At 43.6% G+C, this 51,247-nt stretch carries 43 protein-coding genes, 1 tRNA gene and 1 pseudogene (1 of these 45 running past the window's edge); 18 read left to right on the forward strand and 27 right to left on the reverse strand.

The window, feature by feature from the left end; all coding sequences use genetic code 11:
- From lipB to A3GI_RS11270, 10 genes are all read left to right on the forward strand, one after another.
- Positions 1 to 595 carry the end of a lipoyl(octanoyl) transferase LipB gene (gene lipB, locus A3GI_RS0107665; protein WP_018360870.1) on the forward strand. It extends 929 nt beyond the left edge of the window, so 595 of the gene's 1,524 nt are visible here — the last part of the coding sequence; its start codon lies beyond the left edge, outside the window; the stop codon is at positions 593 to 595.
- Positions 596 to 865: 270 nt separating this feature from the next.
- Positions 866 to 3,907 carry a tetratricopeptide repeat protein gene (locus A3GI_RS0107670; RefSeq protein ID WP_018360871.1) on the forward strand — a complete coding sequence of 1,014 codons (3,042 nt, stop codon included), beginning with the start codon at positions 866 to 868 and terminating at the stop codon, positions 3,905 to 3,907.
- A gap of 1 nt (position 3,908) precedes the next feature.
- On the forward strand, positions 3,909 to 5,684 hold the full coding sequence (locus A3GI_RS0107675) for a hypothetical protein (protein ID WP_018360872.1): 1,776 nt from the start codon (positions 3,909 to 3,911) through the stop codon (positions 5,682 to 5,684).
- A 13-nt stretch (positions 5,685 to 5,697) separates the two neighbouring features.
- Complete coding sequence (locus tag A3GI_RS0107680; protein ID WP_018360873.1) at positions 5,698 to 6,933, forward strand: Cof-type HAD-IIB family hydrolase; 1,236 nt, start codon at positions 5,698 to 5,700, stop codon at positions 6,931 to 6,933.
- Positions 6,934 to 6,968: 35 nt separating this feature from the next.
- Positions 6,969 to 8,675 carry a glutamine--tRNA ligase/YqeY domain fusion protein gene (locus tag A3GI_RS0107685; RefSeq protein WP_018360874.1) on the forward strand — a complete coding sequence of 569 codons (1,707 nt, stop codon included), beginning with the start codon at positions 6,969 to 6,971 and terminating at the stop codon, positions 8,673 to 8,675.
- Positions 8,676 to 8,688: 13 nt separating this feature from the next.
- Positions 8,689 to 9,348, forward strand: a complete 660-nt coding sequence (locus A3GI_RS0107690; protein WP_025079456.1) for a DedA family protein — start codon at positions 8,689 to 8,691, stop codon at positions 9,346 to 9,348.
- Positions 9,349 to 9,891: 543 nt separating this feature from the next.
- Positions 9,892 to 10,683: a sulfide/dihydroorotate dehydrogenase-like FAD/NAD-binding protein gene (locus A3GI_RS0107695; RefSeq protein ID WP_018360876.1), complete on the forward strand. Its 792-nt coding sequence runs from the start codon at positions 9,892 to 9,894 to the stop codon at positions 10,681 to 10,683.
- 2 nt (positions 10,684 to 10,685) lie between these two features.
- Positions 10,686 to 12,167: an NADPH-dependent glutamate synthase gene (gene gltA, locus A3GI_RS0107700; protein WP_018360877.1), complete on the forward strand. Its 1,482-nt coding sequence runs from the start codon at positions 10,686 to 10,688 to the stop codon at positions 12,165 to 12,167.
- A gap of 15 nt (positions 12,168 to 12,182) precedes the next feature.
- Positions 12,183 to 14,684 (forward strand): replication restart helicase PriA, encoded by a 2,502-nt coding sequence (gene priA / locus A3GI_RS10890; RefSeq protein ID WP_018360878.1) that lies wholly within the window; start codon positions 12,183 to 12,185, stop codon positions 14,682 to 14,684.
- An 84-nt stretch (positions 14,685 to 14,768) separates the two neighbouring features.
- A complete protein-coding gene (locus A3GI_RS11270) occupies positions 14,769 to 16,166 on the forward strand; it encodes a DUF3078 domain-containing protein (protein ID WP_018360879.1) in 1,398 nt (465 codons plus the stop codon).
- Between the two features lie 101 nt (positions 16,167 to 16,267).
- On the opposite strand, the gene A3GI_RS0107715 is transcribed toward A3GI_RS11270, so the two are convergent.
- The 17 genes from A3GI_RS0107715 to A3GI_RS0107795 all read right to left on the reverse strand — a co-directional run bounded on the left by A3GI_RS0107715 (position 16,268) and on the right by A3GI_RS0107795 (position 33,415).
- A complete protein-coding gene (locus A3GI_RS0107715; RefSeq protein ID WP_018360880.1) occupies positions 16,268 to 16,651 on the reverse strand; it encodes a GntR family transcriptional regulator in 384 nt (127 codons plus the stop codon).
- Positions 16,652 to 16,723: 72 nt separating this feature from the next.
- The gene (locus A3GI_RS0107720; RefSeq protein ID WP_018360881.1) at positions 16,724 to 17,545 is read right to left on the reverse strand and encodes a hypothetical protein; all 822 of its coding nucleotides are present in this window, start codon (positions 17,543 to 17,545) and stop codon (positions 16,724 to 16,726) included.
- A gap of 4 nt (positions 17,546 to 17,549) precedes the next feature.
- Positions 17,550 to 18,347 carry a hypothetical protein gene (locus A3GI_RS0107725; RefSeq protein ID WP_018360882.1) on the reverse strand — a complete coding sequence of 266 codons (798 nt, stop codon included), beginning with the start codon at positions 18,345 to 18,347 and terminating at the stop codon, positions 17,550 to 17,552.
- Positions 18,340 to 19,203, reverse strand: coding sequence for an ABC transporter ATP-binding protein (locus A3GI_RS0107730; protein ID WP_018360883.1), 864 nt, complete (start codon positions 19,201 to 19,203; stop codon positions 18,340 to 18,342). Before A3GI_RS0107730 ends, A3GI_RS0107725 begins: the two co-directional genes overlap by 8 nt.
- Positions 19,204 to 19,487: 284 nt before the next feature.
- Positions 19,488 to 19,883 carry a DUF6249 domain-containing protein gene (locus A3GI_RS0107735; RefSeq protein WP_018360884.1) on the reverse strand — a complete coding sequence of 132 codons (396 nt, stop codon included), beginning with the start codon at positions 19,881 to 19,883 and terminating at the stop codon, positions 19,488 to 19,490.
- Positions 19,884 to 20,428: 545 nt separating this feature from the next.
- The gene (locus A3GI_RS0107740) at positions 20,429 to 20,665 is read right to left on the reverse strand and encodes a hypothetical protein (RefSeq protein WP_018360885.1); all 237 of its coding nucleotides are present in this window, start codon (positions 20,663 to 20,665) and stop codon (positions 20,429 to 20,431) included.
- A gap of 127 nt (positions 20,666 to 20,792) precedes the next feature.
- Positions 20,793 to 21,359: an elongation factor P gene (gene efp, locus A3GI_RS0107745; protein WP_025004290.1), complete on the reverse strand. Its 567-nt coding sequence runs from the start codon at positions 21,357 to 21,359 to the stop codon at positions 20,793 to 20,795.
- Positions 21,360 to 21,443: 84 nt separating this feature from the next.
- Entirely contained in the window at positions 21,444 to 22,406 is a 963-nt protein-coding gene (locus A3GI_RS10900; protein ID WP_018360887.1) for an ion transporter, read from the reverse strand.
- A gap of 173 nt (positions 22,407 to 22,579) precedes the next feature.
- Positions 22,580 to 23,245 carry a fructose-6-phosphate aldolase gene (gene fsa / locus A3GI_RS0107755; protein ID WP_018360889.1) on the reverse strand — a complete coding sequence of 222 codons (666 nt, stop codon included), beginning with the start codon at positions 23,243 to 23,245 and terminating at the stop codon, positions 22,580 to 22,582.
- A 40-nt stretch (positions 23,246 to 23,285) separates the two neighbouring features.
- Positions 23,286 to 23,489, reverse strand: coding sequence for a hypothetical protein (locus A3GI_RS0107760; protein WP_018360890.1), 204 nt, complete (start codon positions 23,487 to 23,489; stop codon positions 23,286 to 23,288).
- The gene (gene feoB / locus A3GI_RS0107765; RefSeq protein ID WP_018360891.1) at positions 23,486 to 26,008 is read right to left on the reverse strand and encodes a ferrous iron transport protein B; all 2,523 of its coding nucleotides are present in this window, start codon (positions 26,006 to 26,008) and stop codon (positions 23,486 to 23,488) included. Before feoB ends, A3GI_RS0107760 begins: the two co-directional genes overlap by 4 nt.
- A gap of 75 nt (positions 26,009 to 26,083) precedes the next feature.
- A complete protein-coding gene (locus tag A3GI_RS0107770; RefSeq protein WP_018360892.1) occupies positions 26,084 to 27,352 on the reverse strand; it encodes a THUMP-like domain-containing protein in 1,269 nt (422 codons plus the stop codon).
- Positions 27,345 to 27,872 (reverse strand): gamma carbonic anhydrase family protein, encoded by a 528-nt coding sequence (locus A3GI_RS0107775; protein WP_018360893.1) that lies wholly within the window; start codon positions 27,870 to 27,872, stop codon positions 27,345 to 27,347. The genes A3GI_RS0107770 and A3GI_RS0107775 overlap by 8 nt, the downstream gene beginning before the upstream one ends.
- An 83-nt stretch (positions 27,873 to 27,955) precedes the next feature.
- Positions 27,956 to 29,737, reverse strand: coding sequence for an aminopeptidase P family protein (locus A3GI_RS0107780; protein ID WP_018360894.1), 1,782 nt, complete (start codon positions 29,735 to 29,737; stop codon positions 27,956 to 27,958).
- A 38-nt stretch (positions 29,738 to 29,775) separates the two neighbouring features.
- Positions 29,776 to 31,332 carry a DUF4301 family protein gene (locus A3GI_RS0107785; RefSeq protein ID WP_370445998.1) on the reverse strand — a complete coding sequence of 519 codons (1,557 nt, stop codon included), beginning with the start codon at positions 31,330 to 31,332 and terminating at the stop codon, positions 29,776 to 29,778.
- A gap of 70 nt (positions 31,333 to 31,402) precedes the next feature.
- Positions 31,403 to 31,741 (reverse strand): translation initiation factor, encoded by a 339-nt coding sequence (locus A3GI_RS0107790; RefSeq protein WP_018360896.1) that lies wholly within the window; start codon positions 31,739 to 31,741, stop codon positions 31,403 to 31,405.
- A gap of 6 nt (positions 31,742 to 31,747) precedes the next feature.
- A complete protein-coding gene (locus A3GI_RS0107795) occupies positions 31,748 to 33,415 on the reverse strand; it encodes a nucleoside kinase (protein WP_018360897.1) in 1,668 nt (555 codons plus the stop codon).
- Positions 33,416 to 33,515: 100 nt separating this feature from the next.
- Between A3GI_RS0107795 and A3GI_RS0107800 the strand changes: the two genes are divergently transcribed.
- From A3GI_RS0107800 to A3GI_RS11495, 7 genes and pseudogenes are all read left to right on the forward strand, one after another.
- On the forward strand, positions 33,516 to 34,643 hold the full coding sequence (locus A3GI_RS0107800) for a hypothetical protein (protein ID WP_018360898.1): 1,128 nt from the start codon (positions 33,516 to 33,518) through the stop codon (positions 34,641 to 34,643).
- A gap of 9 nt (positions 34,644 to 34,652) precedes the next feature.
- A complete protein-coding gene (locus tag A3GI_RS0107805) occupies positions 34,653 to 36,593 on the forward strand; it encodes a DNA topoisomerase IV subunit B (RefSeq protein WP_018360899.1) in 1,941 nt (646 codons plus the stop codon).
- Positions 36,594 to 37,055: 462 nt separating this feature from the next.
- Positions 37,056 to 37,490 (forward strand): VOC family protein, encoded by a 435-nt coding sequence (locus A3GI_RS0107810; protein WP_018360900.1) that lies wholly within the window; start codon positions 37,056 to 37,058, stop codon positions 37,488 to 37,490.
- 40 nt (positions 37,491 to 37,530) lie between these two features.
- Entirely contained in the window at positions 37,531 to 37,788 is a 258-nt protein-coding gene (locus A3GI_RS0107815; protein ID WP_018360901.1) for a DUF3781 domain-containing protein, read from the forward strand.
- Positions 37,789 to 37,930: 142 nt separating this feature from the next.
- Positions 37,931 to 38,086 (forward strand): hypothetical protein, encoded by a 156-nt coding sequence (locus A3GI_RS11660; RefSeq protein ID WP_018360902.1) that lies wholly within the window; start codon positions 37,931 to 37,933, stop codon positions 38,084 to 38,086.
- Complete coding sequence (locus tag A3GI_RS0107825) at positions 38,086 to 38,715, forward strand: DNA alkylation repair protein (RefSeq protein ID WP_018360903.1); 630 nt, start codon at positions 38,086 to 38,088, stop codon at positions 38,713 to 38,715. The genes A3GI_RS11660 and A3GI_RS0107825 overlap by 1 nt, the downstream gene beginning before the upstream one ends.
- A 73-nt stretch (positions 38,716 to 38,788) precedes the next feature.
- A pseudogene (locus A3GI_RS11495) lies at positions 38,789 to 39,016 on the forward strand (glutamine amidotransferase); the annotation flags it as partial.
- Positions 39,017 to 39,117: 101 nt separating this feature from the next.
- Here the strand turns inward: A3GI_RS11495 and A3GI_RS0107835 are convergent.
- From A3GI_RS0107835 to aspS, 10 genes are all read right to left on the reverse strand, one after another.
- Entirely contained in the window at positions 39,118 to 40,389 is a 1,272-nt protein-coding gene (locus A3GI_RS0107835) for a lytic transglycosylase domain-containing protein (protein WP_169333230.1), read from the reverse strand.
- A gap of 92 nt (positions 40,390 to 40,481) precedes the next feature.
- Positions 40,482 to 41,153, reverse strand: a complete 672-nt coding sequence (locus A3GI_RS0107840; RefSeq protein WP_018360906.1) for a DUF5683 domain-containing protein — start codon at positions 41,151 to 41,153, stop codon at positions 40,482 to 40,484.
- 1 nt (position 41,154) lies between these two features.
- Complete coding sequence (locus A3GI_RS0107845; protein ID WP_018360907.1) at positions 41,155 to 42,036, reverse strand: ParB/RepB/Spo0J family partition protein; 882 nt, start codon at positions 42,034 to 42,036, stop codon at positions 41,155 to 41,157.
- A complete protein-coding gene (locus A3GI_RS0107850; protein WP_018360908.1) occupies positions 42,033 to 42,800 on the reverse strand; it encodes a ParA family protein in 768 nt (255 codons plus the stop codon). Before A3GI_RS0107850 ends, A3GI_RS0107845 begins: the two co-directional genes overlap by 4 nt.
- 158 nt (positions 42,801 to 42,958) lie before the next feature.
- Positions 42,959 to 43,035 (reverse strand) — tRNA-Arg (locus tag A3GI_RS0107855).
- A 78-nt stretch (positions 43,036 to 43,113) separates the two neighbouring features.
- Positions 43,114 to 45,144, reverse strand: a complete 2,031-nt coding sequence (gene rho / locus A3GI_RS0107860; RefSeq protein ID WP_018360909.1) for a transcription termination factor Rho — start codon at positions 45,142 to 45,144, stop codon at positions 43,114 to 43,116.
- A 202-nt stretch (positions 45,145 to 45,346) separates the two neighbouring features.
- Positions 45,347 to 46,690 (reverse strand): tRNA lysidine(34) synthetase TilS, encoded by a 1,344-nt coding sequence (tilS, locus tag A3GI_RS0107865; protein WP_018360910.1) that lies wholly within the window; start codon positions 46,688 to 46,690, stop codon positions 45,347 to 45,349.
- 14 nt (positions 46,691 to 46,704) lie between these two features.
- The gene (locus A3GI_RS0107870; protein WP_018360911.1) at positions 46,705 to 47,484 is read right to left on the reverse strand and encodes a zinc ribbon domain-containing protein; all 780 of its coding nucleotides are present in this window, start codon (positions 47,482 to 47,484) and stop codon (positions 46,705 to 46,707) included.
- Positions 47,485 to 47,492: 8 nt separating this feature from the next.
- Positions 47,493 to 48,599, reverse strand: coding sequence for a Nif3-like dinuclear metal center hexameric protein (locus tag A3GI_RS0107875; RefSeq protein ID WP_018360912.1), 1,107 nt, complete (start codon positions 48,597 to 48,599; stop codon positions 47,493 to 47,495).
- Between the two features lie 2 nt (positions 48,600 to 48,601).
- Complete coding sequence (aspS, locus tag A3GI_RS0107880; RefSeq protein WP_018360913.1) at positions 48,602 to 50,368, reverse strand: aspartate--tRNA ligase; 1,767 nt, start codon at positions 50,366 to 50,368, stop codon at positions 48,602 to 48,604.
- 310 nt (positions 50,369 to 50,678) lie between these two features.
- On the opposite strand from aspS, the gene rpsO reads away from it, so the two are divergent.
- Positions 50,679 to 50,948 (forward strand): 30S ribosomal protein S15, encoded by a 270-nt coding sequence (gene rpsO, locus A3GI_RS0107885; RefSeq protein WP_018360914.1) that lies wholly within the window; start codon positions 50,679 to 50,681, stop codon positions 50,946 to 50,948.
- Positions 50,949 to 51,247 lie beyond the last annotated feature (299 nt).

The following is a 51,247-nucleotide window of genomic DNA, read 5'->3' on the forward strand; positions in this document are numbered from 1 at the left end:
AGAAACAGACAATCTGTTTATTCTGTGCGAACATCCGCCGGTAATCACTTTCGGTTTACATGCAAAAAGCCGGAACCTCCTCGTAAGCCCTGAAATACTTAGAGAGAAAGGCATCGAACTGTTTGAAACGGAGCGTGGCGGCGACATTACATTCCACGGACCGGGACAATTGGTCGGATACCCTATTTTGGATTTGGAAAAATTCGGTATGGGACTCAAAGAATACATCCATACACTCGAATCCGGCATCATAGAACTACTGGTCAAATACGGTATCGATGCCGAACGGAAAGACGGGGCCACAGGGGTTTGGCTCGACACAGGCAATCCGCTGAAAGAGCGGAAGATATGTGCCATCGGGGTTAAAAGCTCCCGTTACATCACCATGCACGGCTTTGCATTGAACATCAATACGGATCTTTCGGGTTTTCAGCTCATGAATCCCTGCGGTTTTATCGGGGGGCGAACCACATCCATAGAGCATGAGTGCGGCTATGCGGTAGACTTCAGCGTTGTAAAAGCGCAACTGACGGACATCTACAGCAAACTGTTCAAAAGCAGACTCTCCAAACTTCCCTCGCCCTCCGGGCAATAAAAACCCGGTCACAAGAGAATATCCAACCCGGTCCTTAACTGCTTTTTAGAATATTTACAGGGAAACCTCACAAGAGTCTGCGCCATTGACTTCGTAAATCCGATTTATGGCACAGACTCTTCTTGTCAACAATAGACTTATTCGCCTCAGAATGTTATATTTGTAAAGCTATATTTAACATTACAAATGTTTACAGAAAATAAACCGGACACGATGAATGACTTCTCCGTATGAATTCATTCGGGAAAGGACTTTTTTATACGAATTGATATGAAGAGAAAACTATTTGCGATTATCTTGAGCGGAGTGTTCTCCGCCTCCGGCCTTTTGGCTCAAAGTATCGTACATAATCCGACGGAACTGGTAAAACAGGATATCACGAGTTTCTTCAACCAACAGAACTATAATGCAACTTCAATATTCGGAGATTTACCTTTTTTCGATGCTCCTCAAAAAGACGACGAACAAATCGAATATTTGAAAACTTTAGCTACTCTTCGAACCGACGAAGAAGCTCCGGCCGAACTTATTCAGGCATATCTGGAACGCTACCCCGTTTCTGCACAACGGCAGTCTGCCATGCTTACCTTAGGCAATATTTATTTGAGCAGAGGGGATTACGACAGGGCCGAATTCGTGTTCAGAGACATCGATCCCAATGGATTGGACGCCAACGAAAGGACGCAATGGGGAGTACAGTGGGCCTATGCTCTGATGAAACATTATAAGGTTATTCCCGGCAGAACGAACAAGAACAACGAATACCTGAAACAGGCGCGCAATCTTTTGCAATTAGCCACAGAAGGTCAGGATCCGTGGGCTGCCAGAGCTTTAATCTATCTGGTTGCAATCGATATGACGGAAAAGAACCTCGAACGTGCAGAGAAGGTTCTGTTACAAACCCGGTGGCCGGAAGAGCTGGTTGCAGAGTCGGAACTTTACAAAGTACTCATTGTACTCCAAAAAGGGAATTACCAACAAGGAGTGGAAAAGGCTGAAAGGCTTAAAAACAGATATCCCGAACTGCGTAATCGGGCAGCATTATTAAGCGGAGCGGGACAGGCTTACTTTAACCTGAAAGATTACAAAAATACCATCGCCAACCTTTCTGCTCTGGAACATAACGGTCATTATAAGCTCTCTCCATCCGAAGGATACGCTTTGGGCGTTGCTTATTACGAATCGGGGAGTTATGCCAATTCGATAAAACCACTCGGAGCAGCCACTTCGGCCGGTCATGAACTTTCTTCGCCGGCAAATCTGTATAGAGGGATCGCTTTCGGAAAAACCGGAGATGTTCCTTCTGCCATAGCAGCACTGGAAGCTGTAACGAAGAACGCTCAAGCTCCTCTTGAATACCGGGAAACAGCCCTTTACAATATGGCTGTGATCCAGAGACAAAGCGGAGTAAGCAATTTCGGGCAGGCAGTCAAGACAGCAGAAAGATTTCTAAACGAATTCGAGCAGTCTCCTCGCAGAAAAAGCATGGCAGGTATGTTGACCGAGGCTTTTTTTACAAACAAAGATTATGAAACCAGTCTGCTGACGATACAAAGAATAAAGAAACCCACCCCATCGATTCTGGAAGCCAAACAGTATGTGCTTTGCAAACTGGCCGAAAAAGAAGGAATGAGCGGACGTTCTGCCGAGCAGATGGCCTGGTTGAATCAGGCCGTTTCCACTGAAAACCATGGAGACTACTATCGCGATGCTTTACTGAGAAGAGCGAATCTCTTTTACGATGAACAAAACTACAACAGAGCCGAGCAAGATATTCTCTCTCTGCTCAGGACTCCGGGTCTGAATTCAGAAGAAAAGAGTTCGGCATATTATCTTCTGGGATACTCGCGTTACAATCAAAATCGTTACCCCGAAGCATACGATGCTTTCAGAGAGTACAATGCCCTGAACACGGAAAACACGGAATTCAAAGCAGATGTATTGTGCAGAATGGGCGACTGTATGTATGTGCAGCGAAAAATGGATGAAGCAATTTCGCTTTATAACCGGGCGAATGGCATGACCGATGGCGGACTGCCCGATGCACTCATCCGCCTGGCCGACATATACAACCTCAAGAAAGATTACAACAAACAGATATCCATCCTAAACCAACTTTTGGTTAATCACGCCAACACTCCTTTTGCCGCAGAAGCGCTCTACCAAAAAGGACGGGCTGCCATTGTGGGACATCTGCCATCGAATGAAGCGGAACAAGCGTTCAATACGGTAAAACAAAAGTATCCGGATACGAAATGGGCAAGGCTTTCGGGTATAGATCTGGCTCTGCTTTATTATAATCAGGGGAAACCCGATAAAGCGATAGAGGCATATAAAAACATCATCCGCCAATACAAGTACAGCGATGAAGCGCACTCTGCACTTTCTGACCTGAAAAGTATTTGCCTCGAACAGGACAGAGTGGAAGACTATACGGCTTTTGTATCGACTTTGGGTAAAGACTTCAGTCCATCGGCTGCTGAAAATGCTCATTTGAGATTTTTGGCCGCTGAAAACAGCTACAGAAAAAATAGCGCGAATGCCAAGAATACGCTTGTAACCTATCTGCAGGATTACGAGCAATCTCAAGATGCTCCCAAAGCATGGAATTATCTGGCAAGAATATACGAGCAGGAAGGAGACACGGATAATGCTCTGACCTGCTATAATCGCCTTAATGTATCCGGTGCACCTGCGGAGTTGAGGAGTGAAGCCCTGTTGAAAATTGGCGATATTCAATTCGGGAAGAAGAACTATGCAGAGTCATACGATGCTTATTCTGCTTTGAGTAAGCTTTCAACCGGCACGGAACTGCGCTCGGCAGCCTTGTTAGGTATTGCTAAAAACGGAGTGGAAACAAATAATGAAAAGGAAGTACTCAAAGCTGCCGAAAGCCTGTTTGCCATCACCCCGTTAAATAAGGATATGGAAAGGGAAATGCTTTTATACAGAGGTAAAGCTTATGAGTCTTCAGGAAATCCGGAAAAAGCAATAGCAGATTATAAAAGGATCAGCGATGATACAGATACGGAAATCGGAGCCGAGGCTTTAGTCAGATCTGTTTCACTGCAATATGGCAAAGGACAGAAAAAGGAAGCACGAAAACGAATAGAAAGTTTTATAAAAAAGAGTTCGCCGCAGCAATACTGGCTGGCAAGGGCTTTCATTCTGCTCTCGGATATTTACGAAAGAGAAGGAGATTCCTATACAGCCAAACAATACATTGAAAGCTTGAAAGAAAACTTCGGCGGAAAAAACAAGGAAATCGATGAAATGATCGAACAGCGATTGGCAAACTTGACAAAAGAATAAAATGAAAAGTCTAAATTATATATATATCGTTGCATACCTGCTAATGATTCCGGGGTTTCTCGGCGCGCAGAATACAAAAGATAACGCAACAAAAACTCCGGACACCCTGAGACGTGAGCTCACTGTGATTACCGACCGGAAAATAACGCTGGATAACCGCCGGGGATTTCCTCTGTCCATCAAAGGAAAAAGCCCGCATATCGAGCCATTCACGGGAAGTTTACAAAGTCCGCCCTCCGGGAATACACTATATGCGATACCACTGGGAGAATCGCTTAACCCTATGGCTGAAAAATTCGAGACAAGCACAAAAAAAGGATTCGTAAACTTCGGATTAGGGCTTAAACATAACTTCAGAGGCGATTTCGGATATCGTTTTATCAACAAGGAAAACAGAACATTCGACATCTTTGCTGCAAATAGAAGCACGGATGCTCCGGTAAGCACTACGGCAGTCAATCAGGATACGAAAGCACTGGATTTTCAAACTCTTGCAGGCTTACGTTACAAGGAAAACGGAGAGATATGGAACTTCGGCTTTACCGGAACTTATTTGCACCGTTTTTACAATTTCTACGGCATCATTCCCAATGGCGGCACCATCGCCGATACTTATACCCCTTATGCGTATGAAACACCGAATGATGCCAAAACACACCGAATTGCCCTGCGATTGGATTTGGAAAAGAAAAGCGAATCGCTCCTGTCTGTGGCATCAAAAGGGTACGTTTCATATAATTTCCTGTCAAAAGGAACCGATATGCTCCAGAAAACGTATCATCTAAAAGAGCACCATCTGCAAGCATATAATGATCTCTATACGAAAATCAGCCATTCATTCAGCGCCGGGATTTTGGGACAGGTCAACTTCATCGTACAGAATCAAGAAGAAGGACTCCGATTCAGTGAAAAAGAGAAACAATCGAATCCGTTTTTGTCTTTAAGCGGAACCCCCTACCTGAAAGTAGCCAACAGCTATGACGATCTGAGCTGGTCTCTCCTTGCGGGCATCGGTATATCTTTTAATGTAAAACCCTATACCAAGCTACTGTTAACACCCAAAGTAAGCTTTGATCTTTCTTTCGGTAAATACTGGCAGCTGCAATCGGAAATAGAAGGTGGTTTTATTCACCATACGCTGTACGAAACATTGTCTGCAATGCCTTTTTTAACTCCCGATTATTCGCTGAGACACGCCAACGAGAAGATCAATGCAAGAATAGCATTAAAAGGAATTGTTAATTCAAATATATCCATGAGGTTTTTCGGGGAATATTCAAAAAAAGACCATGACCTCTTTTTCAATCCGAATACGCTCCCGAATATCGATGCCGACAACCGGCAAGTTTTCTTCAAGCCATACTATGCAAACACATCGCGCTGGAGCCTTGGCGGTATGTTCGGCTACAAAATGGGCAGCATCTGGGAAACCGAATTAGGAGTAAAATACAACAACTACTCTTCCGAAGAGAGTGTGATACTCAGTGCCGTACCCACTTTCGAAAGCAATGCGAAGATAAGCCTACGCCCTCTTCAGAAGGTAACGATAAGCATAGGATACGACATGCTGAGCGGAAGAAAATCTTATGATCCGTACGGAAACGAGTTTTCACTGAAAGATATGCACCTGATAACCTGTCATGCAAATTATCGGTTCAATCAGACTTTTTCTGTTTATCTTAATGGTGCTGGTCAACTTAACGGAAAAACAGAAAGATTTTGGGGCTATTATCACCAAAACTATTATGTCTTAGGTGGCGTAAACATTAACTTTTAACAAAACGTGCTTTATGAAATACAAAATGATTGCCCTTGATGTGGACGGTACGCTGTTGAACAATAAAAGGGAACTCTCGGAAACAAACAAAAGAGCATTACTCAAAGCACAAGAAGAAATGGGCGTGCGCTTGATTCTGGCTTCGGGAAGACCTATCGAGGGATTGACAAAAATAGCAGAAGAGTTACAGCTCAAAGACCATAGCGGATACATTCTACCCTATAACGGTGCACAGATTATTAACTGTCGTACCGGTAAAACCATTTCAGAGCACAGTATACCTTTAGATACGATCAAACGTTTGTACAACCTCAGTCTGGGACAAGGTGTCAACTTCCTGACTTATGCCGATCACAAGGTAGTCTCTGAAAATGTGAACGACCCTTATATAAAAGAAGAGGCCGAAAAAAACAATATGCCTACGCTTGAAGTACCCAACATACTCGACTTCATAAAAAAAGCGCCGGCGAAATGTATGATCGCAGGAGAGCCTGCAGAAATGGATACTCTGGAAGCTCTCATCAAACAACAACTGCCCGGGCTTGTTACAGTCACAAGGTCGGCTATGGCTTTCATCGAACTTGCACCCTGGAATATCCACAAGAAACAATCCATTGCCGCCCTCCTGGATAAGCTCGACTACAACAGGCAGGAACTCATTGCGGTAGGTGACAGCTATCATGATGTTGAAATGATCCAGTATGCCGGATTGGGAGTAGCCGTAAGCAATGCAAAAGAAGCGGTAAAAGCTTGCGCCGATTACGTTACGATGAGTAACGAAGAGGACGGAATTGCTCACATGATCGAGAAGTTCGTCTTCAGCGAATACGAAGATGCACCGTACTCTCTGGACGAAATCAACAGCCTGATGCCTAACAGTCTGATGGGCAATCTGGGCATTGTTTGTACGGCCTTGGGCAGAGGATATGCAGAGGCTACGATGCCGGTGGACATTCGCACAAGGCAACCGATGGGTATCTTGCACGGAGGAGCCAATCTGGCTTTGGCCGAAACGGTTGCAGGTTTAGGATCCGTAGCCCTGCTGGAACCGGGAGAAATGCAGGTGGGTATGCAAGTAAGCGGAAACCACATATCTTCGGCTCTGGAAGGCGATGTCATGCGTGCAGAAGGACGAATCATGCACCAGGGTAAAAGCACACACGTATGGAGTGTGGAAATCTACTCTACCAAAAGCGGAAAATTGATTTGCACCGTACGGGTGGTAAACAGTATTTTAAAACAACGATAAAATAATTACATATCATCATTCACGCTATTTCTAAGATGAACGAAGCATTTGATACACCAACTGAAACGGCTGAAGAAAAGAGAAGCCTTAACTTCATTGAGCAAATTGTAGAAAACGACTTGAAAGAGGGGAAAAACGACGGTCGTATACAAACCCGTTTTCCACCGGAACCCAACGGTTATTTGCACATCGGCCACGCTAAAGCCATTTGCATAGACTTCGGTATTGCACAGCAATATAACGGTGTCTGCAATCTCCGTTTCGACGATACGAACCCGACAAAAGAAGACGTGGAGTACGTAGATGCCATCCGGCAGGATATAGAATGGTTAGGGTTTCACTGGGGCAATATCTATTATGCTTCGGACTATTTTGACAAACTATATGCCTTTGCTGAAAAACTAATCATGGAAGGGCATGCTTATGTGGATGAACAATCGGCTGATAAAATAGCAGAACAAAAAGGCTCTCCTACCGTTCCCGGCAAAGAAAGCCCATACCGAAACAGACCTGCAGCAGAAAGTCTGGATTTATTCAGAAGGATGAATGCCGGAGAATTCGAAGAGGGTGCCATGACTCTGAGAGCAAAAATAGATATGGCTTCGTCCAATATGCACTTTAGAGATCCCATTATCTACCGTATCATCAAATATCCTCACCACCGTACAGGGAACAAGTGGAATGTATACCCAATGTACGATTTTGCACATGGCCAAAGCGATTACTTCGAGGGTGTCACACACTCTATTTGTACATTGGAGTTTGAAGTACACAGACCGCTGTATAACTATTTCATCGATCTGCTGAAAACAGACGAGTATCGTCCTCGACAAATAGAATTCAACCGGTTGAATCTCACTTATACCATGATGAGTAAGCGAAAACTGCTCCAATTGGTCAAGGAAGGCCATGTAAACAGTTGGGATGACCCGCGTATGCCCACAATCTGCGGTTACAGAAGACGGGGCTATACTCCGGAAGCCATTCGATCTTTTATCGACAAAATAGGCTATACCAAATATGACGGCACGATAGATGTAGCATTGCTGGAACATGCTGTACGCGAAGATCTGAACGAACATGCAACGCGTGTTTCTGCCGTTTTGCATCCTGTAAAACTCATCATTACCAATTATCCGGAAGGTAAAGTGGAAGAGATGGAAGCGATCAACAATCCGGAGGATGAAACCGCAGGTATTCACATCATTCCGTTCAGCCGCGAACTCTGGATAGAACAGGAAGATTTTATGGAAGACGCACCCGGAAAATTCTTCCGCATGACTCCGGGGCGCGAAGTTCGTCTAAAAAATGCCTATATCGTTAAATGTACGGGATGCCAAAAAGATGAAAACGGCAACGTAACGGAGGTTTATGCCGAATACGATCCGGAAACAAGAACCGGCCTTCCCGGAAGTAATCGAAAGGTAAAAGGTACCATCCACTGGCTAAGTGCAAACCACTGTGAGAAAGCCGAGGTAAGACTGTATGACAGACTCTTTACGGATGAAAACCCCTCTGACATAAAAGACAAAACTCTGGCAGAACTGCTCAATCCGGATTCTCTGCAAATCATAAAAGATTGCCGTATCGAACCTTTCCTGGCAAATGCAAAGCCTGGAGAGCATTTCCAATTCCAACGTACCGGTTATTTTACAGTAGACCCCGACAGCAAACCGGGTGCATTGGTATTCAACAGAACGGTTTCGCTGAAAGATTCCTGGAAAAAAGAACAAAATAAATAATACCTTAAGACTAATGGAATCTATAGGAATAATCCAATGGTGTCTGGAACACTTAAACTATTGGACCATTACGCTCTTAATGGCAATCGAGAGTTCGTTCATCCCTTTTCCCAGTGAAGTGGTAGTACCGCCGGCTGCGTGGAAAGCCGCTGCCGGAAGCGGAGACATGAACGTATTTCTGGTGGTTTTCTTTGCCACTTTAGGAGCAGATATAGGGGCAGCGATAAACTATTATCTGGCTATGTGGTTAGGCAGACCCATCGTTTACCGCTTTGCCAGAAGCCGTATAGGAAGAGCTCTTATGCTCAATACGGAAAAAGTACAAAGGGCAGAGGTATATTTCGAAAAAAACGGAGCTGTAAGCACCCTGATAGGACGACTTGTGCCGGGCATACGCCAACTGATTTCCATACCGGCCGGTCTGGCAAAAATGAAGTTTATGCCTTTTTTGCTGTACACAACCATCGGAGCCGGTATCTGGAATACCGTACTGGCTATTTTAGGTTATTCTTTGGCAAGCGTCCCGGGAATAAAAACGGAAGAAGAACTGATACGTACCGTTACCGTATACAGTCATGAGATCGGTTTCGGCATCATTGCCATTATCCTGTTGGTCGCCTTTATTTTCCTCTTTAGGAAAAAGCGTCGAAAAAAAGCAAATATACAAGCGTAACAAAACAAAGACCGATAAGGGGCTGTATCAAAATCCATTTGGGGTACAGCCCCTTATCGGTGCATCAGAATGCGTAAAAGATTGAGATTTATTGGTGTCCGGTAAAATTTAGGAGGTTAGAGATTTGGAACTAAAACCCTTCATATTTCGCAAAAACAACCTTCTAAAAGGGCATTACGAAGAAAAAGGAGTTTGACAATGTTAGAAATGACAGTATGGAAAAATACAAGCCCTCTAATTCAAATTCTCTTGTAATCTGCTATAGAACAGTAGTTTTTGAAGGTTCTTCGATTTTTTACCGGACAGCAATAATTGAGATTAAGGGAGCGTACCGAAGTAAGTGACAGAAGCTTAATGTCGCAGGCAACACAGCAATTTGCACATGATGACACACCGCCTTTTTTAATATCTCATAAAACACTTCAAGCAGAAGTAAAAAAATCAAAATAGATTCCCGTAAAGCATCCTTATCAACCGTTTTGATGGGCTAATATGAAATTTAACGTACTTTTGTAGGAATGGTAATTACAAGCAATAAAAGCCATGTATAAAATACTAAAGAAAGAATCATTCTCTGAACGTGTATTCAAATTAGTCATCGAAGCCCCACGCATTGCCAAGGCACGCCGTCCGGGGCATTTTGTCATAGTCAGAGTAGGTGAAAAAGGAGAACGAATACCGTTAACCATTGCACAGGCAGATGTCAAAGCCGGAACCATCACCCTGGTGGTGCAGGCAGTAGGTAAATCATCAAAGAAACTTTGTGCGTTGCAGGAAGGAGACAGCATTACCGACGTGGTCGGTCCCTTAGGAAAAGAAACAGACATTAAAAAAGTAGGCACTGTACTCTGTGCCGGCGGAGGAGTGGGTGTTGCCCCCCTGCTTCCGATCGTAGAAGGTTTTCACAAAGCAGGCAACAGGGTAATTGTGGTATTGGCTGCCCGCACAAAAGATCTTATCATCCTGGAGGAGCAAATGAGAGCTGTCAGCGACGAAGTAATCATCATGACAGACGATGGGTCTTACGGCAACAAGGGGTTGGTTACCGAAGGTGTCGAAATGGTTATCAAACGTGAAAAGGTCGATGAATGTGTAACCATCGGGCCGGCTATCATGATGAAGTTCGTGGCAGAAGTTACACGCAAATACAATATCCCCACCATAGCCTCGCTCAATACGATCATGGTCGATGGTACCGGTATGTGTGGTGCTTGCCGCGTTACGGTAGGAGGTAAAACTCGTTTCGTATGTGTAGACGGGCCCGAGTTCGATGCACATCAGGTGGATTTTAATGAAATGTTATCAAGGCTTAGTGCCTATAAGGAGTTAGAATAAGAATGACTACGGAAGAATTAATAACAAATCGTCGCTCCGAACCTTGGCGAGTAGAACTGCGCAATAAAATAAGCCCCAAAGAACGCATGAGCATGAACCGGGTTGTCATGCCCGAATTAGACCCGAAGTACCGTGCCACTCAGCTTAACGAAGAAGTCAATACAGGGCTTACCGCAGAACAGGCTTTGGCTGAATCGCACAGATGTCTGGACTGTCCGAAACCCACTTGTATGGAAGGTTGTCCCGTGGGTATCCATATTCCCACATTTATCAAATACATCGAAGCGGGCAAGGTTATCAAAGCAGCACAAACACTTCGGGAAACCAGTTCGCTTCCTGCCGTTTGCGGACGGGTATGCCCGCAAGAAAAACAATGCGAAAGCAAGTGTATTTATCTGAAGATGAACAAACCGGCAGTTGCTATCGGTTATCTGGAGCGTTATGCCGCAGACTACGAGCGCACGCATCCGCAAGAGTGCACACCGGAGGAGCGCCCCATACCTAACGGAATTAAAGTAGCAATCGTAGGCAGCGGTCCCGCCGGTCTGAGTTGTGCGCACGACATGGCCAAATGGGGCTATGAGGTAACGGTCTTCGAAGCTCTGCACGAAATAGGCGGAGTGCTCAAATACGGAATACCCGAATACCGTCTGCCGAATGAGGTCGTGGATGCTGAAATCCAAAAACTGACAGATCTCGGTGTGGTCTTTGAAACAAACACGATTATCGGACGGACAATCACTTACGACGAGCTTCATGAAATGGACTACAAAGCCATTTTCGTGGGAAGCGGTGCAGGTCTGCCACGTTTTATGGACATCCCCGGAGAAAATCTGGCCGGCGTATTGTCTTCCAACGAATATCTGACCCGTGTAAACCTCATGGCCGCAGCGGATGAGGATAGCGATACTCCGGTAATTAAAGGGAAAACCGTAGCGGTTATAGGGGGAGGCAATACAGCGATGGACTCCGTGCGCACAGCCAAACGTTTGGGAGCAGAGCGCGCCATGATCATCTACCGCCGTACGGAAGAAGAGATGCCGGCACGTGTAGAAGAAATAAAACATGCCAAAGAAGAAGGTGTAGAATTTCTTACACTTCACAATCCCATCGAATATATCGGAGACGAACGTGGCAGACTGAAAGCCATGAAGCTGCAAAAAATGGAATTGGGCGAGCCCGATGCCAGCGGACGGAGAAGGCCGGTAGCTATTACCGGAGCTATCGAAACGGTACCGGTAGACGAAGTGATCGTAAGCATAGGCGTATCTCCGAATCCGCTTATCCCCAGAAGCATAGAAGGTCTGCAAGTGTCCGACAAAGGAACGATCATCGTGCACGACAAGAACCGTTCCTCTTTAGAAGATCTGTATGCCGGAGGAGACATCGTTCGCGGCGGTGCCACCGTAATCCTGGCTATGGGCGACGGCCGTGTGGGGGCTGCCGGCATGCACCAATACCTGAGCGAAAAGATGTCGAACTGAATAATACAAAACGGCATGAGCTACGCACGCGTTGTGCTGCCTTTGAAACTTGACAAAACCTACCATTATCTGATACCGGACGAATGGGAAGGCAAGCTTCAGGCAGGACAACGCGTTGTCGTTTCTTTAGGCCCCACACGTTTTTATACCGGCATTGTGTGCGGTATAGATACCGACTTGCCTAAAGCTCTTTTGAACAATAAAACGATAAAAACCATCAGCGACGTACCGGACAAAGATGCCATTCTCGGTCAAAAAGATCTGGAACTGTGGCATTGGATAAGCCGGTACTACATGTGTACAGAGGGGGATGTGCTGCGGATGGCTCTACCCTCCGGTCTACTGCCTACAAGTGCCACGATTATCCGCCTCAATGAGGATTTCGTAGCAAGCAAACGGTTATCCGAAAAACAACAAAATCTGCTCGACTTTTTAGCACGCCAACCGAAGAAAAATGCAGCGACCATTGCCATTCAAAGAGCTTTGGGGCGAATTTCGGTCGATGCCTTAACCGAATTGGTACGGGCAGGAGCAATTAGGGTGGAAGAAGAGCTGATACGCAAATACAAACCTCGTACCGAAACCTGTCTGCACTTATCCCCCGGTTTCAGAACGGAAGAACAGCTGACAGAAGTAATCTCTTCTATAAAACGTGCACCGAAGCAGCAGGCTATACTGTATGAATGGCTTGAAATGTGCGAAGACGGCGTGCAAGAAGATTATACGATGGCTGTCAAGCTGGCGGAATTTACCAAAGGCGACGCCAACAGGAGCAACCTCGTCAGAGCTTTATGCAAAAGAGGCATTTTTCAAACCTACGAAAAAGAGATCAGCCGTATTGCTCCTCCCCGTGTTAAATCATCCGATATTACCCGGGAAAACCTTATCCAACAGCCTTTTTCTCTCAATCCGGATGCAGCGGTACATTTTCTTGAAACAAGAGATATAGCAGAAAAAGAGCAGCTTCTTATTCAACAAATAGCCGATACAATCAATAAAGGGAAGCAGGTTTTGCTCCTCAGCCCGATAACGGGCGAAGTAGAAACAAAGGACTGTTTTACGGAAAAACTAAGGAAAGCAACAAACGGACGTCTACTGGTTTACGACACCACGATAAGCGACGCCGTAAAAGTGGAAACTTTTCTAAAAACAGCGACTTCGGACGAACCGTTCGTAATCATGGGACAGCGAAACGCTGTTTTACTGCCATTCAAAAATTTAGGGCTTATTGTCGTAGACGAAGAACACGAGTATGCACTGAAACATCAGGCTACACCTCGCTTCCATGCAAGAGATGTGGCCATCTGGCTGGGGGTAAAAAACAACATCCCGGTACTGCTTACCTCTGAAACTCCCTCGGCAGAAACCCTTTTTAATGTCATGCGTGGGAAGTATCGCCGCATCTCACTACCCGGTCGGGAACGATATCGGTTCAGGAAAAACACCGTCATAGAAGCCATCGATCTGAGAAAAACACCTAAACAACAGAATGGAATTATTTCACCTGCATTGGCAGAAGCCATCCGGCAAACCATAAAAGCAGGACAACGGGTTTTATTACTGCAAAACAGACGGGGATATGCCCCGTTTCTGGTATGCCGGGCTTGCGGAGAAAGATACAAATGTCCCAAATGCGATGTCAGCCTGACCTATCACCGCAGTAACCATAAAATGATTTGTCATTACTGCGGTTACAATGCCCCGGTACCCACGGCATGCCCCAACTGCCATACCATGCCTGAAACAGCCAATGAACCAGTAATGGAAGCCATGGGATATGGATCCGAACGGGTGGAGCAGGAAGTAGCGGTCAAATTCCCGGAAGCATCGGTTTTACGTCTGGACAGCGATGTTTTGCTCAGTGCCAAGCAGCGATCCGAAGTACAGCAGCTGATAGACTCGGGCAATGTGGACATCATCGTAGGCACACAGCTTATTAAGGGACAACCGATCTGGAACGATGTTTCACTCATCGCTGTCATCCGGCTGGATGCCATCCTGGGCTATCCGGACTTCAGAAGCTACGAAAGAGCTTATCAGCTGTTAGATCAATTACTGATACGAGGCTGTCTATCAAACAGTGAAAACACCCCTACCCGCCTGTTGTTACAGACCTACGACACAGAGAATCCGTTCATTGAGCAACTCAAGAAAGGAGACTATAACCGCTTTATCGAAAACCAGCTGGAAGAGCGCGAAATTTGCGGATTTCCTCCGTTCGTAAGGCTTTCCACCATCATAATCAAAGGTTTTGATGAAGATTTAGTGGACAGTTGTGCCGAAAATCTCTGCAAAAATCTTTGTGAGTTTCTCCCCGAGGGAGCTGTAAGCCAACCTCAGAAACCTTCTGTGGCACGTATAGATATGCAATATATCCGGCAAATCACTCTCAAACGAAATCCTCAAACAGATTACCGCATAGAACGAACAGCCATACAAAAAGCCTTGTCAAAAACATTGCAAGACACTCCGGCTTACAAGAAAAACCGCATCATCATCGATATCGATCCTCTTTAGCAAAAGAAGCCGGTTTTTAACCTGCATATAAACAACAAAAGTCTTAACTTTGGAACAGTCAATATTTAATAAAATTAATAAGTAATGAAGAGATTTTTACTCTCCGTTTTTATTCTTCCGGTTTCAATAGCGGGCTTAACAGCCCAGGTAAATACAGAGTTTTCGATGCCCAAACAGATAAAAACATTAGATGACATCAGTAAAACTCCGGACAAAGGCTATATCTTAAAACAAAAGGAATATTCCGAAATCGACTCCACTAATCTTAAATCGACTATGGAGGATTCTATAGCAAAAGATTACAGTTCGTCGAATTATCTGATACACATTCTTCGTTTGCCACTGGTCACCCGAAGCATACATAAACAGCAAGATCCGCTCAAACTCCGGTTCGATACCATCGGTTCCTGGCAATATGAAAAAATAAAAGTCATCGAACAACCACAAATTTCCTCCTTTCTCGGGCAGCGTCTCATCCATCATACTCTTAACAATCTTCAGATACACCATTCGTCGCTGTTCAAATACGGTCAAAAATTTTTGGAACAATACAGACCTGATTACCGCATAATACAATATAATAAAGATGAAATGTCGGTATTGGACAAGGCGGATAGCGAATTTGTACTGATTAATTCGGTAAATCCGTTAAAAGTAAAAGAAACTCCCATTAAACATTGGTTTCCCTCATTTGAAACATCTATTCAATTCTCGCAAAATTTCGTTTCAAACAACTGGCACAAAGGAGGAGCAAGCAACCTCAATCTGTTCATCCGAAACTATTTTGCCTATAACTACCTATCCGGAGAAATCAACTGGGTAAATGAGATAGAACACAAACTAAGTATTTTCAACGCCATGGACGATTCGGTACATCGCTATCGGATTTCCGATGACCTGATTCGCTTTCACAGCAACTTCGGTTACAAGGCTTTCTCCAGTTGGTACTATACATTGGACTGGGATGTAAGGACACAGCTTTTTAACGGATACAAACAAAATAGTCGCAAACTTCTTTCTTCAATCGTCTCCCCCATAAACTCGGTACTCGGTTTGGGTATGAAGTATGAATACAAAGATATGTCTCGCGCTATTTATGGCCGTAAAATCAAATTTACACTGAACATCGCGCCTTTTTCTTACAGTGTGCGCACATCCCTCCGGGACAATATCGATTTAGAACGCCATGGACTCTCCAAAAGCAACATGATCAAGCATTCTTTGGGTTCTACCATACGCTCCGAATTGCTGTGGGATTTCAACCTGACTATCGGATGGCGCTCTCGCTTTATCTACAACACCAATTACAAAAACGTGGACAGCGAATGGGAAAACACTTTCAACTTCAACTTCAACCGTTTCTTCAGTTCCAAGCTATATCTGCACCTGCGATTCGATGATTCGGTTCCTCCCAGTGAGAGCTGGATGAAATATCTGCAAGTAAACGAGCTGATCAGTTTGGGCTTCAATTTTAAGATTTAAGAAAACCGAACAGACAAACAGAAAACTCCGGGTAAACCACATCAGTGGCAACCCGGAGTTTCTCCGTTCAAGTACAAAAGAATTACTACTATTTCATCACGCTATTTTTCATCTTCCGTATGCTGTCTGTTCAATTCGTCTTCCGTCAGTTTACACAGCTTTTCGAGCGATATGTTCAGAAGCCGCATCTCCGCAACCAACTGAGGAACACGTTCATTTTTGAAACGCTCCATACGTTTCACCAGAATACGCTCACGAGCACTGGCATCCACATAAAAGCCGATTCCACGCTTCGGATAAATCAGCCCGTCGCGCTGTAAACGCTCCACTGCACGCATGGCCGTATTGGGGTTAACCTCCATCCTTACAGCCAGCTCCCGAACGCTCGGCACATTAGAGCCGGTCGGATAAGTTCCATCCAGAATTCGATCAGAGATCCATTCTGCAATCTGTAAAAATATCGGTTGATCTTCTAAAAATATCATTGTCGTCTCCTCTTTATTTTTTATAAGAACTTACACGAAGGGCATCTTCTGTGTTTCTCTTTAACAGCTCTTTTATTTTAGTTGTCTCTTTTTCAGTTTATAGTAACTCAATCCCATAAAAGCCAAACCGAATATTACGGAACCCGTAGTCATGACCATGTTCAAATACTCTGCTAAAGCCTGAATATCAGCAACTTCATAAACTTCCTCTAAGGATTTCACCACCTGAGTTATCAATACAATAATGAGAATAATAAATACGAGACAGATACCCATACAGGCAAACAAAGCTTTTATGGTTTTCCGGAAGCTGATCAAGCAAAACAGCGTTGTTCCTAAAGAAAATATAAGCGAAGATATTCCTATTGAAGCAGTATTCAAATAAATCTCTTTGATTTTCATATCGGAAAAGTTCCATGGAATAAGTATCTGATAGCCATTGGCAAAAACAGGTCCGAAAATTTGCCGTTCCATTCTGGCTGCATCGCCGATATGCGGATGAAACATGAAATTAATACTATAACACAACTGATTTGCCACCCACGCCAAAAATATAAAGAATACGATGTACAAGCATAAGACCACATACTTCTCGCACGTCTTGGCCGGAATCTGACAATAGTCTATCGTATCCGATCTGTTTACACGCTTATTCAGTAGAATAAAACCATAAAACCAGAATATCAAACTGAAAAGTTGATACAAAGACATCACATCGACACCTCCTATTTGTATTCTCGGAACAAATAAGTTGTAAAACAACTCGCGCAAACCGGCCAGAACCAAAACAGATAAGAGTGTGAAAATCAATATATTTTTCCTGTTTACCTGCCACTCCATACGCAGCAATAAACCTATTCTGCCAAAGCTGTTTGTTTTAGTATTATTTTTCATCTTCTTATCTTAATTGTATATTTTTTAATCTGTTATAACTCCATACCAGCATACCGCCTCCCAGAAATGCCATACAAAAAATCACAAAAAATACAGAAACATTCGAATTGAAGTTTTCCAACAAGAAATCGAACATCGGAATAAAAACGGTTAAAAATAACACAACCAAAACAACACAGATACCCCAAAATGCAAGTATGGCTTTAATCGGTGTCCTGAAAGAAACGGCAGGTAAAAAGGTCATACCCAGGCTCAACAGTATAAAAGATATGGTAAAACCGGCAGAAGCAAGGCCTTCCCGAAATCTGTTAATTCCTGAAAAAAACAGGAATGGGTTGAATATCTGGTAGCCGTTATCCAATACCACTAACGGAGCAAATGCTCTGGGTCCCTCAAGATTTGGATGTGCCAGAAAAATCAAACCGGCGGTAAACTGACTGATCACCCACAAAAAGAACAATAAAAGAAATGCCACTATAATATAAGAACCGAACTTCTCTCTAACCCGTGCCGGCAATACCGGATATGAGATCGTCTCCTTCCTGTTTACCCTCCCATTCAACATGAAAAAGAAAAACAACCAATAACCGATGGAAAACAAGAAAAAGCATTGCAAAGGATTATTGTAATCGCTCGAATAGCGTGATTCAAGAGGCTCCAAATAGAAAAACAGCAGATTAAAACCTATGCTGATAAGAATGAGCAAAACCGACAACAAGAAAAAGTTCTTCTTGTTGAGCCTCCACTCCATTTTCAACAGCAAGCCCAGTCGTTGGCGGTTTGACATGTTTACATCAGTCATATTCTATATTGCCGTTTTGTTGTTTATTTATTATCCGGATAAAGACATCCGGACATGCAATCATTCCATCAAAGAAAAGCTCCATGGAGAAGTTACTTTCTTCCGATCCGTCATTTTCAAAAACGCCCAGTTCTCCCAAAACCGAAGGCTCGGTATAAAGAGCATTTGCACGCATGTCGCGATTGGCTATTTGTCTGAAAACAAATAGTTTTTCCAAGGCCATGATCGGCTCATTACAAATAATACGGTTGTGCTCCAACATCATGATACGGTCGATTAGCTGCTCCAGATCCCGCACCTGATGCGTACTGATTATCACAGTCTGTTCGTCGGTGGTATGTGCGGCCATCATACGACGAAATGCCGCTTTGGAAGGTATATCCAGAGAGTTGGTCGGCTCATCCATAAGCAAAAGCGAAGTTCGTAATGACAAAGCCAAAGCTATAATGGCTTTCTTCTTTTGCCCCTGAGAAACTTTGCCCAAATTCATGTTCCACTTCAAATCGAATGTGGCAATGGCCTCTTCTGCCAACTCCGGAGAATAATTGGGATAAAAAGGTGTAATGATATCGAAATATTCCCGAATGGTTACTCCGGGACAAATCACCTCCTCGGGCAAATAAAAGAGATCCGCCAAAAAAGGTACTTCGCGTTTCACGGGATCATAGCCCAAAACACTTAGAGAACCATCCTGAACAAAGAACTGACCGCTAAGCAATTTCAAAAGAGTTGTTTTTCCCTCTCCGTTACGCCCCAAAAGTCCGGTTATCGTTCCTTTGGGCAGCTCAAAAGACATCTCTTCAAAAAGTTTACGGCCACGACGATAGCCAAATCTTATATTCTTCGCTTGTATCATAACTGTATCATCGAATTAGTACACCACAAATATAGATACATTTTTTTTTATACCAAAATAAAAGAAAAGATCTTTGCCATATCCAAATGCTTCAGGTCTAAAAACAGATAAAGAAACAAAGGCATCCAAATAATATATAACGAAAAAGAAACAGTTTGAGATTTTTTACAAAATTACCGTATCATAGATCCCCCAAAATTATGACAAAAAAAGACTCTCTCTCCGGCAAAACCCGAAGAAAGAGCCTTACTTACAGAATTCAAAAACAAATACTGTGGAGAGCTCTAAGCCTTCTTGTCTTTCTTATAAAAATACAGCGAAGGAATCAGCAACCCTAACCCGCCGAACAAGAGTACCAAGGCAATTAAAAAAACGCTGTTATAATCATAGAAATAGGTATCTGCTTGTCGAATCAGATCATAATTGAAGAGTGAAAATAAAAAAAACAAACCAATACCAAAAGCCATACCTATAATCAACGAAGCAATTTTTATGCTTAGCCTGTCGCTCAAAGTAACATGTTTGGGAAATAAATTTTCAGACAGCACTTTTCCATCCGGCAAGTCTGAAATATGATCGATAATTTTCAGCCGCTCACTCCTGCGGACGAAAAGTTCAAAGATTTTGAAGATTACCCAAAAGATAATTCCTACAATTAAAGCAGCAAATAATCCATCCATAATTTTTCTATTTTTAGTTAATTTCAGTTGTTTTTATGTTCTTTGCTTTTTAGACGCAACACAGCGTAACCGGTTACATCCCATTTACAACAGAGAAACCAAAGAGAAGAAAGAAGTCATACGCCTTAAGTTCGTATACACCTCAAGATGAATAACATAAGAAGATTTCACCTCTAATCAAATCTCCATTCCTGCAAAACAAAAAACCTCTGCCTGATGGATAAAAATTCTTCAGGCAAAGAAAAAAAATCCAAGTTAACTTCGTTGAAAATCCGTAGCGCTACGGATTCCGAGCCATCAGGCAAAGAATTCCAGAGAGTAAATAGCACAATGTAAAAAGAGGAAAAATATTCCTTTCAATATCTTACCTGCTTGACTGTTCTACGAAGAAAAACTTTTTATACAACTGTATTATAAAACAAAATACAATCATACACCATAGGGAAAAAGCCATGGATACAAAAAGAAAAAAGCTGTACGAATTCGTACAGCTTTTTCTTTGCAAGTATGCCTTGCTTAGATGAAGTAATCAGTTAAAATAAGGCTTAGTTCTTAACCTCTTCCTTTTTAACTTCTTCTTTTACCTCTTCTACAGCCTCAGTTGCTGTTTCTTTCACTTCTTCAACAACCATAGCAGCAGAGTCTACAGCAGCTTCAACTTCTTGCTTTACTTCTGTAGCAACAGAATCTACAACTGCATTGTTGTCAGCTTTTTTGTTTCCTGAACAAGAAACCAACATAGAAGCAGCAAAAAGAACTGCAAGTAATACAACTTTCTTCATAATTCAAAAAATTAGTGCAAATCTTATTGTGATTTAATTTCGCTGCAAAGATAGCGTTTAATTTTCAAATAGAACACTTTATAATATAAAATACTATATTCACAGCAAAACGTTATCTGATTTTTCCTTATTCTTTCACCCTTCCGATATAAGAACCGTCCCGGGTATCGATTTCGATCAATTCGCCTTCGCTGATAAACAACGGAACACGCACTTCGGCACCGGTCTCGACCGTTGCGGGCTTCAATGTATTGGTAGCCGTATCGCCTTTTAATCCGGGCTCGGTATAAGTAACTCTCAATGTTACGTGAGCAGGCAACTCGCAAGTCAGGATGGTTTCGCTCTCGGCATGAACCATGGCCTCGACCATATCGCCTTCTTTCAGAAACTGCACCCCATCGATCGAAGCCTCGGGAATAGAGATCTGTTCGAATGTTTCGGGATGCATAAAATTCAGCCCCATCTCATCTTTATACAAATACTGATACGGACGACGCTCAATACGTACTTCTTCCACTTTTACACCGCTGTTCCAAGTCTTATCGATTACTCTGCCGGTAGCTACATTTTTCAGTTTGGAACGAACAAAAGCCGGACCTTTACCGGGTTTAACGTGCAAAAATTCAACAATGAAGTAATATTGGCCATCTATATCGAGGCACATACCATTTCTAAAATCAGCTGTCGTAGCCATAAATTCTTAAGAGATTAGTTTTATTGTAATTTTCCACAAAAATACGGAAACATTCCGAATTAGAGACACTTAGCAGAAAAACACTTATGATTCCCTCTGTTGGCCTTTATCCGGCAAATGTTCGGAATCGGTATCCCGGTGTCTACGATGAGGCGGTATTTGCTTCTTTTGCGACTTGACCAACCCTTCTCCGCAATAAGGACAAAAAAGAGCTCCTGCATCAAAAACAGCCTTGCCGCAAGTGTGACAGCAACAGGTCGGCCTGCGGTTATTTTTTCCTTTTGTCCTATCGGGAGACAGGTAACGGTGGTTCTTTACCATCTCCCCGGAAACAATACCCGTAGGAACGGCTATGATCGAATAACCCAAAAGCATGACAACAACCGACAAGAATTGCCCCCAACCGGTTACGGGGGTTATATCGCCATAACCAACCGTAGTCAAAGTGACGACAGCCCAGTACACAGCCCTCGGTATACTTGAGAAACGAGGATTGATAGGACTCTCTATCAAATACATAAGACACCCGAGCAAAATAACCAGTAAAGCCACAAAAACCATAAAAACGGAAATTTTGGGAATACTGGCACGAATGGTTCGATACAGATAGTCGCCTTGCCTGATATACTGCCCCATTTGCATGATTTTGAAGGCGCGTATAATCCGCAGAACCCGCACGACCAATAAAAAATGAAAAGAGGGAAAGATGAAAGAAAGATATGTGGGAAGAAACGAAATCAAATCTACCAATCCCATAAAAGAGAGCACATAAGATTTTCGTCTGCCTGCACAATAAACACGGAGTATATACTCAAGGGTAAAAACAACGGTAAAAATCCACTCCAACACATTGAAGATACGATGCCAGGCTGAGGGAATATCCGGCATACTGTCTAAAAGGACGACAACAACGCTCAGGATAATGACAATAAGCAAAAGGATATCGAAAATCTTTCCTCCCGGAGTTTCTGCTCCGAATATGATACGGCGGAGGTTTTTCTTTGAAAAAGCCGAGCGCAGGGTTTCTTTCCGAATAAAAAAAGTCATGATGAGGGTTTTTAGAGAAAAGGAGACTGTTTCCTAAAAAACGGAAACAGTCTCCTTTATGTTATTTGGTCTGACGAGAAATGTGCAGACATTCGGCTTTCAGCAGGATATCGGAGAGAAAAAACGTCTCCTCTCCACAGCTTTCGGTCTGAATATCGAGCCAAGCCACGAATCTATTTATTTTGTGCTGCTTTCTTATGGTCTTCCAAAAATTGTTTTAAGCCGCTGTCGGTCAGCGGATGCTTAAGCAAACCTTTGATTGCGGCAAGGGGGCAGGTAGCCACATCGGCACCGGCATTCAAACATTCGATAATATGCTGGGTATGACGGATGGAGGCAGCCAAAACCTGTGTTTTGAATCCATAGTAACGATACATCTCCACAATATTTGCCACAAGGTCCATCCCATTACTGCTGATATCGTCCAGACGACCGACAAACGGAGAAACATAGGTAGCTCCTGCTTTTGCAGCCAATAAAGCCTGCCCCATGCTGAACACCAAAGTACAGTTTGTGCGGATACCATGATCGGAGAAATATTTTATCGCTTTAATGCCGTCTGCTATGCACGGCACTTTAACCACAATCCGGGAGTGAAGACGATGAAGTTCGGTACCCTCTTTTATCATTTCCTCGTACTCCGTGGCAATAACCTCGGCACTGATATCGCCTCCGGGAACAAGATTGCAAATATCAACGTAATGTTTGTTGCAGTTTTCAACACCGCTAATACCCTCTTTTGCCATCAAAGAAGGATTGGTGGTTACGCCATCCAATACGCCTAAGTCATTTGCTTCACGAATCTGATCTAAATTTGCAGTATCTAAGAAGAACTTCATACTCAATAGTTTTTTGATTATTATCGACAAAGTTAATGATTTAGCACTTATGTTCGCTTTTCTTTGTTTTTTCTTTTGACTGTTTACGTTTGCCAGCACCCTTTTGGGAAAGAGAGCAGTTACTGCAACCCACAGAACATTGTCCGTCCTCATCGGCAGGTCTGATAAACATCTTATAGATATTACGCCCGAGGATAAACACCACCCCCACACCGATCAATATCACAAGAATATATTGTATCATATTAACGAACCTAATTGAAAAATAAGACAACTTACCATCCAGGCCAACGTACAGGAATATAAGATGGAAAAAAGACTCCACTTCCAACTGCCGCTTTCCCTGCCGATAGCAACGACGGTAGCGATACACGGGAAATAAATCAGAACAAAAACCATGAAACTGTATGCAACCAAAGGAGAAAAGGACGGGGTTCCGTCAATTTTGACATCCGATTTTAACCGCTCGCTCAATTGAGCGGTAGCCTTCTCGCTATCGTCTGCATTACCGGTGTAAATAACCCCCAAAGTGCTCACAACGACTTCTTTTGCAGCCAAACCGGATACCAAACTTACACTCATTTTCCAGTCGAAACCCAGGGGCTGCATCACCGGTTCTACCATTTTACCCAACCGGCCTATATATGAATTTTCCTGATGTATCATATGCTCCACAAGGGAAAGACTGTCGATGATCTGTTCTTTTTGAGTTTGCTCCAAAGACGCATCCGCTTCCGTTCGGGCAATTTGCTTTTCCAAATTGTCCATTCGTTCGTCAGAACGGGGGAAATACCCCAAAAACCAGATGACAATAGAAGCTAACAGAATAACGGTACCCATCTTTCGCAAATACTGTTTGCCACGGGTCCACATGTGTATGAGCACCGACTTGGTAGTGGGAATACGGTAGGGAGGCAACTCCATAACAAAAGGGATGTCTTCCCCCTTAAAAACGGAGCCTTTCAATATACGAGCGGTAATAACGGCAAGAAGCATACCCAGAAGATAAAGACTGAACAGCACGACTCCTGCCGAACTTGGGAAAAAAGCCCCCGCCAGAAGCAAATAAACCGGAAGCCGCGCAGAGCAACTCATAAAAGGCAATACAAGCATCGTTATCATACGGCTCTTAGGGCTTTCGATCGTTCGCGTAGCCATAATAGCCGGCACATTACAGCCGAAACCCATAACCAGCGGAATGAATGACTTACCGTGAAGCCCCATTTTATGCATAATACGGTCCATGATAAATGCTGCACGACTCATATAGCCCGTATCTTCCATGATAGAAATAAAGAGGTAGAGAATCAAGATATTGGGTAAGAACACGATTACCCCGCCAACGCCCCCGATCACCCCGTTTATGATCAAATCTTTAAGAGGTCCGGCAGGCATCCATTGAGCCACGAAACCGGACAGGACTTCGACTAAAAGCTCCAGCCACTGCATAGGATATTCTCCCAATACAAACGTACACTGAAACATTATGAACATGAAAAACATAAAAATCGGGAAACCCCAGGCACGATGTGTTACAATACGATCGATACGATCGGTAAGGTTCTCCACATGTTTGCGCTTATGTACATACGTTTCCCTAAGAGCACCGGCGATAAAACCGTATCGCTGGTCTGTCATCTGCGCCTCCACATCATCGTTACCCAAGTGGCCTTCCAATACTTTCAGTTCATAATCGCGGACCGTAATCAGAAAAGCCCCTTTAGCAAAATTATTTTTCAGAAAATCCTCCGTATACCGGTCCTGTTCAACGAGCTTGACAGCAATGTATCTGGACGACACGTGCGAAGGCAGGTCGATATACTTCTCGACTTTCTCCTGTAAGTTCTGTATTACCGGTTCTATGGTACTGCCATAATTGATATGAATCGAACGGACAATTCCGGTCTCAGGATTCAGCATATGCTGAGGCGTATGCTTCAAACCTTCATAAACCGTAACGATCTGATCGAAAAGAGCATGAAGCCCCATTCCGCTGCGGCAAATGGTAGGCACCATGGGAATACTCAGCAGACGTCCGAGGGAAGGATAATCCAAAAATTCCTTTCTTTTGTTGAATTCGTCAAACATGTTCAGAGCAACAACCATCGGAATATCCATCTCCTTAATCTGAAGAGTCAAATAAAGATTGCGCTCAATGTTGGTAACATCTATAACATTCAGCACGATATCCGGGCGCGAAGTCTCGGAGGTAAGAAAGTTTCGTATGTAACGTTCCTCAGGACTGTAAGGGGAAAGGGAATAAGTTCCGGGCAAATCTATCAATTCGATACGATAACCTCTGAAATAAATGTAGCCCGATTTCGCTTCAATGGTCACACCGCTATAGTTGCCCACATGTTCGTGTGCTCCGCTGGCCTTATTGAACAAACTCGTTTTTCCGCAGTTGGGGTTACCCATCAAAGCAACCCTGATCGTTTCCTTTTTTTGGAAATCCGATTGAAGGAAAGGCCGACTGTCTTCGGGCATTGTAGTATTCTTAAAACCGACCGGTTCTTCTTCCGGATTTTCTTCCTTAACGTCGATGCGTCTTACCTCTATCAGAGCAGCATCATCACGTCTTAACGACACGTTATAATCAAGAATACGATAATATATGGGATCGGAGAGCGGAGCACTATGGACTACGGTTACTTCTTTCCCCTGAATAAAGCCCATTTCCAGAATCCTTTTTCTAAAGGCTCCCTTGCCGCCGACTTTATCGATAATGGCTACTTCTCCTGTTTTCAGTTCAGACAGTTTCATACAACAAAAATACAAACGATATACACCGTTTGCACTTAAAACATTCTAAAATACCTATAAATAGTGACTCCGCATTTATATAGCTCCAAGGGACTCGAGACCAATTCTCTCGCATCGTAATAAGACACGTTCTCCGGAATACAATGTGGTAGCATAGAAAATAACCTCGAAACCGTCTTTGATTCCTGTTTTCTTTCTAAGCTCATCCACCGATAGCGGAAAGTTCCGGCAAGTAATCTGCGCTCTGGGATATTCTTTCTTTAAGTTTTTTATGACAGACGACTTAAAAGGCAATACACCCCGTATGCCAAAACTACGTCCCGGGAAACAGGAAACAAATTCTCTACTCGTGTATAGATGGCTGTTAGCGGCTAAAGCACTCAATCGATATCGAGAGGCAATGGTCTTGAAAAGACCGCTTTTCATAACAGACGCACCGGGTTCATAGAGATAGGATTCAGGTGCGGCATAAACAGATGCCGGCAGTTCTTTCTCTTCATCAAGAGAGCCGGTCAGCGTATAGTTTTCTTCTCCTAAAGAATTCAAATCGACAACATGCACCGGTATCTGTCCGGCCGTATGAGTTTCACCCTTGCCACAAACATATAGCAATATCTCTTTTACCTCATTGGATACGGAAACGATGTGTGCCCGGCTTATGCCGGGCAGGTCGAGAAAAAGAGCAGAAAGATCAAGCATCGGAGAAACTTTGATCAAAAAATCAGGCTCTCGCAATTTCTTACTTTTACAATATGCCCGGATATTTTCCATCAACACCGACACATTCGGCTCGCAATCACGCAAAGCATATACCCGTTTGTACTTATCCGCCTGTTCTCTGCGAGCGGGGTCTATGTAAAGCAGCTCTGCTCCCTGTTCGATGACATAACGCCACCAATCATTCAAATCTCCATTCAAGATCTCTATATTATCCAGCCCCAGCCGATGAAAGTTATACTCCGCAGCTCGACATAATCGCTCATTACGTTCTACATAAATAAGTTTCCGGGCAATACGGGCCAGACAGGAACTATCTACGCCAAGCCCCCCGGTTATATCCGCCACAATAGAATTTTTGCGCACGAATCTTTGTTTATAAAGTGCCGTAGCCATACCGGAGCATTGCTCCACAGACAGTTTATCAGGTACATAACACCCCGTATCATGCCATAAACGAACCTTTGAAAACAAAGAAGAAGCACACTCCAACTGAGTAGCCACTTCTTTTCTAAGCTCGACCGGAATAGAATTCTCTCCCAACAGCAGGCGATCGGGATTTTTCCCCCGATACTCCTCTGTCAAACGCATAACGGTGTCGATGGTGTCTTTCTCCGGTTTACTCATCTTTATCTACCTGATACCAGGAGGCATACATCTGATAATTGCCGGCAATGCGTTTGTTTATTTCCTGCGTCTGCTGCGGATCTGCTTTTTTTACAAACTTGGCAGGAATACCGGCATAAATGCTATAAGGCTCTATCTTCGTTTTGGAGAGGACCACGGAACCAGCAGCCACGATAGCGCCTTCTCCGACCTCTGCATCATCGAGAATTACGGCATTCATACCGATTAAAGCATAGTCATCGATCTTTGCCCCATGTACGGTTACATTATGACCGATGGAAACATTGTTTCCGATCTCGATGGTAGATTTTTGGTAAAGCGTATGCAATACCGATCCGTCCTGAATATTTACGTTATCGCCTATGCGTATGGAGTTGACATCTCCACGAATAACAGCATTAAACCAAACGCTGCAACCGTCTCCCATCACCACATCACCTATTACAGTGGCATTTTCAGCCAAAAAACAATTCTCCCCGATCTTCGGATCGAACCCTCTTACAGGAATAATTAAAGCCATAAAAAATCAAACTATTATAAAAGCTCGAAATGCGGTTTAAGCAACTGCACTTCGAGCTTATGAATCAGACTATATAAAATCAATTAAATCTTCTCCGTTTTCTTACGTAACCAGGCAGCTTCTTCTTTCGTCAGGGAAGGACTCAATTTCCGGTAAACCATCTCCTGATACTCATTGTACCACGCTACTTCCGCCTCTGTCAACAACTCTTTTTTCACCAGAGAGTTATCCAGATAGCAAAGAGTAAGTGTTTCAAAACCGAGGAATTTACCGAATTCCGTTTCACAGTTCACCTTGGTTACCACCAGGTTTTCGATGCGTATACCGTATTGGTCTGCACGATAAATCCCCGGTTCATTGCTGGTTATCATACCGACTTCCAAAACCGTAGGATTAACTTCGGTTCTGATATTTTGCGGTCCTTCATGAACATTGAGGAAACAGCCGACACCGTGACCGGTGCCATGCCCGTAGTTAAGCCCCCTATCCCACAAAGGTTTTCTTGCCAGAATATCGATCTGACTTCCCCGGGTTCCCTGCGGATACTGACACATCGCTATACCGATATGGCCTTTCAGCACCAATGTATAGTCGGTTTTGATTTCGTCCGACACTTTACCCAAGGCAATCGTACGGGTAATATCAGTGGTGCCGTCAAGATACTGTCCTCCGCTATCCAGCAATAAAATACCCTCCGACTCCAATCGATAGGAAGACTCCTCTTTTGCCTCATAGTGTACAATAGCGCCATGCCCCTTGTAGCCGGCAATCGTACCGAAGCTATCCCCATAGAATTTTTCGCCTTTGGCTCTAAATCCATTCAGTATTTTTCCGATCTCATACTCTGTAGGCCTTTCTCCTTCTGCCAACGCCTTTTCCAACCAAATGAAAAACCGGGTTAACGACACACCGTCGCGCACCATAGCGTTTCTTACTCCGTCCAGTTCGGTCTTATTCTTAATGGCTTTAAGCATCGTAATAACGGAAACGCTTTCGATGATACGGCAATGAGCAGGAATAGCTCTAAAAAGTTTTTCAGAGATACGCTTGCTGTCTACAAGCAATTTAACCTCTGCTCCCAAACCGGAAATATAATCGACAACGGACTCATACGCTCTTACATGAATACCTTCTTTTTCCAATGCCCCTCTAAGTGCATCATCGACCTTTTCGGATTTAACAAAAAGAACAGACTCTTTATCCGAAATAAATCCGAAAGCCACACCTACCGGATTGAAATCGACATCATAACCTCTCAGATTGAAAACCCAGGCGAGTTCATCCAACATCGTAACGACTACGGCATTGGCTCCCTGTTTTTTCAATTCGGTATTAACAATGGCAATCTTCTCTTTAGCCGTATAACCGGCATATTCGGCAGACTGGCGGAATAATTTTTCCCCCGGAATATCGGGTCTGTCCGTCCATATCTCTTCCAAAAGATCCGTATCCGTTCTGAAAACAATACCGAAATTATCCAAAGCCTTCTCCAGCACTTCAGCCTGCGCATGTGAATAGCAGGCGCCATCACACGCTACCGTCTTTCCGACAGAAAGAGTTTGGGTAAGAAACTGCTCTATGGTAGGAACACCGGGAACAGCTTCTTTGTAAAGTTCGATGGTACTGCCCTTCAACTGTTCGGCAGCCTGCAAAAAATATCTGGAGTCTGTCCACAAACCGGCTTTATCTGCCGTAACAACCACGGTACCGGCAGAACCGCTAAATCCGCTGATCCAGGTACGTCCTTTCCAACGCTTCGGAGTATATTCACTAAGATGGGCATCCATGGAGGGAATGATAAAGGCATCGATATTGTTCCTGGCCATTGCCTTGCGCAATGCCGTTAAACGAGATTTGATATCCATTTTTCGTTGTGTTTAAAAAATTATTGAATGTGTGTTAATTATTTTTTCAAGGCTGCCTGATGACTGCTTCTGAGCAGGTCGTTTACTGTCTTTACGGGATTGAATGTATTGATCGGGACCTCTACAAAAATCGTATTCCAATGGTGCATGGCCCCATTCCATAATCCGGGTCTTTCCAAGGCTTTTAAGGCGCGTCCATCACTGCTTTTATTCGATATGAAAGCAGTTTTGGGGTTCACGAACTTCTGCAAATCGAATTTCTTACCCTTGTAATCTTTAATGTTGCACACCAAATCCACGGGATTGAAAAAACGCCCTTCTTCAAACAATGCCTTCTGATCGGGTCTGTTCATATCGATCTGAGTACTCTCCAAAATCTGCAGGGAAGTAGAACCGTCAGGCTCACGCACCACAAAAGGCCCCCCTCCGGGTTCTCCCTCATTGCGAACCATACCGCAAACGCGAACAGGTCGGTTAAGTTTCTCAAACAAAAAGGCCTTAAGCTCTTCATCGGAAAAAGAATTTCTATCCGGATGCTTAATCATGTAAATATCGCTCAGATAATCTGCAATCCTGTCTAATTCAGAACGGGAGACATGCTCTCTTTCCAGTATCCCCAAATAACCGAACGTCTCCTTACAGGCCTGCACGAGAATACCGCCCAGAAGTTTTTTGTTGATGATCGTGGAACTCTTGTAATAATCCGGAACAACATTATCGATATTCTTAATAAAAACGACATCGGCATCCGGCAAATCATTCAGATTGCTAATGAGAGCTCCATGCCCTCCGGGTCTGAACAGAATGGAACCATCGGATTTCCTGAAAACGGTATTATCTTCTGTCAAAGCCAAGGTATCCGTACTTGCTTTCTGCTCGCTGTATGTCACTTCAAAAATAACACCGAAATATTCTGTATATGCCGGAAGACTCTTATCGATAAGAGCTTTAAACAGATCTCTGTGTTCGGGAGAGACTGTAAAATGCACATGGCTTTTCCCATTTTTCTGTTTCGCATAAAGAGCGCCTTCGGCCAAATGCTCTTCCGCTGCCGTACGTTTGGATTTAGGGTAAGCATGAAAAAGAAGCAGCCCTTTGGGGAGATTGCCATAATTCAACCCCTTCTCATTGATCAGGTTGTCGACTATATTTTTGTGCTTTCCGGCCTCCATCAATTTCGATATGGGTTTCCATTCATTTCTCAAACAAGCCTCATTCAGACGATCGAAAAAAGCAAAATTATTGATTTGTGTAAAAAATGTCTTTTCCGCATCTGTTCGAGGTTCGGAATAGCCGGCATCCATAAAAGAATACAAATCTTTGAACATGCGAGACGCTGCTCCCGATGCCGGTACCATTTTATAAACCTTACCCTGAGCTGTGGACAGGAAATGCTCCCATACGTTCAAAAAAGAATTGACCTGCTCGTTTTCCACACGCATGATACCCTGCTCCAAAGAAGCCGAAGCCACTATATCCAAATAAGGAAAGCCATCGCGTATCGCAGCTATTTGAGACATCGCTTCTTCCATAGAAATACCGTGCTCCTGCAATTGTTCTAAATCTTCGGAGCTAAAAATCTCTTCCATACTCATTTTTTCTTCCATTTATCCGTTCCGATCATTATCAAAAGAAATATTCTTTTATGTTTTCCTTACCTTAAAGTTAATATTTCCTGGCCTTCTTATATCCCATATCAGAGAGGATTTTAAGGATCTGTTCTCTCTTGTCTCCCTGGATGATAACGGCTCCGTCTTTTACAGAACCTCCCACGCCACATTTATGTTTGAGCTCTTTTGCCAAATCCTTCAAATCTTCATCCGGACCAACGAAGCCGCTCACCAGTGAGACTTCTTTACCGGAACGGTTTTTCTTATCCAAAGTAATTCGTAATTGCTGCTCGGCAGGAGGCAACAACTCCTCTTTTCCGGTCTCCTCTTCTGTATATCTGTAATTCGGGTCTGTGCTGTACAGCACACCCAGTCTTTTCTTCCAATCCGCCATTTTCTTTCAATATTTGAATGAGCTACCCCCAAGGAACTCTCTTACGATAGAGATGCTGGGCAATAAATGCTCGGGAATAGAATAAAAGTAACGCAAAAAATCCAACAAACGATTGGCAGAAGCATACTCCGGCTCACTCTCGGGTACCTCTCGCAGTATAGGCTCGGCATAGGGTTTCAATGCCGCAAGTTCATACAGCATGGCGCTGTTGAACATCACATCGGCGTTCTCCTGATAAGGGAATACCCATTTTTCCTCTCCCTTGCGTACGCTCGGCCAGCGTCTGATAGTTTCCACGGCCGAATAACCGCGATAATTATAGTCCCGAACGATACGGCGTATCAATCTGTTGTCGGTACTGGGGATACGGTTATGCGCATCAAGAGCGATACCGGTCAGCGCACTCACATAAATTTTATACGTTTTCGATGGGTCTACATTCTCCAACAGCAATGGATTAAGAGCATGTATACCCTCCATCATGAGTATTTCTCCGTCATTCAATTTTAATTTTTCTCCCCTAAAAACTCTTTTTCCAACACTAAAATCGAACGAAGGCAAATCGACTTCCTCTCCATCCAGAATTCGAGTAAACTGTTCATTTAAGAAAGGCAGATCCAAAGCATACAAAGACTCAAAATCATACTCTCCTTTTTCATCGACGGGAGACAACTCCCTGTCGACAAAATAGTTATCCAAAGAAATCCCATGAGGTTTGAGCAGATTGGTTTTCAACTGTACCTGCAACCTTTTGCAGAATGTCGTCTTTCCGGACGAAGACGGCCCCGAAATCAGCACGACTCGCAAGCCCTCTTGATACTTCTTGGCTATTTCTGCCGAAATCTCGGCAATACGTTTTTCCTGAAAAGCCTCTGCCACCAGAATCATGTCCTCTACATCGTCGGCTCTGATCATGCGATTCAGATCTCCCACATACTTTGCGTCGACCACCGCAAGCAAACGGTTCTGAAAATCGAAAGCCTCACTCAGTTTGGGCTGTGAAATAAACGGTTTAAGCCGGGTGGTATCTTCGGGATCAGGAACGCGCAATAAGGCCCCCTTTTGATAAGGAACGAAATCGAAGAGATGCAAATACTCCGTAGACGGTACCAAACAATTGTAAAAATGGTCGATATAGCCGTCCAACTCATAATAACGGGTATAAGCCGCACCGATAGATTCGAGGAGTTCGCAACGGTCTATATGATTTTCACTCCTGAAAAGTTTCAGTGCTTCTTCGGTACGGACGTTATGTCCGTTAAAAACATGTTTTTCCCGGATAATCTGCTCGGCTTTCTGTTTAATGCGGAGGATATCTTCAGCGGTAACCTCATGCCCGTTGCGTATTTCACAATAATAGCCATTGCTCAATGAGTGTTCGATATACAAATGGCAGTCAGGCATAATATCGTCTACGGCCTTACTGATGACAAAAAAAAGGGAGCGCACATAAGCCCTCATGCCATCTTCATCCTTAAGTCCGCAGAAAATGATATCCGCCGGCTCATATACTTTACGTGACAAACAGGTATCATGGTTATTGATTAAAGCACACATAGGCTTAAATCCCAACAGGCTTTCGTAAAAATCGGCAACCTCGATTAAAGAAACGCCGATGGGAAACTCATCCGAACGGTCTAAATTCTTGCAGTATAAAGTGATAGTCTCGATCATGCTTCAAGTTATTTCGTTATTTTTGTGAATAAAGATAACAAATACTAAAGAGGGAAAGAATTCTCCGACGTATCTAACAGAAAATAAACCTAAAATAACTATGACGGTAGAGGTTAAACAAATATTTGATAAATCGGACCTTAAAAAGTTCGTCAAATTCAATTTGGAACTTTATAAAGATAATCCGTATCATGTGCCCGGGCTCATCGATGATGAACTAACGACGTTGGACCCCAACAAAAACCCGGCATTCGAATTTTGTGAAGCCGCTTACTTCCTGGCCTACAAAAATGGCGAAATCGTCGGACGTATTGCAGGCATCATCAACCATAAAGCCAATGAAACCTGGAACCAGAACAATGCACGCTTCGGATGGGTCGATTTCATAAACGACAACGAAGTGGTGGATGCTTTGTTTAATGCCGTAACGGCCTGGGCTCTTTCAAAAGGGAAAGACATGCTCCAAGGGCCTATGGGGTTCACGGATATGGATCACGAAGGCATGCTCATCGAAGGTTTCGACCAAATGGGTACGATGGCTACGATATACAACTATGCATATTACCCGAAACAGCTGGAGCGTTTAGGTTTTATAAAAGATCAGGACTGGAAAGAATACAAGATATACGTTCCCAAAGAAGTACCGGAAAAACACCTGCGTATCTCCAGTGTGGTAAGGCAAAAATACGGTCTGAAAACACTAAAGTTCAAGAATAAAAAAGAACTCATGCCTTATGCACACCGTATTTTTCAGACACTGAACAAAGCATACTCCAACATTTACGGTTTTTCCGAACTCACGGATGCTCAGGTGGATTACTATGTAAAAATCTACATTCCCATGGTGCGTCTGGACTACATTACAGCCATTATACGTGAGAAAGACGACGAAGTCGTGGGCTTTGCCATTACCATACCGAACCTGAGCCATGCCCTCAAAAAAGCAAAGGGCAGCATCTGGCCATGGGGAATCGTCCATTTGCTGAAAGCCATGTATGGCAAGAACAAAATCATAGACTTCTACCTTATAGGCGTTATTCCGGAATACCAGAATAAGGGAGTAAACGCTCTATTGTTCGATGACCTTATCCCCATCTACCAAAAAAACGGCATCCATTATGCAGAAAGCAACCCCGAGTTAGAGACAAATATGGCCGTGCAGATGCAATGGAACTATTTTGAAAGAAAACATCACAAAACCCGTCGCGCATACATCAAGCGCATCTAAAAGCCGAACATGGAAGAAAATATTGTTTTTTCACAAACCGATTATACAGAAAGCGATATAAAAACACTTGAGTGGGACGAACACATTCGTCGCCGCCCGGGTATGTACATTGGAAAACTGGGAGACGGATCGCATCCGGACGACGGTATCTACGTGCTCCTGAAAGAAGTCATAGACAACTCTATAGACGAGTTTGTAATGGGTTGCGGCAAACGTATAGATATTACAATCGAACCCAACGGATACTGTGTGGTCAGAGACCACGGCCGGGGCATACCCATCGGGAAACTGATCGATGCAACCAGCAAAATGAATACCGGAGCAAAGATAGATTCGGCCGCTTTCAAAAAATCCGTCGGGCTGAATGGCGTAGGTATCAAAGCGGTCAATGCCCTGAGTACCACATTCCAGGTTACGGTATGGTACAACGGACAGACAAAAACGGTCAAATACAACCGGGCACAATTGATCGAAGAGAGCGAAACTGCTGCGGCACAAGAATATGAAACAGGTACGGAAGTACGTTTCCACCCGGACAACGAACTATTCAAAAACTATGAATACCGTCTGGATTTCGTAGAGGCCATGATCAAGAACTACAGCTTTCTGAACATAGGGCTGACAATCACGCTGAACGGCAAGAAATATCTTTCCAGAAACGGGCTGCAAGATCTTTTGGAGGATAACATGACGGGAGAGCCTCTCTACCCCATCATCCACCTTATGGGGCACGATATCGAAGTGGCCATAACGCACACCAATCAGTACGGCGAAGAGTTCTACAGTTACGTAAACGGTCAGTATACCACACAGGGAGGCACTCATTTGTCAGCCTTTCGAGAACAGGCGGCACGCGTTATCAAAGAATTTTTCGGCAAGAACTACGACTACTCCGATATTAGAACGGGTATGGTCGCAGCCATTAGTTTGAAAGTGGAAGAGCCGGTATTCGAAAGCCAGACAAAAACGAAACTCGGCTCAAGAGACATGGCCCCCAACGGACCCACAGTACAAAAGTTCATTGGCGATTTCCTAAAAAAAGAACTGGACAACTATTTGCATATACATACCGAACATGCGGAACTGATGCAGCAGAAAATCCAGATTAGCGAGCGCGAAAGAAAGGCCATGAGCGGTGTAACGAAACTGGCCAGGGAGCGGGCGAAAAAAGCCAATCTTCACAATAAAAAACTCAGAGACTGTACTCAGCACCTGAACGACCCCAAAGCCAAAACGCCGGAACTTACAAGTATCTTTATTACGGAGGGGAACTCGGCCAGCGGATCCATTACCACCAGTAGAGATCCCAACCTGCAAGCCGTATTCAGCTTAAGAGGAAAACCGCTCAACAGCTACGGACTAACGAAGAAAGTGGTCTATGAAAACGAGGAATTCAATCTTCTGCAGGCTGCACTCAATATAGAAGACGGTCTGGACGGACTCCGGTATAACCGCGTCATCATCGCTACCGATGCAGATGATGACGGTATGCACATCCGGTTGCTCCTCATTACGTTTTTCCTTCAATTCTTCCCGGATTTGGTCCGCCACGGACATGTCTATATTTTAGAGACACCGCTTTACCGGGTTTCCGTGCCGGATACAACGACATCAAAAAATATCTTTCTGAATGAGGGTTCGGGCAGAAAAGCTAAAAACAGCAAAGCGGCAACAGAGGAAAACAATAAATCGATCTACTGTTACTCCGAAACTGAAAAACAGGAGGCACTAAAAAAACTGGGCAAAAAAGCACACATCACCCGATTCAAAGGTTTGGGAGAAATTTCAGCCGATGAGTTTAAGGAGCTGATTTGCGAAGAAAACATCAGGCTTGAACCCATTACGATGAAAAAAGAGGACAACATCAGTCAAATGCTGTCTTTCTATATGGGCAAAAATACACCTGACAGACAAAACTTCATCATAGACAATCTGGTAATAGACGATTGATCCAACATATAGGCCCGGCTGAAATCTTCAATTCCTGCAAACAGGATTATTATCATCTTTGTGAAATCTCACGTCAAAAAACCTGAGATGAACACAACTTTTATCCACTCTGAAGAGAGTAAAAATTCTTTGCCTGACGGTTGAAAATCCTTGTTAAGGAAAATAAAAATCCAAGTTAACTTCGTTGAAAATTCTTCAGGCAAAGGATTTTGACCCCATATCTCACTCTAAAGAAACGTTACGGATATTAGGAAAAAAACAGAATGTTGAGGCTGTGTTAAAACTCCATCCTCCCTAAATCAACTATCATTTGTAAAGAACAATCGCTATCAAAGAGCTAAAAACTCAATGATAGCGATTGTTTTATTTGAAGAGTCTGTCACTTATATCGAATTTATGTTATGGAATTCTGTAAATTTACTGTTGAAGGCTATCGGATAAAAATCATTAAAAAACTGAAGAATGAATAAGATAACATGTATTTGCCTTGGAGTTCGCGATATGAAACGAGCCATAAAGTTCTATCGGGACGGACTCGGCTTTAAGACCAATGAGAAAAGCGATAACCCTCACGTCATATTTTTCAATACGCCCGGCACAAAGTTCGAACTTTATCCACTCGACCTGCTATCCAAAGATATCGACAAAGCCAATCCACCGAAAGTTGCCAACGGCTTTGCAGGGATTACTCTGGCCTACAATGTGGAGCAACAAAAAGAAGTGGATGAAGTGGTTGAGCTGGTACGACACGCCGGAGGAACGGTAGTCAAGGAGCCGACAGAGACTTTTTGGGGTGGCTACCATGCTTACTTTACAGACCTTGACGGATACTATTGGGAAGTGGTTTGGGGAGCGATGTTCGAATATGATGAGAATGGTCTGCTCAAAGACTTGTAAGCTCTTCACTCATCAGATTTTATAGTGCAAAGATAAAAATATGAGCAATCCTCAGAAAAACATCATCATCGAAAATCTCTGCTACACGGAGCTTGTCTACAACAGGATAAACCGTAAGCTGGGGCTTTGCCTCTCCTCCAAAGAGATCAGGGAATTTATCTCAGGTGTCATTGGACGAACAGATGAAACACATTTTCTGCAAAAAGGCAAGAACTATTACATCGTTAACGAAACGGAACACATTCGCATCACCGTTAATTCAAACACATACAGAGTCATCACAGCAGATAAAATTTAAGTATCATAAAAGAATTTACAGTTTGCAAGACAAACAACCCAATACTGAATAGGGAATGACACTTAGTATCATCGATCCTAAGATTTCTGCATAGGACATATTTCCATGGTTGTACAGTCCTATTCGTCCGACAGCCGGCAAAATGAGCGATAAAATTGTTCTGACCGAAAATATCACCGAAAAGAAGAAGTATGTATTTTGGGATATGGCAACTTCTTCCTTGTTGTGGAGAAAAGAGCGCATGGACGAGAATAATAAACAACAAGCCGTTTTCAAAGTAATTATGGAGAAAAGATAATGAAAACAGAGATTAATAATATACTCAATCGAATACAGCAAATCGAACATGGCTTTCAACACATCAACAGTGGAGCGGATGAAATGTTGGCGATGTTCTCAAAGGAACAATGTTTTGATTTTGCATGCCAGCTATTCAAACAGGAAACCTATCAAGCACGAATGTTGGCAACTGCAATACTGGGGCGTTTAGCAGCGGAAAATAATGATGCTCTTTCTTTTCTGAAAAAGCAAGTAAGCATCGATGAAAATTGGCGTGTACAGGAAATGCTTGCAAAGGCTTTTGATGAAGTATGCAAAAATAGAGGCTATGAAATGTCCTTGCCGCTCATCAAAGAATGGCTGAATGACGATAACCCGAATGTTATCCGTGCAGTAACGGAGGGGTTGAGGATTTGGACGAGCCGCCCTTTTTTCAAAGAAAATCCATCGGTTGCCATTGAACTAATCAGCAAGCATAAAGCACATGAAAACGAGTACCTCAGGAAATCTGTGGGAAATGCCTTGAAAGATATTGGCAAGAAGCACAAGGGGTTAGTTCTGGAAGAACTGAACACTTGGGATTTGTCAAACCCTTTGATTCAATTCACACATAAACATGCAATAAAACAGTTAGATAAGAAGAAATAAAATGAATTACGATAATTTTTCTACCCATCGGAGAACTTTGAAGAAAGCAAGAAATTCCACACAGAAGTTTTAGAAGCACACGGGCAACGGTCTTGACCAACTCAAACAATGGGGCGGTGAAAGTTATACGAATGAGACCGGCTATGTAGATGTGAAAGCTGTCAGTGACGGAAATATCGTTACGGCAAACGGTTTGGGCCATTTGGAGTTTACTCGCAAATTGCTATATCTTCTGGGAGCCAGTACTCCGAAGAATATTGCTTCGTGGTACGCTTTTTTCAAAAAAGGATTTTATCGATAAAATAAACGGCTATGGGTGATGATATAATATGAGTTAGTCAAGATTTACTTCAATTTATTGTTTGTTTACGTTCATTCGTAAATGAAATTGCTTCGCTTTTTCTAAGTACGAACAATCAACCTTTGACCAACTCTTAATTTATTGGATTTCAAGCCATTCAATCGCTTCAAGGTGCCCACGGTCATATGGTGTTTTTTGGCTATTTTACCCAAAGTATCTCCTTTTCTCACCCTGTAATACTTCGTGGAGGAGGTACTCATACCGAAATCCGAAGTTTTATCCGCTCCGGCCATATCCACAGAAACGACAGACCGCTCCGAAAACAAAGAATCTCTCTTGGCATCCAACATAAAAACGGCTCCTACCGGCAGTCTCAGAGGATAAGGTTTCACATTGCCCGGAATTACTTTACGTTTGTACTGGGGGTTAAGGATGCGTATGTCTTCATGGCTGACACCGGACAACTCATGCACACGGTCGAAGGTTAAAGATTTATTCACCATGATCGTATCCGTAGCAATCGGCGTCCCGACTTCATAAGAACCGATTTGGTGCTCCTTATGATACGACATCGCATAGTAAGCACCGATAAATAAAGGAACATACCTGCGGGTTTCGCGTGGCAAATACGGATACAACTTCCAAAAATCCCGGCTCCCTCCGGCTCTGCGAATAGCACTGTTTACACGTCCGGGACCGCAGTTGTAGGCAGCTATAACGAGAAGCCAGTCTCCATAAATATTATACATATCGCGCAAATATTTGGCCGCTGCCTCCGTACTCTGCGAAAGAGACATACGCTCATCCACAAGGCTGTTTATATCCAAGCCATAGATTTTTCCGGTAGGAAGCATAAATTGCCACAATCCGGCAGCACCTGCCGGAGAAACGGCCACCGGGTTCAAACCCGATTCTATAATAGTGAGATATTTAAGCTCAATGGGCAATTGATAACGGTCGAAGATCTGATCCATCAGGGGAAAGTAAAGATCTCCGATGGTAAGAACCGAACTGATCAGCCCGGATCGTTTATACAAAAACATCTCGATAGCATCTTTTACCCACACATTATAAGTCAAAGGAATAGCCGTGGGCAATTTGGAGAGACGCTGTACATAAACGCTATCGGGTATATTATGATTTTTCGGTAAAGACGACACATGGCTATTACGTTTCTTCGTATAACCGGCATGCCACGTCTTGATGAGTTGCTCCAGATCTTTATCATAAGACAGTGGCAAACTCATGTCATCATTCGATGAGGCCGGTCTTTGCAATGTTTTTCCGTCCAAAGTATCGACAGCTGCCGTAGCCAAACTGTCGCCATGGCTTGTCTTAACCGTTCTTGTTATACGTGCTGCTCCGTGTTGCACAAACTGCGCCTGTGTAAACGTCTGCACAAAAACAAACAATACACAGAACAAAAACAACGGAGATATTCGCTTCGATGATTTCAATATCATTTTCAAAAAAGTAAACTGCAAGATACACCCAATTGCGGGATTTGCATCGGTTGATTGCTCATTTGCACATCGGGAGCAATTCGCATGGTAAGATCGGGAGTGATGTCGAACTCATACAGTTCGGCATCCACATAAGCATCCAAAATGGAAAGAAGATAGACCCCCGCAGTAACAATAATACTTAAATCGCGGTATCGCCTGAAAGTATCGTTACCCCTCTTGAGCGGTTCTTTCAGATGGCCGTATTTGGCATAATCTTCCGGTTTGGTACCGGGCGGAGCAAAGTCCAGCCATGCGGTATTCTTTGACGGATCTTCACTCAAAAAATCCCGGTAGGCATTGCGGTACTCATTATATGTTTTGGTATTCCAGATAAGGGCATAAGTACATGCTGTGAAAGCTCCGTAAACAATGGGTAACTTCCAATATTTGCGGTTATAAATCTGGCCACCGCCCGGAATAAGGCCGAAGAGAATGGAGTATTTAGAATTCGGCTTCCAATATCCCAAGGATACCGTATCTGATTTAACAGGCGCAATATTGTTTCCGGGGTTCACGGTTTGGTTCCGCTCCACCAACAGACTATCCGCCAACTGCTGCTCTGCCTCTAAAACTTCTACAGAAAAGAAACAAACAGCACAGACTATCGCCAAAATTCTTAAATACCTGTTCATACTAAGTGTTGCGGATTTTTTCGAAAAGAAGCATTATACGCTCCAATTCATCTTCAGAAGTAAAAGCGATTGTCAATTTACCGCTCCCCTTATCATTACAATTGACAGAAACCTTGGTACAAAAGAACTGCTCCAAATGTGCAGCCAGAGCCTTATAAATCTCTTTCTCTTTCTTTTTAGAACCCAATTTGAACGGAATCTCCGTCTTTCCCTGCTGCCAGTCACGAGCCAGTTCTTCCACTTTTCTCACGCTCAATCCTTCATCGATGATTTTACTGTAAAGAAGTATCTGTTTTTCGGCTTCATCCAGCTGTAACAAAGCGCGTGCATGGCCCATATCGACTTTATGTTCGCAAAGCCCTAACTGCACCTCTGCCGGCAACTTCAGCAAACGCAGATAGTTACTCACCGTGGCACGACCTTTGCCGACACGTTTGCCGAGCTCGTCCTGTGTAAGCCCGAAAACCTCCAAAAGTTTTTTATAAGCCAATGCTATTTCAATGGCGTTCAGATCTTCGCGTTGAATATTCTCAACCAAGGCCATCTCCATCACCTGTCCATCCTCTACTTTACGGATATAAGCAGGTATTGTATCCAATCCGGCCATTTGACAGGCACGCCATCTACGCTCTCCGGATATAATCATATAACAGCTCGAACCCAAATCCTGCACGGTAATGGGTTGAACCAGACCTATGGCTTTAATTGAGGTGGCCAACTCTTCCAAACCTTTTGTATCGAACTCCTTTCTCGGCTGGTCAGGATTGGGAGCAATATCCGAAAGCAACAGTTCGCTGATTGAAGAAGATCCGGAAATATCTCCTCCGGACAAAAGACTATCCAAGCCTCTCCCCAAGGCCGATTTATTTCTGTGTTTTGTCATTTTTCGTGTTTTTTCAAGAGTTCGGCTGCAAGTTGCAGATAATTCAAAGCGCCACGACTTTCCGCATCGTACATCAAAGCCGGCAATCCGTGACTGGGAGCCTCTCCCAACTTTATATTCCGTTGAATAACGGTATCAAAAACAAGTCCCTTAAAATGCCGTTTAACTTCTTCGTATATCTGGTTATTGAGTCTGGTCCGGCTGTCGTACATGGTAAGGAGAAAGCCTTCTATTTCCAACTGTGGATTCAAACGGCTTTTGATAATTCTAATCGTATTCAACAGTTTGCTAATTCCTTCGAGGGCAAAATACTCGCATTGAACCGGAATAATTACACTGTTAGCTGCCACCAAAGAGTTTACCGTAATTAAGCCCAAAGAGGGAGAGCAGTCAATAAGAATATAGTCATACATATCCACTACCGGAGCCAAGACTTCTTTCAGCACTTTTTCCCGGTTAGGCACATTCATCAACTCGACTTCCGCACCAACCAGATCGATATGAGATGGAGCCAGATCCAAGCCATCGACCAATGTCGGTATCAGGATGTCTTTAATGGATAATTGGCTGCATAAACACTCATAAATAGTTTTTCGCAAATTAGCTACATCGCATCCCAAGCCCGATGAAGCATTAGCCTGAGCATCAGCATCTATCAACAGCACTTTTCTCTCGAGCGATGCCAAAGAAGCGGCTAAATTGATGGCGGTAGTGGTCTTCCCCACCCCTCCTTTTTGATTTGCGAGGGCTATTATTCGTCCCATAAATCTGTTTTAATAATTTAGTTCAAAACTAATGATTTTAGATGATATATAAATGATTGCTTATGGTTTATCCTTTTATTATAACGATAGATACGGAAAGATTCGCATATACACGATCACCTGTAAATAGAAAAAGGGATGCTCCCACATCCCTTTTCTGGTGATCGGGCTGGGATTCGAACCCAGGACCGACAGCTTAGAAGGCTGTTGCTCTATCCAGCTGAGCTACCCGACCCCTTTCGGTTTTTCTTGAAAACCGTGGCAAATGTACGGATTTTTATGATAATAAAGACCTATACTGTCAAAAAAATCATTACCTGTTCATCGACGCCAGAAATTCCATATTCGTAGATGTCAACTCCATCTGCTTCTTTACCTGCTCCATGGCCTCTATCGGGTTCATGTCGGACAAGAAGTTTCTGAGCACCCACATCCAGTTAAGAGTTTTCTCATCCTGAAGAAGATCATCACGGCGGGTACTGCTGGAAACGATATCCACAGCAGGATAAATACGTTTGTTGGCAAGTCTGCGGTCAAGCTGTAACTCCATATTGCCCGTACCTTTGAATTCCTCAAAGATAACATCATCCATTTTAGAGCCGGTTTCCTGCAAAGCCGTAGCCAAAATGGTCAGACTGCCTCCGTTTTCAATATTTCGCGCTGCACCGAAGAAACGCTTCGGTTTTTGAAGTGCATTGGCATCCACACCGCCGGAAAGGACTTTGCCGGAAGCCGGCTGAACCGTATTATAAGCGCGTGCCAAACGGGTAATGGAGTCTAACAAAATTACCACATCATGCCCACACTCTACCAGTCTTTTGGCTTTGTTCAATACGATTTCTGCAATTTTCACATGTCGTTCGGCCGGTTCATCAAAGGTAGAGGCGATAACTTCTGCATTAACATTACGTGCCATATCCGTTACCTCCTCCGGTCTCTCATCTATCAACAGAATAATCATGTAAACCTCCGGGTGATTGGCAGCAATGGCATTGGCTATATCTTTCAAAAGCATCGTCTTACCGGTTTTCGGCTGTGCAACGATCAAACCGCGCTGACCTTTACCGATAGGAGAAAAGAGATCTACAATCCTCACTCCCAATTTATCCGCAACGGAAGGAACATTCGGAGATTCCAACCTGAATTTTTCATTTGGGAAGAGCGGGGTTAAATGATCGAAAGGGATACGATCTCTCACCTCATCCGGCGGCAATCCGTTCACCGACCTCAATTTTTCAAACGGGAAATACTTCTCACCGTCACGAGGCGGTCTGATCGTACCGCACACCGTATCACCGGTTTTAAGACCCATTTGTTTGATCTGCATCGGAGATACATAAACGTCATCCGGAGATGATAAATAATTATAGTCTGCAGATCTGAGAAAGCCATATCCATCGGGCATCACTTCCAATACGCCCTGACACTCGAGCACATCCTTAAAATCGAATGCCGGCTCCATTTGCTCCGGCATACGTTGCGGTTTATTAGGAGCAGGAGACTGCTGTGGAGCAGATTGCTGAGGACGATTGCTCTGCGATTGGTTGGGCTGCTGTTTCTTTGGTTGTTGCTGAGGCTGGTTAATCGGCAAAACCTGATCTAAAAGCGTCGTACTGTTTTTATGTCTGAAAACCCGGGTACCATCTACACCGACAGACTGCTGAACAGCTTCGCTCGCCTCTTTTTCTTTTGCTGTATCTGTATCATTGGAGGTAGCCACAGGTACCACCGGCGCCAAAGGCTGTTCTTTTATATTAGCAGCTTTAGATTGCTCTTCGGTTTGCTTTGGGATCGGAGGGGTATCGTTTTTTTCTTGATTTTTGGCTACATCTTTTACCGGAGTTTGCCCAAAAGATTCTTCTTCCTGACGTTTTTGACTGTTACCGAATTCTTTTTCCGGAATATTTTCCTCTATTTCAGACTTAGAAGGTCTTCCCCGTTTCTTTCGAGTTTTCGGAGCTTTACCCTCATCGGCCGAATCTTGTTCTTTGGCATTCGATTCTTCCGGTTCTTCCTTTTTTTCAGCAGTTCCGGCATTTTGTTTCGACTTGGTACGATTGGTTTTCCTGCTTGCCTTTTTTTCCTCTTTTTCCTTGATTTTTACGGCATTAACGCCCGCTACATTTACAGCCTGGGCATCCAATATGTCATAAATAAGGTCCTGTTTTAAACTTGCACCTTTAATGCCAAGCTCAGAGGCAATTTCCTTTAATTGTTCAACCGTTTTTTCGTTGAGTTCAGTTATATTAAATTTCTGCATAAAATAAATGATAATCTTTTGATAAATATAACTTTCTATACAGTAAAAGATAGAGCTATAAGTATTGATTATTCTTCCAATCATTATTGATTACGAAACCAATAACAACATCGAAGGATATGCTTTAATGATAAAAAGAAGAATAGTGAGTGAACGCAGAATAAAAAAGTGAATTAACCCAGAATGACATCACCATAAGTATTCTTTTCACTTTAGATTTGCAGTACAAATATATATAAAGAAAGTGTAATAACAATAAAACACATTAAAACATACACTTTCAATCTTACCGGGGAATGAATGTGAATACAAAAATATTCCGAGTATTTTCATCAATTCGAAACCTGTCGCTAACAACCCGGCCGGGTACCCACAAAACAAAATCGTCGCAAGTAAGCAAAAAAGTCGATTGCCTTTCACGATGAGAGATGTGATTATCTATAAAAATCCGGCTGACTTTTTTCGTTCCTTTCATTCCAAACGGCTTTATACGGTCACCCGGATGCACTTTTCTAAACAATAATCGATCAGGTAATAATCGAGCATCTAAATAAAGAAGATTCGGATTTCGCTCAAAAGAAGAAAGCTCATCTCTCCGAAGTTTTTTCCAAAATACATCTCCTAAAGGCAATTCTACTCTCCCCGAGCCAGATAACAAATCGATCGAAACAGGCGGCATATCGCACCGAAGGTCATCCAAACGGATAAGCTCCAATGTCTCACGTCCGCGAATCAGGCGATGTGTAGCGCTAAAAAAAACAGCTCCTGGAGGGTTATCCAAAGATGCTCTTATATCAGCACACTGTAAACGGTTAAAGCCATACTCTCTAAGTAATTCATAAAGAATCGTATCTAAAGCCGGATAAGCTTTCAAAGGCTGAATTAAAAAACCGGAATCTGTTTGCACTTCACACTTTATTTTCCGAAGAGTATAATTATAAAGTTCTTCTACACCGGCCAGATTTCTTGCTGTTCGTGCCACTGTTTCCACAAATGCCGGATTAAGTGCCGTAAATGCGGGGATAACTTTATGACGGAGTGCATTTCTTTTGTACACAAACTCCTTGTTTGTAGAGTCTTCACGATAAGAAAGATTTTGTTCCTGCAAAAAACATTCGATTTCTTCCCGGGAAACATCCAACAAAGGACGAATGATTTTTCCATCTCTCATATACCTCATCCCTCGTACCCCACGAATACCCGTACCCATAGACAAATTCAGCAATACCGTCTCCACCTGATCATTATTGTGGTGTGCCACAGCTATCTTTCCGATACCCAAATCATCACACAACTCATCGAACCAGGTGTAACGAAGTTCCCGGGCAGCCATTTCTACGGAAAGACTGTGCTCTCCTGCATAAGCATATGTGTCGAAATCCTTTACATAAATTTCGATTCCAAGGGTTTTGCACAACTGTCGTACATACTCTTCATCGCCATCGCTTTCATCTCCCCTCAAATGAAAATTGCAATGTGCAGCGACAACCTGAAAGTCCAAAGAAAAAAGAGCCATTAGCAAGGCTACCGAATCGGCTCCTCCACTAATGGCTACAATAACTTTTTCACGAACAGAAAGAAGTTGCTCGCGTTTAATCGTATCACTGACGGTTTTAAGCAACTCACTCATGCCGGCTGAAAATGCTAACGCTGTTCCTGATCTTCAATACCCAGTAATTCGGGGTCTACCATAATGCGGCCGCAGTATTCGCAAACAATGATTTTCTTATGCAGTTTAACATCCAGCTGTCTTTGAGGTGGAATTTTATTAAAACAGCCGCCACAGGCATCGCGCTCTACCGGTACCACAGCCAAACCATTCATCGTGCCTTTACGTATTCGCTTAAAAGCATTCAGCAACCTCGGCTCTATTATAGCCTCGATATTTTTGGCTTCCACCATCAACTGCTCCTCATCCTGCTTCGTTTCCGCCACAATGGTCTCAAGCTGGCTACGCTTCGCCTCCAGATCCTGTTTACGTCCCTCCAGAATGGTTTGCAGGTCAGCCATACGTTGCTTACGGTCTTCGATCTCCTGCGTATATTCCCGGATATTTTTTTCCGCCAGTTCAACCTCAAGATTCTGATATTCTATCTCTTTGGAAAGGTTATCATACTCCCGATTATTCTTGACATTATTCAACTGGCTTTGATACTTTTCAATAAGGCTCTTAGATGTAGCAATCTTATTTTTCTCACCGAGCACGGCTTGAGCCTGCCCCTTATTTTCTGCATCGTAATTAGATAAACGAGTCTCCAATCCTCCGATCTCGTCTTCAAGGTCTTCCACTTCCAATGGCAACTCACCTCTCAGGGTCTTAATCTCGTCGATCTTGTATACTATCTTTTGTAAATTACCCAATGCAACCAGCTTTTCTTCCACTGTTTGATCTTCGGGTTCTGCTACTTTCTTTTTTATAGCCATAGTAATGCTTAAAAATGGTGTACCGGATTGGCACATATTTGACTTAAATAGACTTCAAAGTTAGGGAATTTCTCCGATATAATACCGCTAAAAAGTTCGGCAGCTATCTGTTCGCTCTCGTAATGCCCAACAGTAACCAGCATAGGACGGCCTTCGACATCGAAGAAGTCGTTGTACTTAGCTTCGCCGGTGATCAGAACATCCGCTTTTTCCCTCCGTGCTCTTCGCCACAGGAAAGCCCCTGCTCCGCCACAGATGGCTACACGTTTAACCCGATCAACTGCACAACAGGAATGACATAAGCAAGAAATGCCGAACACCTCTTTTGTCTTCTGCAAGAAAAGCTCTACCGGCATTTCTTCTTCCAAATCCCCCACAATACCGGCACCGGCCGTTGCCCACTCATTATCAAGAGAAACAAGATCATAAGCCGGTTCTTCGTACGGATGAACGGCAAGCATAGCAGCAATCACCTTAGAACAGAGATACCGGGGAAGGATGACCGTAATCAAACTTTCCGGTTCGGTATGCAGAACACCCTGCTTACCAATGAACGGTTGCGTACCCGCTCCTGCTCGATAAGTACCATTGCCCGTGAGATTATAGCTACACTGGTCGTAAGCGCCTATCTCACCGGCTCCGGCTTCCCAAAGAGCATGACGAACAGATTCGGCATGAGACCCGGGCACATAACAAACCAGTTTCACCAACTGTCCCTTCATCGGCTCCAGAGGGCGTGTTTTCTTCAATCCGAATTTCCGGGCAATGATATCGTTCAGTCCTCTGCCGGCATTATCGGCATTGGTGTGAGCGGCATAAATAACTATATCGTGCTTCACAGCCTTGATTATGCACCGTTCTATATAATTCGCAGCCGTAAGTTGCTTCAGCGGCTTAAAGAGCAAGGGATGATGTGCTATGATGAGGTTGCACCCTTTTTCTACAGCTTCATCCACCACTGCTTCGGTTATGTCCACAGCCAAAAGCACACCGCTCGCAGGTCGATCGGCCAAACCGACCTGTATACCACAATTATCATAAGACTCCTGCAAAGCGGGAGGTAGATAATGCTCTAAAACCTCAAGAATATCTTTAATGTATATTTTTTCCTGCACGATTATTTCTCCGGAATAGGCTTCAAATCCAAATAAAGCTCGTCCAATTGCTCCGGTTCCAATCTCGAAGGAGCATCCAGCATCACATCCCGGCCGGCATTGTTTTTCGGGAAAGCAATACAATCGCGAATACTGTCCAAGCCGGCAAAAAGAGAGACCCAACGATCCAGACCATAAGCCAAACCGCCGTGAGGAGGAGCACCATATTTGAAAGCGTTCATCAGGAAACCGAATTGCTCCTCGGCACGCTCCGGTGTAAATCCTAATTTTTCAAAAATCTTATGTTGTAACTCGCTATCGTGGATACGAATGGAGCCACCGCCTACTTCTACGCCGTTGATAACCATATCATAGGCATTGGCACGCACAGCACCCGGATCGCTGTCCAGCAATTTTACATCCTCAGGTTTAGGGGAAGTAAACGGATGGTGCATAGCATAGAAGCGGTTGGTTTCATCGTCCCATTCAAACATCGGGAAGTCAATCACCCACAGGCAGTTAAAGTTGTTTTTATCGCGCAAGCCCAGACGGGAGCCCATCTCCAAACGCAACTCTCCCAACTGTTTGCGGCATTTGGTAACATTCACTCCGCTAATCAGCAGAATCAAATCGCCGGCTTTAGCCTCCATACGCTCAGCCAGATTCATCAATACCTCCGGCGTATAGAATTTATCTACACTGCTCTTAATCGAACCATCGGCCTGTACTCTGACATTTACCAAGCCTTTGGCTCCGATTTGAGGACGTTTAACCCATTCGGTCAATTCATCTATTTGCTTGCGTGTGTAATCTGCCACTCCCGGCACACAAATGGCACCGATATAAGCCGCTTCATCGAATACGCCAAAACCATGTCCCTGCATGATATCCATTACTTCCACCATAGGCATACCGAAACGCAAGTCAGGCTTATCGGATCCGTACCTGCTCATTGCCTCGTGCCAGCTCATACGGGGAAAAGGCGTTTCTATATCGATATTCATAATGCTTTTGAACAAATGGGAAGCCATACCTTCAAAAACAGTCAGCACATCTTCCTGCTCCACAAAACTCATTTCGCAGTCGATCTGTGTAAATTCGGGTTGCCTGTCGGCACGCAAATCTTCATCTCTAAAACACTTGGCTATCTGGAAGTAGCGATCAAACCCGCTTACCATAAGCAACTGTTTCAAGGTCTGAGGAGACTGAGGCAAGGCATAAAACTGTCCGGGATTCATGCGTGAAGGCACCACAAAGTCTCTCGCTCCCTCGGGTGTGGAGTTAACCAAAACAGGGGTTTCCACTTCGATGAAGCCCTGACTGTCCAGATACCGGCGAACTTCAAGAGCAAACTTATGACGCAATTCCAAATTTCTTCTCACACAACTGCGGCGCAAATCCAAATAACGGTATTTCATTCTCAGTTCATCGCCCCCGTCAGTTTCGTCTTCAATTGTGAACGGCGGTACATCCGAACGGTTGAGGACTTCCAAACCTGTGGCATCGATCTCTATATCTCCTGTCGGAAGGTTGGGATTTTTACTTGAACGTTCGGCCACTGTACCCGTAACCTGTATGACATATTCGCGTCCCAAATGAGCAGCTTTATCAGCCAATTCGGCATTGATACGCTCACCGTTAAAAGTGAGTTGAGTGATACCATAACGATCTCTCAGATCAATAAAAGTCATACCGCCCATACGGCGCACACGCTGCACCCATCCGCATAATGTGACATTACTGCCTGCATCGGACAATCTTAATTCGCCACAAGTTTTAGTTCTATACATTATATAATACGTTGAAATTTTTCATTTATAAGTACAAAAATACATATAAAGAAACACAAACACAGATAATAAAGGTTGCATATTTATCCTTCAAGCACAATATTTTACTCTGAAAATACAAAATAAAGACATCCGGATTTGTCCACTCTGTCCGGTTTTCTCTCATTCCGCAGTTTTCAACCTTAAGTGCACTTTTATGTTTTTGAGAGCTTTAATATTGTGAGAATGAGGATAAAAAGCTACCTTTGCAGCCGATCTACTTCCGTTTAGGCGGGTGTAGCATTATTGTTTAACAATTAGAGCTAATAAAATGTATTTAGACTCCGCAAAAAAAGCCGAACTTTTTGAAAAGTACGGTAAGTCTGCTACCGACACAGGTAGCCCCGAGAGCCAAATTGCGCTCTTTACTTTCCGCATTGCTCACCTTACCGAGCACCTCAAACAAAACCGCAAAGACTTCAACACTTCCCGTTCATTGAAGATGCTGGTCGGTAAGCGTCGCCGTCTGCTGGATTATCTGATCAGGACCGACATCGAGCGTTATCGTGCGATTATTAAGGAATTAGGTATCCGTCGCTAAACTTTGGCGAACTTTTCCTTACTTAATAAGACAAAAGGGGCTGTGTCAAAATGAATTTTGGCGCAGCTCCTTTTAGTTTTGGTTTGGGGTTGGTTAAGCCACCGGTTTTAGCCTTTGAGGGATATTTTTGTGTTTTTCGAGGAGGNGGAAGCGCATGAGGCCGAGATTGAGGGTTGATATAGGTCTTTTGGGAGTGTTTTTCGCCTTTCGAGCAACCTTAGCACATAGTTTCTTCAGATTAAAGGCCATAGCTAGAAAGGCGAAGTCCATCTTGACCTGCTCTAAGCCCATATGTCTGA

Source organism: Porphyromonas macacae DSM 20710 = JCM 13914 (genome assembly GCF_000379945.1).
GTDB classification, from domain to species: Bacteria; Bacteroidota; Bacteroidia; order Bacteroidales; family Porphyromonadaceae; genus Porphyromonas; species Porphyromonas macacae.

Coding starts and splice junctions, on each gene's coding strand:
- A3GI_RS0107670 (WP_018360871.1), top strand. CDS start 866: ATGAAGAGAAAACTATTTGCGATTATCTTGAGCGGAGTGTTCTCCGCC.
- A3GI_RS0107675 (WP_018360872.1), top strand. CDS start 3,909: ATGAAAAGTCTAAATTATATATATATCGTTGCATACCTGCTAATGATT.
- A3GI_RS0107680 (WP_018360873.1), top strand. CDS start 5,698: ATGAAATACAAAATGATTGCCCTTGATGTGGACGGTACGCTGTTGAAC.
- A3GI_RS0107685 (WP_018360874.1), top strand. CDS start 6,969: ATGAACGAAGCATTTGATACACCAACTGAAACGGCTGAAGAAAAGAGA.
- A3GI_RS0107690 (WP_025079456.1), top strand. CDS start 8,689: ATGGAATCTATAGGAATAATCCAATGGTGTCTGGAACACTTAAACTAT.
- A3GI_RS0107695 (WP_018360876.1), top strand. CDS start 9,892: ATGTATAAAATACTAAAGAAAGAATCATTCTCTGAACGTGTATTCAAA.
- gltA (WP_018360877.1), top strand. CDS start 10,686: ATGACTACGGAAGAATTAATAACAAATCGTCGCTCCGAACCTTGGCGA.
- priA (WP_018360878.1), top strand. CDS start 12,183: ATGAGCTACGCACGCGTTGTGCTGCCTTTGAAACTTGACAAAACCTAC.
- A3GI_RS11270 (WP_018360879.1), top strand. CDS start 14,769: ATGAAGAGATTTTTACTCTCCGTTTTTATTCTTCCGGTTTCAATAGCG.
- A3GI_RS0107715 (WP_018360880.1), bottom strand. CDS start 16,651: ATGATATTTTTAGAAGATCAACCGATATTTTTACAGATTGCAGAATGG.
- A3GI_RS0107720 (WP_018360881.1), bottom strand. CDS start 17,545: ATGAAAAATAATACTAAAACAAACAGCTTTGGCAGAATAGGTTTATTG.
- A3GI_RS0107725 (WP_018360882.1), bottom strand. CDS start 18,347: ATGACTGATGTAAACATGTCAAACCGCCAACGACTGGGCTTGCTGTTG.
- A3GI_RS0107730 (WP_018360883.1), bottom strand. CDS start 19,203: ATGATACAAGCGAAGAATATAAGATTTGGCTATCGTCGTGGCCGTAAA.
- A3GI_RS0107735 (WP_018360884.1), bottom strand. CDS start 19,883: ATGGATGGATTATTTGCTGCTTTAATTGTAGGAATTATCTTTTGGGTA.
- A3GI_RS0107740 (WP_018360885.1), bottom strand. CDS start 20,665: ATGAAGAAAGTTGTATTACTTGCAGTTCTTTTTGCTGCTTCTATGTTG.
- efp (WP_025004290.1), bottom strand. CDS start 21,359: ATGGCTACGACAGCTGATTTTAGAAATGGTATGTGCCTCGATATAGAT.
- A3GI_RS10900 (WP_018360887.1), bottom strand. CDS start 22,406: ATGACTTTTTTTATTCGGAAAGAAACCCTGCGCTCGGCTTTTTCAAAG.
- fsa (WP_018360889.1), bottom strand. CDS start 23,245: ATGAAGTTCTTCTTAGATACTGCAAATTTAGATCAGATTCGTGAAGCA.
- A3GI_RS0107760 (WP_018360890.1), bottom strand. CDS start 23,489: ATGATACAATATATTCTTGTGATATTGATCGGTGTGGGGGTGGTGTTT.
- feoB (WP_018360891.1), bottom strand. CDS start 26,008: ATGAAACTGTCTGAACTGAAAACAGGAGAAGTAGCCATTATCGATAAA.
- A3GI_RS0107770 (WP_018360892.1), bottom strand. CDS start 27,352: ATGAGTAAACCGGAGAAAGACACCATCGACACCGTTATGCGTTTGACA.
- A3GI_RS0107775 (WP_018360893.1), bottom strand. CDS start 27,872: ATGGCTTTAATTATTCCTGTAAGAGGGTTCGATCCGAAGATCGGGGAG.
- A3GI_RS0107780 (WP_018360894.1), bottom strand. CDS start 29,737: ATGGATATCAAATCTCGTTTAACGGCATTGCGCAAGGCAATGGCCAGG.
- A3GI_RS0107785 (WP_370445998.1), bottom strand. CDS start 31,332: ATGAGTATGGAAGAGATTTTTAGCTCCGAAGATTTAGAACAATTGCAG.
- A3GI_RS0107790 (WP_018360896.1), bottom strand. CDS start 31,741: ATGGCGGATTGGAAGAAAAGACTGGGTGTGCTGTACAGCACAGACCCG.
- A3GI_RS0107795 (WP_018360897.1), bottom strand. CDS start 33,415: ATGATCGAGACTATCACTTTATACTGCAAGAATTTAGACCGTTCGGAT.
- A3GI_RS0107800 (WP_018360898.1), top strand. CDS start 33,516: ATGACGGTAGAGGTTAAACAAATATTTGATAAATCGGACCTTAAAAAG.
- A3GI_RS0107805 (WP_018360899.1), top strand. CDS start 34,653: ATGGAAGAAAATATTGTTTTTTCACAAACCGATTATACAGAAAGCGAT.
- A3GI_RS0107810 (WP_018360900.1), top strand. CDS start 37,056: ATGAATAAGATAACATGTATTTGCCTTGGAGTTCGCGATATGAAACGA.
- A3GI_RS0107815 (WP_018360901.1), top strand. CDS start 37,531: ATGAGCAATCCTCAGAAAAACATCATCATCGAAAATCTCTGCTACACG.
- A3GI_RS11660 (WP_018360902.1), top strand. CDS start 37,931: ATGAGCGATAAAATTGTTCTGACCGAAAATATCACCGAAAAGAAGAAG.
- A3GI_RS0107825 (WP_018360903.1), top strand. CDS start 38,086: ATGAAAACAGAGATTAATAATATACTCAATCGAATACAGCAAATCGAA.
- A3GI_RS0107840 (WP_018360906.1), bottom strand. CDS start 41,153: ATGAACAGGTATTTAAGAATTTTGGCGATAGTCTGTGCTGTTTGTTTC.
- A3GI_RS0107845 (WP_018360907.1), bottom strand. CDS start 42,036: ATGACAAAACACAGAAATAAATCGGCCTTGGGGAGAGGCTTGGATAGT.
- A3GI_RS0107850 (WP_018360908.1), bottom strand. CDS start 42,800: ATGGGACGAATAATAGCCCTCGCAAATCAAAAAGGAGGGGTGGGGAAG.
- rho (WP_018360909.1), bottom strand. CDS start 45,144: ATGATTGGAAGAATAATCAATACTTATAGCTCTATCTTTTACTGTATA.
- tilS (WP_018360910.1), bottom strand. CDS start 46,690: ATGAGTGAGTTGCTTAAAACCGTCAGTGATACGATTAAACGCGAGCAA.
- A3GI_RS0107870 (WP_018360911.1), bottom strand. CDS start 47,484: ATGGCTATAAAAAAGAAAGTAGCAGAACCCGAAGATCAAACAGTGGAA.
- aspS (WP_018360913.1), bottom strand. CDS start 50,368: ATGTATAGAACTAAAACTTGTGGCGAATTAAGATTGTCCGATGCAGGC.
- rpsO (WP_018360914.1), top strand. CDS start 50,679: ATGTATTTAGACTCCGCAAAAAAAGCCGAACTTTTTGAAAAGTACGGT.